Here is a 57671-nt window from a genome sequence, read left to right as displayed (position 1 = left end):
CTCCACAGTTCGTTCACATGGTCGGCACGGCGGTTCTGGTAATCAAGATAGTAGGCATGTTCCCACACGTCGAATCCGAGTAGCGGAACAAGACCGGCGCGTACCGGATTGCTACCGTTGGCTTCTTTGGTGATGTGGAGTTTGCCGTTCTTGTCGGCAGACAACCAAGCCCATCCGGAGCCGAACAAGCCGACAGCTGCCGCGTTGAATTCCTTCTTGAAATTCTCAAAGCTGCCGAAGTCGCGTTTGATGGCTTCTGCCAGCTTGCCGGTAGGCTCGCTGTGGGCAGGCTTCGGAGCAAACTGTAAGAAGTATAATGTGTGGTTCAACACTTGTCCTGCATTGTTGAAGATGGCACCGTCCGGTGCTGTGGCAACAATGGTTACCAGGTCTTTGCCTTCAAATTCCGTTCCCGGAACGAGGTTGTTGAGGTTGTTCACATAGGTTTGCAGATGTTTACCGTAGTGGTAATCTATGGTTTGCTGACTGATTACAGGTTCCAGTGCATTGTTGGTGTAGGGAAGTTTTGGCATTTCGTAAGTCATAACTGTTATCATTAAAATCGTTAATATTGTATTCATAAGTTTCAATTATTTAATTTTGGAACTTTACTATATAAACACTATAACCTATAGAAATGTTCGTACGTCTCCGAAGCTTTTTTTATCTTTGCCTCCGTAAAAACAAAGGAAGAAAAAATATCATCATTTTAAGATTATACGGATATGCCCGATTATATAGAGGAACTGAACGAAGGACAACGGAACGCGGTGTTATACAATGACGGTCCGTCACTGGTGATAGCCGGTGCCGGTTCGGGAAAGACGCGCGTGCTGACCTACAAGATTGCTTATCTGCTGGAGAATGGCTACCAGCCTTGGAACATTCTGGCATTGACCTTTACCAACAAGGCGGCGCGCGAAATGAAGGAGCGTATAGCCCGTCAGGTGGGGCCGGAGAGGGCGCGCCATCTGTGGATGGGAACCTTTCACTCCATGTTCCTGCGCATTCTGCATGTCGAGGCCGGGTATATCGGCTTCACTTCGCAGTTTACCATTTACGATACGGCAGACAGTAAAAGCTTGATACGTTCCATTATCAAGGAAATGGGGCTGGATGAGAAAGTGTACAAGCCGGGGATGGTGCAGGCGCGTATCTCGAATGCCAAGAATCATCTGGTTTCTCCGGCAGGCTATGCCAACAACAAGGAGGCTTACGAAGGAGACCGTGCAGCCAAGGTTCCGGCGCTTCGCGACATCTACCAGAGATATTGGGAGCGTTGCCGGCAGGCAGATGCGATGGACTTCGACGATTTGCTGTTCTACACATTCCTGCTGTTCCGGGACCACCCCGAGGTGTTGGCGCGTTATCAGGACCAGTTCCGTTACATTCTGGTAGATGAGTATCAGGATACCAATTTTACACAGCACAGCATTGTGCTGCAACTTGCCAAGAACCATCAGCATGTCTGTGTGGTGGGGGATGATGCACAGAGTATCTACTCCTTCCGTGGTGCCGATATTGACAATATTCTCTACTTTACGAAAGTATATCCCGATACGAAGGTCTTCAAGCTGGAGCAGAATTACCGTTCCACCCAGACCATTGTCCGCGCGGCCAACAGCCTGATAGAAAAGAACCAGTGGCAGATACGCAAGGAAGTGTTCTCGGAAAAGGAGAAGGGAGAGGCCATTGGTGTGTACCAGGCATACAGTGATGTGGAAGAAGGGGATATTGTGGTGAATAAGATAGCTGAACTGCGGCGTGAAAAGCGCTATGCCTACTCTGATTTTGCGATACTCTACCGTACCAATGCGCAGAGCCGTATCTTTGAGGAAGCCATGCGCAAACGCAGTATGCCTTACCGTATTTACGGAGGCTTATCGTTCTATCAACGCAAGGAAATCAAAGATGTTATTGCTTACTTCCGTCTGATAGTGAATCCCAATGATGAAGAGGCTTTCAAACGTATTATCAATTATCCTGCACGGGGTATCGGAGATACGACAGTGGGAAAAATCATTGCTGCCGCCACCGGGCACAATGTAAGTTTGTGGACCGTGCTTTGTGAGCCGTTGGCGTATGGCTTGAACTTCAATAAAGGTACGGTGGGAAAGTTGCAGGCATTCCGCGAACTTATATCTGCCTTTATCACAGATGCTGCGGAGAAGAATGCCTACGAGATCGGTGCCGACATTATTCGCCAATCGGGCATCATCAATGATGTGTGTCAGGACAACTCTCCCGAGAATCTGAGCCGTAAGGAGAATATAGAGGAGCTGGTGAACGGTATGAGTGATTTTTGTGCCCAACGGCAGGAGGAAGGAAACCCGAACGTGTTGTTGGGTGACTTCCTTTCGGAAGTTTCCCTTCTTACCGACCAGGATTCGGATAAGGATGGGGACGATGAGAAGATAACCTTGATGACTGTACATTCGGCCAAGGGATTGGAGTTCAAGAATGTGTTTGTAGTGGGGATGGAGGAGAATCTTTTTCCCAGCGGCATGGTGGGTGACTCTCCCCGGGCATTGGAGGAAGAACGGCGGCTGTTCTATGTAGCCATCACACGTGCTGAAGAACACTGTTTCCTATCGTATGCAAAGACGCGTTTCCGATATGGCAAGATGGAGTTTGGCAGTCCCAGCCGTTTCCTGAAGGATATAGATATACGTTTCCTGCGTCTGCCTCAGGATGCGGGAATGTTCCGCAGGGTAGAGGAGGAAGCCGCCGCTTTCCGCAGGGAGAACGCCAGAGGTTTTGCGCCTGATAGGGAAGATGCTCCGTATGGAGGAAAAGAGCGTGTGTCTGTACGACCGAAACAGCAGATTATTGCGCCGACCGTTCCACGTAATCTGAAACGGGTGGCGCCTTCTGCAAATACGGCAAGTACATCGCCTTCTGCCGGCGGGTCTGCCAATCGTGTACAGCAGGGACAACTGATAGAGCACGAACGTTTCGGCCTGGGTGAAGTTTTGAAAGTGGAGGGCGAAGGAGACAATGCGAAAGCCACCATCCGCTTCAAGAATGCGGGAGACAAACAACTTTTGCTGCGCTTCGCGCGTTTCAAAGTGCTGTCATAGGATAGTCGCATCTTTTGTCTCACACAAAAACGGGATATTTGTAAGAGGATGATGGTATAAGTGTAGGACCGTGGTATCTTAAAAAAAGACAGTTAGAACGATACATACGGACAATTTAGAATAGTAAATATAGATAGAAGAATGACAAATAAAGACTTTTCCCTTTTCCCTTCTCCCTGCTATATTATGGAAGAAGGATTGCTGAGAAAGAACCTCGCACTGATAAAAAGTGTGGCCGACCGCGCAGGTGTGGAGATAATCCTCGCTTTCAAATCATTTGCCATGTGGCGTTCCTTTCCCATTTTCAGGGAGTATATAGACCACTCTACGGCAAGTTCCGTCTACGAAGCCCGTCTGGCATTGGAGGAGTTCGGAAGTAAGGCACATACGTACTCGCCTGCCTATACCGAGGTCGATTTTCCGGAGATAATGCGGTGCAGCAGCCATATTACTTTCAATTCGCTTTCGCAGTTCCACCGCTTTTATCCGGTAGTGGTGGCGGAGGGAAGCGGCATTTCCTGCGGTATCCGTATCAATCCTGAATACTCTGAGGTGGAAACGGAGCTTTATAATCCCTGCGCACCCGGTACTCGCTTCGGTGTAATGGCCGACCAGCTTCCCGAAGAACTTCCGGCGGGTATTGAAGGTTTTCACTGTCATTGTCACTGCGAGTCTTCTTCCTACGAGCTGGAACACACATTGGAGCACTTGGAAGGAAAATTCTCCCGCTGGTTCTCACAGATTAAGTGGTTGAATTTAGGAGGCGGGCATCTGATGACGCGTAAGGATTATGATGTAGAGCATCTTGTCCGTCTGTTGCAGGGCTTGAAGGGGCGCTATCCACATCTTCAAATCATTCTTGAGCCCGGTTCCGCTTTTACTTGGCAGACCGGTGTGCTGAGCTCGGAGATAGTGGACATCGTGGAAAACCGCGGCATTCGTACCGCCATTCTCAACGTTAGCTTTACGTGCCACATGCCGGATTGTCTGGAGATGCCCTATCAGCCTGCAGTGCGTGGAGCGGAGATGGGCGATGCGGGCCCTTACGTCTATCGCCTTGGAGGAAACTCCTGCTTGAGCGGCGACTATATGGGACTGTGGAGTTTCGACCATGAGCTGCAGATAGGGGAGAGAATCGTCTTTGAGGACATGATACATTACACCACTGTAAAGACGAATATGTTCAATGGAATTCACCATCCGGCCATTGCAATGTGGACAAAAGAAGGAAAAGCTGAAGTTTTCAAGCAATTTTCTTATGAAGATTATCGTGGGCGAATGAGTTGATAATCAAAAGTCTGCTTGTATGCCTGGCGAAAATGTACACTTTTCTGTGTGAAAAAAGTCTGCGGAATGTTTGCAGGTTTAAGGAAAATATCTACCTTTGCATCCGCAATCGCGGAAATAGCTCAGTTGGTAGAGCATAACCTTGCCAAGGTTAGGGTCGCGAGTTCGAGTCTCGTTTTCCGCTCAACGCAGTTTAGATTGCAATTACCTATGCCCAGGTGGCGGAATTGGTAGACGCGCACGTTTCAGGTGCGTGTGTCGAGAGGCATGCAGGTTCGAGTCCTGTTCTGGGCACCAAGGTAAAGCAGTCGGTTCTTTGAATTGTTGAAAGTAAGTTGGAGAGGTGGCGGAATTGGTAGACGCGCTACTTTGAGGGGGTAGTGACAATTATGTCGTGGGAGTTCGAGTCTCCTTCTCTTCACGCTTTTATCCATTGCGGAAATAGCTCAGTTGGTAGAGCATAACCTTGCCAAGGTTAGGGTCGCGAGTTCGAGTCTCGTTTTCCGCTCTTTCAGATGTATTGAAGATTACCTATGCCCAGGTGGCGGAATTGGTAGACGCGCACGTTTCAGGTGCGTGTGTCGAGAGGCATGCAGGTTCGAGTCCTGTTCTGGGCACCAAGGTAAAGCAGTCGGTTCTTTGAATTGTTGAAAGTAAGTTGGAGAGGTGGCGGAATTGGTAGACGCGCTACTTTGAGGGGGTAGTGACAATTATGTCGTGGGAGTTCGAGTCTCCTTCTCTTCACGCTTTTATCCATTGCGGAAATAGCTCAGTTGGTAGAGCATAACCTTGCCAAGGTTAGGGTCGCGAGTTCGAGTCTCGTTTTCCGCTCTTTCAGATGTATTGAAGATGACTTATGCCCAGGTGGCGGAATTGGTAGACGCGCACGTTTCAGGTGCGTGTGTCGAGAGGCATGCAGGTTCGAGTCCTGTTCTGGGCACTTTACTCCTCAAAAAAGGAGAGTCATCCCATGCGGAAATAGCTCAGTTGGTAGAGCATAACCTTGCCAAGGTTAGGGTCGCGAGTTCGAGTCTCGTTTTCCGCTCTTTTCAGATAAAAAAATCCCGCAAGCATTGTTCGGTGCTTGCGGGATTTTTTTGTTGTATGGAAGTTGTTGTTACAGTTTCTGTAATGAGAATCCGAGCATCATTCCGTCGTAGCTGTTGGCCAGCGAGCCGATACTCTTCAGAGTGGAGTTGCTGCTTTTGCTGGAGAGGAAGGTTATCAGTTTCAGTAGCTTGTCCGATTCGAACAGCAGGTCCATAGTTGTGGAGGTAGCGTTGACCTTGGCATTCATACCTATCAGCTTGGCGAATTTCAAGTTGACCTTTTGGGTGGATGCATCGTAGGAGTAGCTTCCCTTCATGCTCTTTTGCCCTACTTTGGCGCTGAATGTGCTGTCGGCGTTGAATGTGAATGACATTTGCCCGGCTTTGATGCCTACTTTGGCAAGCTGTTCGTCCAGTTTCTTTTCTGCGGCTGTGGCGGCAACGGCACCGCCGGCTTTCTGCAGCAGATTGTCCGATTCGAATTCAATGGCGGAGCCGGTATACGACCAAGTGCCGGTCATATCCGCTGTTGACTTGCCGGTCACGGCATTTACCGCCTTCTCTATATTTTCTTTGTTGAACAAATCCTTGATGGATTGTGCATGACTATTGCTGGTCAGCAGTAGTGCGGCAACAAACAGTTGCCAAAAAACTAATCTTTTCATTTTACTTATTTCTATTGTTTGCTATTCAGGCTTTTGTTGATACTTTCGATATAGTCCAGCAGTTCTTTCCGTCCCATGCGGTTTTCAGAAGAGGTGATGAAGTAGGGGGGCAGCTCTTCCCATTGTTCCTTCAACTGTTCCAGGTATTCGTTGATGTGGGTGTTCAGTCTGCCGCCTTTCAGTTTGTCGGCCTTTGTGAAGACGATGGCAAAGGGTACACCGTTCTCGCCCAGCCATTCCGTAAACTCGAGGTCGATGGCTTGGGGAGCCAGCCGGCTATCTATAAGAACAAACAGACAAGTCATCTGTTCGCGTTGCAGTATATAACTTTCTATAATACGTTTGATTTGTTCCTGCCCTTTCTGTCCCCGTTTGGCGTAGCCGTATCCCGGAAGGTCTACAATGTACCAGCTCTTGTTGATGAGGAAATGGTTGATGAGCATGGTCTTTCCCGGTGTGGCAGAGGTCATGGCGAGCCCTTTTCTCCCGGTCAGCATATTGATGAGACTGGATTTTCCTACGTTGGAGCGTCCTATGAAAGCATATTCGGGAAATGTACCTGTGGGGCATTTCCGCACGTCTGTGTTACTGATGACGAATTCAGCGTTTGTAATATCCATTTTGTTGCCTTTTTGGGGTTTTACGTGTGGCAAAGGTAGCACTAATTTCATAAGTTTGCACTATCTTTGCCCAGAAAGCGAAGATAGGCTGCACTTCAGCATAAAAAATGAACGAGTTCATTTTATTCTGCATTCGGTTTGCACTATCTTTGTGGCCAATAGGAGAATTTTAAGTATGAATGGACAGTTTCCCTCTACATTATTGGAGAAGGCGGTAAATGAGTTTGCCAAGTTGCCCGGAGTGGGACGCAAGACGGCTATGAGGCTGGTTCTTCACCTGCTCCGCCAGGATACGGCAGTGGTGGAAGCGTTCGGCAATGCCATCGTGACGCTGAAGCATGAAGTGAAATATTGCAAGGTATGCCATAATATATCAGATACGGAGACGTGCCGTATCTGTTCCAGTCCGCAACGGGACGCCTCTGTGGTTTGTGTGGTAGAGAACATCCGCGATGTGATGGCTGTGGAAGCCACACAACAGTTCCGTGGTTTGTATCACGTGCTGGGAGGCGTCATCTCGCCGATGGATGGCATTGGCCCCGGAGACTTGCAGATAGAAAGCCTTGTGCGGCGGGTAGCCGCCGGCGGCATCAATGAAGTGATTCTTGCGCTGAGCACGACGATGGAGGGAGATACCACCAACTTTTATATCTACCGCAAGCTGGAAAAACTGGGCGTGAAGCTCTCCGTCATAGCCCGTGGCATTTCCATCGGTGACGAATTGGAGTATACGGATGAAGTGACTCTGGGACGCAGTATTGTGAACCGCACTCCATTTTCCGGAACTGCCTGATTGTTTGGGGCCATTATCAATTATTCATTATCCACTATCAATTTACTAAATGGAAGAACAAATAAAGAAGACCGCAGCGCGTGTCCGAACAACTTTTGCCTATTTCTGGATGCTTCCCATCCTGCTCGTTCTACTTGGAGAAACCGGAGGCGGATTGGTAGGTATGTATGCCGGAGATGTACGTGCCACCTATATGGCTGAGACGGTAACCATTCTGCTGGCTGCCTCTTGCGTACCCATAGCCCTGAAACTCTTTTCATGGGTATTAATCCGGAAAATAGATGTAGTGACGCTTCCCGAAGCCCTCCGCCTCTATGCGCTGTGGAGTGGCGTGCGGCTGGCATTGCTTGCCATACCGGTGCTTGTAGGCTTTTTCACCTATTATATCATGTTGAGCAGTACGGGTGCACTGTGTGCACTGATAGGACTGACGGCTTCTCTGTTCTGCCTGCCGGGTGAGGGACGCCTGCGTAAAGAACTGCATATCAATAAAGAAGAAGAAATGTAACCGACTGGAAAATATGAATAAATCCTATTTCTGCAGTGAAAGGGTGCGTCTCCGTGCTATGGAGCCGGAAGACCTGGAAGTGATGTATGCTATGGAGAATGATTCCCAGACTTGGGATGTGACGAACTTCACCGTACCCTATTCCAGATTTGTCTTGAAACAATATATTGAGAATTCCGAATGCGATATGTTTGCCGACCGCCAGCTGCGTATGATGATTATACGTGTAGAGGATGATGCGGTGATAGGCACCATCGATATTACAGAGTTTTCTCCCATGCATGCCCGGGGAGAGGTGGGTATTGCCATACGGAAGGAGTATCAGGGCAATGGTTATGCCAAGGAAGCGCTGCGTTTGCTGTGCGACTATGTTTTCAGTTTCCTATATCTGAAACAGTTGATAGTCCATATCTCGGTGGATAATGAGGCAAGTATCTGCCTTTTTGAATCCTGCGGTTTTGTGCGTTGTGGGCTTTTGAGGGAGTGGTGGCGCGTAGGAGGGTGCTATAAGGATGTCGTACTGTTGCAACTTCTCCGCAGCACTAATTGAACGTTGGAATCTGGGGGAAGCGCGACCATATTTCATATTTTGCTCCCAGCTTGCACAATGCCTTCTTCCAGAGTGTGCCGCTGGCCGCCTCGTCCATTAGCGAACTGATGTTTTCTTTGCCTACCAGCCAGGTGTTTTCTTCAATTTCCCGGCCCAGCTGTTCGTACTCCCAGCCGGAGTATCCCAAAAAAAATCTGATTCTGCCTTTAACGGGATTTCCCTGCATGATGTAGTCTTTAATGGCTTCAAAATCACCGTTCAGGTAGAAGCCTTTGCCGATGGACAATGCTCCGGTAATGCCCTCGAGCGTGTGTAGATAGAACAACGTATCTGTGCTGAGCGGTCCTCCTTTATAGATAGGTATGTTTTCCGGGCAGTCGAAGTCTTTCAGCACATCATTCAAGAATAGGGGGAGCGGTTTGTTCAGAACCAGTCCCATTGTGCCGTCATGTGTATGGTCCACCAGTAGAATGACGGATCGCCCAAACATATGGTCACACAAAAAGGGTTCGGAAATCAAGACCTTTCCCTGGGCAGGAACCACATGGTTTGTTTCTATCTTGAATAGATTTATATTGCTATACATGCCCCTAATATACATAATATTCCACAATAAACAAAAGTTCTTCGCTGTTTTTCATTTTAAAAGTTTCTTTTCTCAGATTTTATGGCTTTTTTTATTCGGAGAAAATACTTAAGTTTGCAAGTAATTGGCAATTTAATGCAATGAAATATACTACATTATATACGTTAATTTTAGGGCTGTTTTCTATAGGATGGACGGATTGCCCGGAGGATTTTATGGAGCGTATGCAGCGTCCGGGACATTCTGAAATACAGCTTTCTAAAGTGACGATAAGTGGCCGTGTGCTGGATGAAAGCGGGTTTCCGCTGGCCGGTGCCACTATTCAAGAGAAAGAAACTGCCAATGGTGCGATAGCGGATTCGGAAGGAAAATTCACTCTGGTGGTTGCCGATAATGCAGTGCTTCGTGTTTCGTTTATCGGCTACATTTCCCAGGATATTGAGGTGGAAGGACGTTCGACCTTTCATATCACGCTAAGAGAAGATATGATAGAGCTGGATAACGTTATTGTTACCGCTTTGGGTATCGAAAAGAAAGAAAATTCTCTTTCTTACACCACAGATTTAATAAAAAACGAGGAGTTGACGCGAGTAAAAATGCCCAACTTAATTACTTCGTTGACCGGCAAGTCGGCAGGTGTGCGTGTCAATCAGGTTTCTTCCGGTCTGGGAGCCTCAGCCAAAGTCAGTATCCGTGGAATCCGCTCGGTGGCGAGTGACAACCAACCGCTGTATGTGATAGAAGGTGTTCCCATTCTGAACTCCACTTCCGAGCAAGCATACTCTGCCATAGGCGGAACGGCCAATGCCGGCAACCGTGACGGAGGAGATGGCATTTCCAATCTGAATCCTGAGGATATAGAGAGTATCAGTATCCTGAAAGGAGCTCCAGCGGCAGCTTTGTATGGTAGTCAGGCCGCCAATGGGGTGATACTGATTACTACAAAGAAGGGGCAGTCGCACGGGCAGCGCAGTGTTTCTTTCTCGACGAGCCTGATGTTCGACAATGCTTTTGCACTACCCAAGATGCAGAACCGCTATGGAGTAAGTGACGGTGTGGACAGTTGGGGAGAACGGGCAAACCTTCCCGAATATGATAATCTGAGAGACTTCTTCTCTACTGGTGTCACCTCCATAACTTCCATCTCCTTGAGTCACGGCAATGAGAAGTTGCAGAACTATTTCTCCTATGCCAATACTACGGGGCATGGCATCATTGGGAAACATAACCTTTCGAAGCACAACCTCACTTTCAGAGAGACTTCCGTTCTGTTGAATTCCCGTCTGAAGTTAGATGGCAGTATGAACCTGATGCGCCAGGTGGTGAAGAACAAGCCTACCGTGGGTGGTTTCTACATGAATCCTTTGGTGGGGCTCTACCGTTTTCCACGGGGTGAGGATATTTCTTATTATAAGGAGAACTTCGAGGTTTATGATGAGGGTAGAAACCTGAACATACAGAATTGGCATACCTCCTACGAGGATTTTGAGCAGAATCCCTACTGGATTACCAATCGCATATTGAGCAAGGAGAACCGTATGCATGTCATAGTCTCCTTATCTGCCAATCTGAAGATAAACGATTGGTTAAGCCTGCAGACCCGTGGCAATGTAGACTATATTAACGACAAGGTGCGCCAGCAGTTCTATGCCTCTACCGCTCCGGCGTTAGCGGGAGCCAATGGGCGTTATATCGAGATGAACTATCAGGAAACCCAATATTACGGAGACGCCATACTGATGATGAAAAAGCAGTGGGATGCATTCTCTCTCAACGCGGCGCTCGGTGCCAGTATCAATGACAAGACAGTGAACTCCACCCGCTATGACTCTAAAACAGCTTCGCTGAAATATGCCAATGTGTTCAATCTGGCCAATATCATCATGAATGGTTCCGCTGGGCTGGACCAGAAGATTGATGCGCGGCGCCAATTGCAGTCCTTGTTTGCGACGGCACAACTGGGCTACAACGAGTTTGTCTATCTTGATTTGTCGGCCCGTAATGACTGGTCCTCCACGCTGGCTTATACATCTCATGAGAAAAGCGGGTTCTTCTATCCCTCCGTGGGATTTTCGCTGATATTCAATAAGCTGATGACTTTACCCCGATGGGTGTCACTGGCAAAGATAAGGGGGGCATACAGCATGGTGGGCAATGATATTCCCATGTTCATCACAAATCCTTCCTCGCATATCACGGCGGGTGGAGAGTTCCTGGCAAGTGATGCCGCGCCGTTCAAGGATATGGAACCGGAGATGACGCATTCCTTTGAGGCGGGTATAGAAGCGCGTTTTTTAAAGAACCGCATTGGTTTGAATGCCACTTTCTATAAGACGAATACCCGGAACCAGTTCTTCAAGCTTCCCACTCTGTCGGGCGATAAATATGCCTACCGTTATGTCAATGCGGGTAATATACAGAATGTGGGGTGGGAGGTTTCATTGGATGCCGTTCCTTTGCTGACAAACCATTTCAAGTGGAAAACAGAGGTAAACTTCTCCACCAACCGCAACAAGATAATTTCACTGCACGAAGCGCTGAAGGAGTTTCTTTACGGTCCTACCAGCTTCTCGTCCAGTTATGCCATGAAATTGGTGAAAGGGGGCTCTATCGGTGACATCTACGGAAAAGCTTTTGTACGTGACGATGCGGGCAATATCGTTTACGGCACGGAAGGAGACAATACCGGCATGCCTTTGGTGGAAGGTGATGGCAATACGGTGAAAGTGGGCAATGCCAATCCAAAACTGATGCTGGGCTGGAATCATATGCTGTCTTACAAGAATTTTTCTTTCTATTTTCTGGTGGATTGTCGCTTTGGAGGCGATATTTTGTCCCAGACGCAGGCGGATATGGATATGTATGGCGTTTCTGAAGTCACGGCCCGGGCCAGAGACAAAGGTTATGTAATGCTTGAAGGTAACCGGATAGATAATGTGAAAGGATTTTATAAGAATGTTGTAGGCGGACGGGCCGGGGTGACGGAATATTATATGTATGATGCCACGAACATCAGGCTGCGTGAGCTGTCCGTGGGCTACCAACTGCCTGCAGCCTGGATGGAAAAGACCAAAGTCCTCAAGCGGGCACAACTGTCCTTTTCGGGACGCAACTTGTTCTTCTTCTACAAAAAGGCGCCTTTCGACCCTGACCTGGTACTCTCTACGGGCAATGATAACCAGGGAATTGAAGTCTACGGTATGCCTACCACGCGTAGTTGGGGATTTTCTTTGAAGTGTGAATTTTAAGAGGGGGGGGAGACTTGATATGAAGAGGATTATAGTACTGATTGGCATGGTTTTCGTGTTTCTGGCTTGTACGGGAGACTTTAAGGAAATCAATACGGACAAGTCCGGTGTGACGGACGAGAACTTGCAGGCCGACTATAACGAACATGGCATCCGTCTTGGAATCATCCAGCAAGGCATCTATTTCAATTACGACTACGGAAAGGGGAAGAACTGGCCTTTTCAGTTGACCCAGAATTTGAATGCCGATATGTTCAGCGGTTACATGCACGATGCCAAGCCTCTGAATGGAGGTTCGCACAATTCGGACTACAACTTGCAGGATGGATGGAACAGCGCCATGTGGGGACATACCTATGAGTATGTTTTCCCGCAGATATATCAGTCGGAGAATGCCACACGTGATCGCATGCCTGCCTTTTTCGGCATTACCAAGATACTGAAGGTGGAAGTGATGCACCGTGTCACGGACTATTACGGCCCTATTGTGTATAGTCATTTTGCCGATCTCGAAGCCCGTTATATGCCCGACACGCAGAAAGAGGTCTATAATGCATTTTTCTGTGAACTCGATACGGCTGTAGCTGTACTTTCCGATTATATTGTCGAGCATCCGGGAGCTTCGGAGTTTGCGCGTTTCGATATGTTGTTGGACGGTGATTATGACTCTTGGATAAAGTTTGCCAACTCGTTGAGGATGCGGCTTGCCATGCGCATTGCGGTAGCCAGTCCGGAGAAGGCAAAAACGGAATTCCGTAAAGCGATGGATAATGAATACGGAGTCATTCGGGAGGCGGACGAGTCGGTGGCGGTTTCCACGGCGAGTGGATATACCAATCCGTTGGGCGAGATAAACCTTGTTTGGAATGAAGCTTATATGGGAGCGCCGATGGAGTCCATACTGAACGGATATGAAGATCCCCGTCGTGAAATCTATTTTGCCACTTGCCAGGATGAACAGTTTGCAGGCGAGTATCGCGGCATTCGTCAGGGTACATGCTTTGCACATAACTATTATAATACACTCTCAAAATTGAAAGTTACCCAGCAGACTGATGCAGTGTTGATGCCGGCAGCAGAAGTCTGGTTCCTGCGTGCCGAGGCTGCCCTACGGGGATGGACCGATGAGTCGGTGAAAACCTGCTATGAAGAAGGGGTAATGGCTTCTTTCCGTCAGTATGGCATCTTGCAGTCCGATGCTTATCTGGAGAGCGACTTGTTGCCTGCCGATTTTGTGGATACCTACGATATGGAGAATGATATTACCGCCCGTTGTCAGGTTTCGCCACGCTGGCTGGAGTCAGCGGATAGGGATACGAAACTGGAGAAGATTATTACCCAAAAATGGATTGCCATGTTTCCCGAAGGGTGTGAAGCTTGGGCGGAACAGCGCCGGACGGGGTATCCCCGGCTATTCCCCGTGCGCTTTAATCACAGTAAAGACGGGTGTATAGATACTGAGACAATGATTCGCCGTCTGAACTTTCCCGGCGGACTGAAGACGGAGAATGCCGAGCAGTATGCCGCTTTGGTAGAGGCACTGGGTGGAGATGACAATGCCGGTACCCGATTGTGGTGGGATACCGGCATCAACTGGTAGAGATACCTTATTATATAGGGATATTTTTTATTGGATGGGGTGATTCTCGGCAAAAATTGCCATACGTTCGTCCAACTGGTCGTACTGATGGTCTTGGATAAAGGAAGTGCAGGCACGTAATCCTTCCTGATGGCTTCCGGTGGTCACCAGTGAAATGGCGCTTACACCGTAGTACATTAGTTCCCGCGCAAGTTCTCCGCTACTCATGCCCGGGTAACCGATGGTGAAATAGAAACCGTCGGCAACGGGATCACCCAAATCATTGTCGTATACCAAGTGGAAACCGTGGCGCAAGAAGATTTCTTTCAGGCGGCGGGCACGTTCACCGTATACTTTCACTTCATCAAGAAAGTTGTATTGATCTTCATTAGCTGCTTTAAGCATGGCGGCAAGAGCATACTGAGCAGAGTGGCTGGTGCCGGAGGAGAGTGCATAGAGTACGCGGTGGATGAATACTGTGCCGAAGGTGCCGCCGCCGTAGCGTTGTGTCAGCCCGGGATAGGCCCGGTGATACAGTTTGTCCGAAATGCAGCTGACACCGATACGTTGACCGGCATAGCTGAAAGCTTTGGAACCGGAAATGAGCAGCACGTAATAGTCCGTATAGTGTGCCACAGAAGGTTGGTAAGGCGCTTGGAACGGTTTGCTCAAGTCTTGGCGGAAGTCCATGGCAAAGTAGGCGAGGTCTTCCAACACAATGACGTCATATTGGGTTGCCAGTTCGCCGATGATGCGCAACTCTTCTTCTTTCAGGCAAATCCAGCTGGGGTTGTTGGGATTGGAATAGACGATGGCAGAGATATTGCCTTTGCTGAGGTAACTTTCCAGCTTCGCTTTCAACTTGTCGCCACGGTAGTCATATACGTCAAAGGTTTCATATTTCTGTCCCATCACGACCAGCTGCTGCTTCTGTACCGGGAAACCGGGATCGATGAAGAGAATGGTATCCTTTTTCTCATCGCACTGGCTACATGTGAGGAATGAAGCGAAAGTTCCTTGCATGGAGCCGGTAACTGGTACACAACCTTCGGGGGCTACATCTACATTGATAAAGGCTTTGATAAAACGTGATGCTTCCTCTTTCAAGGCGGGAAGTCCGTTAATGTCCGGGTAGAGGCTGGCAATACCATTCTGCAATGCCTCCACCTCGGCCTTTACGCCGACGGCTGAGGGGGGGAGTCCGGGTACACCCATTTCCATTTTTATGAATTCCACACCCGATGCCGCTTCGGCATTGGCTGCAATGGCTTTTACTTCACGGATGGTTGCTTTGGCAAAGTCTGTGATATGAAAATCTGCGATAGTTTCATCTATCAACTTACGTTCAATAGGAGTATTTCTCATGATTTCAATATTAATTTAGTTTTGCAAAGGTAACATAAATCTCTTATAATCAAGCTATGTTAAAAAAAAGATGATTTTTTTTCTTTCAAGCTATTGCAGATATAAGAATTTTGTCTACCTTTGCAACCGCAATCGAGAGAGATAGCAACGAAAGAATGAAATAATGGTGCGTTAGTTCAGTTGGTTAGAATACATGCCTGTCACGCATGGGGTCACGGGTTCGAGTCCCGTACGCACCGCGAAAGTAAATAATAAATTAAAGCAAAGCTCTGAAATTCAAGGATTTCAGAGCTTTTTTTTTTTCTGTATCGGCAAGAATAACGATTAAAAACAAATCATGCGTGGGATTATTCGTGGGATTTCTGCCAGTCTTACTATACTCATCTGATGAACTTGAACTTTCTTGCGGTATAATCGGGAATTCGGGTACAAATATCCGTAAATCATATACACCTTCGCTTGTGCTATCGCGGTACCTTTGTCATCAGAAGTTTAGCAAGAAAAATAGAGTAATATAACGTATGACAAAAACAATTTTAGGAGTTCTGTCACTGCTTGTCATAATGTCGTGCAGTATTCCCGTAAAGGAGAACACCGTTCAACCCAATATAATGGAAACGAACAAGAAAAATCTCGGAAATCTGTTGGCGCTCTATCCCAAGCCGATGACGGTTGTCGGGGCAGAGGTTGAAGGGAAAGTAAACTGGCTAGTGGTAGGGCATACGGGTGTTATTGGACATGACCGGATACTCATCAGCATGAGTAAAAGCCATTACACTAATCAAGGGATAAAGGACTCAAAACGACTTTCCGTCAATCTAGTGAGTCGTGAAATATTGCCGAAAGCTGACTATGTGGGAAGTGTAAGCGGTGCGACGGTCGATAAGTCGGAGGTGTTTGCCTACCATATTGGCGAAAACGGTACCCCCGTTATAGACGCATCACCCCTCACCATGGAGTGTGAGGTGGTAGACATCTATGAAACTGAAGGTTTCGACAATTTCATTTGTGCGATAGTCAATACATACGCTGCTCCTGAAGTGCTTGATAATAACGGGAAACTTGACTATACGAAGCTGAAACCCGTATTGTTTGAATTTCCGACCTATTCCTACCTTGCCACGGGAGAGATTATCGGCAAATGCCTGAATCTGGATAAGCGGCCGGGTATGTGCGCCAAAGAGCCGATGAGTGCTGACGGTATCGTGCGGTTGTCGAAAATCGAGGTTTATCCGCAGTATCTCGACGAGTATATGAAATACGCAACCGAAGTAGGCGAAATCTCTCTGCGTACCGAATCGGGCGTGCTGACTATGTATGCGGTCGGCGAGAAGGAGAATCCCTGCAAGGTGACTATTCTCGAAACCTATGCGAGCCATGCGGCTTATGTAAAACATATTGCATCAGAACACTTTCAGAAATACAAGCAAGGAACGTTGCGCATGGTCAAATCATTGGTCTTGTCTGACCAGACGCCACTTAATCCGGCTAACAAGCTCAATAACTTCATGCAATAAATAGAACGACTATGAACAAGATTTTTTTAATTTCAGTATTCAGCATTTTAACACTCAATGTTATGGCACAAGAAAAGATAGTACAGACAGCAGGACGCACCCAGTTGGGTGAGTTTGCTCCTAAATTTGCGGAACTAAACGACGATGTCCTCTTTGGCGAGGTCTGGAGCCGCACCGACAAACTCGGTCTGCGTGACCGTAGTTTAGTAACCATTACCTCTCTTATCAGTCAGGGTATCACGGATAATTCGCTCGTGTTCCACCTTCAGTCGGCAAAGAAGAACGGTATTACCCGTACGGAGATTGCCGAAATCATCACCCATATCGGTTTTTATGCCGGTTGGCCCAAAGCGTGGGCAGCGTTTAATCTGGCCAAAGGTGTATGGGCAGAGGACACTGCCGGTGAAGATGCCAAAGCCGCATTCCAGCGTGAAATGATTTTCCCCATTGGGGAACCGAACACTGCATATGCACAGTACTTCATAGGCAACAGTTATCTTGCTCCCGTTTCACGCGAGCAGGTTTCCATCTCTAACGTCACTTTCGAGCCTCGTTGTCGCAATAACTGGCACATACACCGCGCTACTAAAGGCGGTGGGCAGATGCTTATCGGTGTTGCCGGTCGTGGATGGTATCAAGAAGAAGGCAAGCAGGCAGTAGAGATTCTACCCGGTACGGTTATCCATATCCCTGCAAATGTGAAGCATTGGCACGGTGCCGCTTCTGATGGTTGGTTTGCCCATCTTGCTTTCGAAGTTCCCGGTGAGGATACTTCTAATGAGTGGCTGGAACCGGTGACGGATGAAGAATACGATAAACTTAAGTAATACCATCCAAACTCCTGTAATTTAAACGATTGCGGGAGTTTTTGCTTTATAGGACCATGATTTAGTAGCCGGAGGAAAAGCATAATCCGTAATTTGGGTATAGATACCGGGGATTTGTCTACACGGCATATGACGGATACTGCCTATTTTTGCATCATCATTAATAATCCTAAAGATAATTATAAAATCAACAGAAAGATGAATATGAAAAAATTACTATTAATTTCTATGATGCTGATGACCGTTCTGGCAATGGCAGCCTGCGAAGATTCAGGTGATGAACCGTTTACACCCGAACATCCTGAACTTTCCGGACCATCGGGTGGGGAAGATGAGAATGAATCCGAAGTTCCGGATGTATCTTCATTGCAGGTAAATATCATGGTTAGCAATCGTACCATTACTGCCACTATGGAGGACAATGCCGCCACACAGGATTTTCTTGCTCGTCTGCCATTGGAGGTTACGTTGAATGATTACAATAATACTACAGAAAAAATCTTCTATCCCTCTCCGGCTCTGGCAATTGAAGGTGTTACGCGTGGCTGTGCTCCTATTGCCGGTGATATAACCATCTATGCCCCATGGGGAAATGTGGCAATTTTTTGTAAGAATGGGTCTTATAGTGATACTTTGATTAAAATCGGTCGTGTTGATGGCAATGGCATTGAAATGTTGAGTGTGCCTGGAGATATACTTGTGAGATTTGAAAGAAGATAAGAATGGATTAATAAGGGCACTATGACTACGAACGAATTCAAGGAATATGTAAAGACGCGTCAAGCGCTTGATACGGAGGAGATACATCGCTTTATGGACAAAATGAGCAATGAAGCCAGACGCATCACTTTCCGGCTGAACACGGCATATCATACACCGGACGAGGTACGTGGGTTACTCTCCGAATTGTTCGGTTATCAAGTCCCGTCATCGTTCCGGGTATTCCCACCGTTCTATACCGATTTCGGGAAGAATATTACAGTGGGCGAAGGCGTATTTATTAATGCCTGCTGTCATTTTCAGGACCATGGTGGTGTGATAATCGGTGACGGATGCCAAATCGGGCATAATGTAGTCTTTGCAACGCTCAATCATGGTTTGCCTCCGGAAGAACGCCAAACTACCTATCCGGCACCGATTGTATTGGGTAGGAATGTCTGGGTAGGTTCTAATGCGACGATTCTTCCAGGAGTGACAATCGGTGACAATGCTGTGGTGGGAGCTGGAGCGGTTGTGACGAAAGATGTGGAAGCGAATACAATAGTAGGCGGTGTCCCCGCGAAATTGATAAAGAGAATAGAGTAATAATTATAACATTGAAAACAAGATGAGAATAATATCAAATACAGCATTCGGCGGAGAAAGACCTTTGTTTGAATCACATGACTTACGTTTGGAGAATGTAATTATCCATGCCGGAGAATCAGCCATCAAGGAATGCAGCAACATCGAAGCTGTCAATTGTCGATTCGAAGGGAATTACCCCTTCTGGTATGTTCACGGGTTTGTAATCGACCGTTATTTTTTCGATGTCGGCGGGCGTTCGGCACTGTGGTATTCCGACCATCTGAAAATGACCGATACGCGTATCGACGCACCCAAAATGTTCCGCGAGATGCACGACATCGAAATTGAGAATGTAGAGATGAACGATGCCGATGAAGTATTCTGGCGTTGCCAGAATCTGAACATCAGAAATCTGAAGTTGCATGGAGGAACTTATCCGTTCATGTTCAGTAGCGACATCCGCATAGACGGATTGGAGAGCGACAGCAAATACGTTTTCCAGTATGTGAAGAATGTAGAGTTGCGCAATGCCAAAGTCACTACAAAGGATGCTTTCTGGGAGGTGGAGAATGTGACAATCTACGATTCCGAACTCAATGGCGAATATCTCGGCTGGCATTCGCACAATCTCCGGTTGGTGAACTGCCATATAACCGGTGAGCAACCGCTCTGCTATGCCCACGACCTCGTATTGGAGAATTGTACCTTTGGTCCCGACTGCGACCGGGCTTTCGAATACAGTTCGGTGCAGGCAACCATCAAGGGGGCTATAGGTGGGGTGAAGAATCCACGGACAGGCAGTATCACTGCCGAAAGCTATGGGGAAATCATTCTCGATGAAAATATAAAGGCACCTGCCGACTGTGAGTTGAAGCTTTGGGACGAGAAAACTTGTTTCACCGACTGATGCCTTTGCAAATAGCCTGATGGGAATAAAAAAGGGAAAGACCGATTACTTGTTGTCGCTTATCCGCGAAGGGAAGAGTATGACGCTGGGGCAGCAGTTACGCCTGACTGCATACCTCAGTGTCCCTGCTATTATGGCACAGGTGTCCTCCATCGCCATGCAGTATATCGATGCTTCGATGGTTGGTAGCCTGGGTGCGAATGCAGCGGCTTCCATTGGATTGGTTTCAACCACGACATGGCTGTTCTGGGGATTGTGTGCCGCCGCTGCAACGGGATTTTCTGTCCAAGTGGCACACCGGATTGGGGCCGGAGATTTTGCAGGAGCGAAAAAAATACTCTGCCAATCGGTTACGGCTACACTTGTTTTCAGTTCTTTGTTGGCGGTTGTCGGCATTTCTATCAGTGGTGTGCTTCCCGGCTGGCTGGGTGGTGATGAAATGATACGGAGCGATTCATCCTTCTATTTCCGGATATTTTCACTTTTCTTACCCGCCTTACAGTTGAATTTCCTTGCGGGCGGCATGTTGCGGTGTAGTGGGAATATGCGTGTACCCAGTATGCTTAATGTACTGATGTGTTTTTGGGATGTCGTGTTCAACTTCTTCCTTATTTTCCCGACATGGCAGGTAGACTGGTGGGGATGGGAGTTCATCGTTCCCGGCGTAGGTTTAGGTGTGGAAGGTGCGGTATTGGGAACCGTGTTGGCCGAACTTATCACTGCCGGTGGGATGATGTGGTATCTTTGCCGTCGCTCGTCCATGCTGAGACTATCCGGGGGGCAGGGCAGTTTTCTTCCCTGGAAAGAGACGCTGCGCCAGGCTGTCCGCATCTCCCTGCCAATGGGATTCGAGCATATTGCCATTTGCGGAGCGCAGATTATGACGACGGTTATCGTCGCACCGCTCGGCATCGTCGCCATTGCCGCCAACTCATTTGCCATCATCGCTGAAAGCCTTTGTTATATGCCCGGCTACGGTATATCGGAGGCTGCCACGACGTTGGTAGGCCAGAGTCTTGGAGCAAACCGTATCCGGTTACTCAAGCGTTTTGCCAACATTACCGTTTGGTCAGGGATGCTGATTATGGGAGTCATGGGAGTGCTGATGTATGTGGCAGCCCCTCAGATCATTGGAGTGATGACGCCTGTGGAGGAAATCCGCATGTTGGGAATCGGGATTCTGCGGATAGAAGCTTTTGCGGAGCCGATGTTTGCGGCATCTATCGTCGCCTACGGTGTATTTGTGGGTGCGGGCAATACATTTGTTCCCAGTCTGATGAATTTTGGCAGTATCTGGGGTGTCCGGCTGACACTGGCAGCATGGCTTGCCCCTACGATGGGGCTACGGGGCGTATGGCTTGCCATGTGTATTGAGCTTTGTTTCCGGGGAGCGATTTTTCTTGTCAGGCTTTGGAGTGGTAACTGGATTTATAAGTTGCGAATAAAAAGATAAATTATGAAATACGATTTCGATACAATCATCCCGCGTCGCGGGACGAATTCTTATAAATGGGATACTCCCGAAGAGGAGAATGTACTGCCCATGTGGGTGGCAGATATGGATTTCCGTACAGCACCCGCTATTATCGATGCCTTACAAAAGCGGGTGGCGCACGGTATTTTCGGTTATACAAAAGTACCCGAAGCCTATTATGATGCGGTCGTCCGGTGGTTCGATGACCGGCATCGCTGGCAGGTTGATTCCCGGTGGATTATCTATACGAGTGGTGTCGTGCCGGCTCTGTCAGCCATTATCAAAGCCTTGGCCATGCCGGGTGATAAAGTCATCGTTCAGACTCCTGCCTATAATTGTTTCTACTCATCTATCCGTAATGACGGATGCGAGTTGTTTGCCAATAATCTCGTTTATCAGGATGGCCGCTACGTAATCGACTTTGCCGATCTTGAAAGGAAAGCTTCCGATCCGAAAGCAAAAATCCTGCTGCTGTGCAATCCTCACAATCCGGTCGGACGGGTCTGGACTCCGGAAGAACTGCAGCATATAGGTGATATTTGTTTACGGAATGAGGTGTTTGTCGTGGCGGATGAGATTCATTGTGAACTGACTTACGAAGGATATGACTACACACCCTTTGCCTCCTTGTCCGAACGCTTTTTGCAAAATTCCGTCACTTGCGTTTCGCCGAGTAAGGCGTTCAACCTTGCCGGGTTGCAAATCGCCAATATCATCGCAGCCGATGAAGAGGTGCGCCGCCGTATTGACAGAGCCATTAACATCAACGAGGTATGCGACGTCAATCCGTTCGGCGTAATCGCCACAATGGCAGCTTACAACGAAGGTGGGGAATGGCTCGATGCCTTGCGGAAATATCTGCGGGGGAATTACGAATACCTCTGCTGCTTTTTCAAGGAACGGTTACCACAATATCCCGTGCTGCCACTCGAAGGAACTTATTTGGTTTGGATAGACTGCCGTGCTTCCGGTATCAGCTCAGATGTTGTCGCCTTGCGTTTGCAAGAACAACAGCATCTGATGGTCAATTCCGGTACGATGTACGGTCCCGGTGGAGAGGGCTTTATCCGGCTGAATATCGCTTGTCCCCGGGCTCTGCTTGCTGATGGACTGGAACGGATGGCCCGTTTATTCTATCGTGAAGTCTTCTGATTTAAATCCGCTGTAATACCTACCGGAGAAGGCGGTGAACTTCAGGACACAATAATCGGGATCAGTCACTCCTTCGGGATAGTACATAGTGTCGCCTTCCTGCCATATCATTTCCTTACTGGTGCTGTCCGTCAGTATCTCCATCGTGCCGCGCAGCATTACGCCCTTGAAGAAGCGTGTGTTGCAGACGTAAAGGCATGCCCGGTTATTTTTGAGAAATTGCGAAACGCGCATCGACGAGGTGTTCGTTGATAGGTAAATGTGTTTGAGCCCTTCCCTTTTGCGGGTTTGCAACATGGCCTTAATGTTGGGAAAGCCTTCGGCATCCACCGAACCGACAAAGATGGTTTTTTCCTTGTCAATCATGTTTCCTACTGTTTTTTCTGCATCTCTCATTGTTTGTTTTTTTTATGGGTTATTGTTTCAAGGGCAAAGATAGCCGGTAAGTGGAACTTTTGTACAATAAAAAAGAAGGAGGATATGTCACTTTTCACGGTTTCTCCATTTTCCGGTAGGCGAGGGGAGTATACCCTATACATTGTCGGAAACTACGTACAAAGTAGGAGACGGTTGAGAAATGGAGTTCGGAGGCTATTTCTGAAATGGGGAGGTCGGTGTAGGTGAGCAGACGCTGGGCTTCGTCTGTAACCTTGTTGAGTATGTACTGCTTGGCGTTGATGTTTATGGCCGAAGAGAGGATTTCGTTCAGATAGTTGGGAGTGATGCATAGTTTATCGGCATAGAATTGTACAGAATGCTGCTCCCGGAAGTGCTCCCCAACCAATTCGAAGAATCGGCTGAGGTGGAAGCTGCTGATATCTTTATGTGGCTCCTTACCCGTCTCCGGAGGGATAGAGGTGCAGTAGGCACGGTTGAGTAGCATGAGGACTTCGTAAAGTAAGGCGCGTAATATGCCCGTATCGTGTGGGTGGAAAGAGTCGATTTCGACCTTTATGTCGTGCAGAAGTTGGAGTATTCGTGCATAGAGCCCGTTCGGCAGTTGGAGTTTGTCTACCATTTTTCCCATTCGGAAGAACGGGAGGTGCTGCACGAATAGTGGGTCTTTGAAGAAAGAGGTCAAAAAGGTATCCTCAAAAATTAGAGCATGACCGTTGCCGATACGGTCTGTGTCCCAACTGCGCACCTCACCTGGTTTGGAGAAGAATACATCACCGGGAGCTGCCAAGTGTGTCCGGTTACCGATAGTGAATTCTCCTTCTCCTTCTGTGATGAAGGTGATGTCATAGTAGGTCAGAATATGTACTTTTCCCTGGGTCAAGAATTTCCGGGTATACTGCAAATCAACGACATCTATCAGAAGTTCGCTTCCGTACTTAGTTTTGTAGAAATTGTATCGTGGGATGGCATTTTTCATGGCTTAACATTGTATGATGGCAGTAAAGTTAGAGAAAAAGCTGCTCCGTACAATAGCGAATAGGAAAATGTTGGGTAAAGACCGGGAGTTTTGTTTATCTTTGCACCCGCAATTATCAATCGCCTTGCAACGATTGTCTGGAATTATCATATTATGAAACAGAAACGAATACCATTGGTGGGCAGACAATACCTTGTGCCCTTCATTTTGATTACCTCTCTTTTCTTTTTGTGGGGATTTGCCCATGCCATTCTGAATGTACTGAACAAGCACTTTCAAGAGATACTGGATATCACGAAGACACATTCGGCCTTTATACAGATGACGATGTATATGGGATACTTCATTATGGCCATTCCTGCAGGATTTTTCATCAGTCGCTTCGGATACCGCCGGGGTGTGGTATTCGGTCTGTTGCTTTACGGCGTCGGTTCGCTGCTCTTTATCCCCGGGCAGCATTATCTGTCTTTTAATCTTTTCTTGTTTGCATTGTTCGTGATAGGCTGTGGACTGACGTTTCTTGAAACTGCCGCCAATCCTTATGCCACAGAATTGGGCGCAAAGGAAACTGCTGCCAGCCGGCTGAATTTCGCGCAATCCTTCAACGGTCTGGGATGTATCTGTGCACCAGTACTGGCTGGACTGCTGCTCTTCTCGAAGGATGGGCAGACGGGCTCGGGTAATGTCGCATTGCCCTATATCTGCATGGGGGTAATTGTGTTGCTGGTAGCGTTGGTCTTTTCAAGAATCAAGTTGCCCGAGATTGAACATAGTGTGGAGGTGGACGAAGCTGGTAATAAGGTCGGATTGTGGTCACACCGGCTTTTCATTTTCGGGCTGATAGCCTTGTTTGCCTATGAGGTCGGCGAGATTTCCATCAACAGCTTCTTCATCAACTACGTGGTGGAGCAGAATTGGATGAATGCCCGCGAAGCTTCCGTAGTGCTTTCTTTCGGTGGACTGGGATTATTTATGTTAGGACGTTTTGCCGGTAGCTGGATTATGGGACGTGTGCGTGCCGAGAAGATGTTGCTGGTTTGTGCTACGGGCACTGTGATGACTACCTTGTTGGTGTTGCTGGATGTAGGAATGGTGTCGCTTGCAGCTCTGTTGTGCGGATATGCATTTGAGGCTATTATGTTTCCCACGATTTTTGCACTTTCCTTGCGCGGGCTGGGCAACCATACCAAGAGGGCTTCCTCTTTCCTGATGATGTCTCCCGTGGGAGGCGTGGTAGGTCCGCTGTTGATGGGACTGGTGGCAGACCATACGACGATGGTGTGGGCGTTCATCGTACCGCTGGTTGCCTATTGCGTGGTGTGGGCATATGCCCGCAAGATGGTGTCCGTCTCTACCGCTTCTTCAATATAGAAGGAAGCCTGCGACTCCGGCAAGGATTATCAGTAAGATAGGGTGGAGGTTCCACTTCCACGTCACGCCGAAAGCGGCTGCAAAGATAAGTATGCTTTTGTAATCTATGAAATTTTCCTTGTTCATCAGCAATAGGGCAGCAGCAGCTATCAATGATACGGACATGGGCAGCAGTCCCGACATTGCCGCCTTGATGTATTTGTTGTCCTTGCATTTCACGAAGAAGTAAGAGATGAGCAATACCAGGATGAACGAGGGAAGACATACTGCAATGGTGGTCACGACAGCTCCCCACACGCTTTGAGTAACTGCATAGCCCACATAGGTGGCACTGTTGATGCCTATCGGACCAGGCGTCATCTGCGAGATGGCCACTACGTCCGTGAATTGTTGCAGGGTGAGCCAGTGATGGTGGTCCACCACCTCATATTGGATGAGGGACAACATGGCGTAACCGCCTCCGAAACCGAACATTCCGATTTTTAGATATACCAATATCAGCTGCCAATAAATCATATCTGTAATTTTCTCAGTTTATCTTTTAACCATAATGTATAAAGCATTCCTCCTGCAATTCCTGCAAGGACAATGTATACGGGGGATAGCCCGAATTGCCAGATGAGTATGGTGGTGATGGCTGGAAGCACCAGTTGCCAATACTTCAGCTTCAGTGCCCGTGCAGCCGAAATGCAGGGTATCACAATCAGTGCGACTACTGCCGGACGGATACCGTTAAAGATGCGTATCATCACCTGGTTGTCCTGAAAATGAGCGAAGAACATGGCTATCAGCATCATGATGACAAAAGAGGGGAGGATTGTGGCAAGTGCACACACCAGGCTACCTTTTACTTTATGCAGCTTGTAGCCGACGAATATGGATATATTGACAGCAAAAACACCGGGAAGTGACTGGGTCAACGCAAACATTTCCATGAAATCTTCTTTACTCATCCATCTCTTTTTTACGATTTCCCGTTCAATGAGAGGTATCATAGCGTATCCGCCACCGATAGTGAACATTCCTATCTTGGCAAAGGTCATAAAAAGCAGTAAATATTTCATTATTTCTCTTCGGGTGACTTTCTTTTGCAAAGAAACCCAAATTAATCAACATATACAAATTAGGGGGATAATATTTATTTATTAATATTTTATATTACAGGGCTATATTCTTAAATCTATTTAAAAGGAGAATATTCCGTCGTAAATAAGCTTTATCTTTAACACGTAATTACAAATAATATAAATGTAGATATGATACAGATAGTGCAATTACATGGTACGGATAAAAAGCTGTACGAGCTTGTAGCCCCTTTGGTTATGAGCCCGGAAGTGCTGAAACAGAACTACAATTACCCTTTCCGGACATCGGAAGAGTACGAGTGGTTTGTTGCTCTGGATAATAAACATGTTGTAGGTTTTGTGCCGGTGGAGCACAAGAAGTATGAATGTGTCATCAACAACTATTATATTAAGGAAAGGAATGTTGACACGCTAAAATTGCTTCTGGAAAAGGTACTTGAGAAGCAGGGCGAGGAGAGTAGTCTGACGGCTGTTAGCTTTGTTGAAGATAGGGATGTCTTCAGCGAGCTGGGCTTTTTGGAAGACAAGGTATGGACCCGTTATGTGAAAATGAAGAAAAACAGATAATTATGGCTACACCCAAAAATGTGTATGAACTGGCGCAAGAACGTCTTGATGTGATTTTTAGGGAATTTGACACGATATGCGTCTCTTTTTCGGGAGGAAAAGATAGTGGAGTGTTGCTGAATTTGTGCATAGACTATATCCGCCGGAACCGGCTGAACCGTAAACTGTGTGTATTCCATATGGACTATGAGATACAGTACAGCATGACCATTGATTATGTGGACCGGGTATTGGAGGCGAATAAGGATATATTGGAGGTGTATCGTGTTTGTGTGCCTTTCCGTGTAACGACTTGTACGTCGATGTACCAGAGTTACTGGCGTCCGTGGCAGGAGGATTTGGAGGACATTTGGGTAAGGAAGATGCCGAAAGGCTGCCTCACTAAAGAGACGTTTCCTTTCTACACTCCCGAAATGTGGGATTATGAGTTCCAGATGCACTTTGCCAAATGGCTGCATGAGAAGAAGGATGGAGTGCGTGCCTGCTTTCTCATAGGCATCCGTACGCAAGAGAGTTTTAACCGCTGGCGCAGCATCCATCTGAACCGGAAGTATCAGATGTACCACAATTACCGCTGGACCTCGAAGATAGGCAATGACATTTTCAATGCTTATCCCATTTATGATTGGAAGACGACGGATATCTGGACGGCCAATGGCAAATTCGGCTTTGACTATAACCATTTGTATGACCTATATTATAAAGCCGGAGTCAATATCGAACGCCAGCGTGTGGCAAGCCCTTTTCTTTGTGAGGCACAAGAGAGCCTGAAGCTGTATCGTGTCATCGACCCGAATACTTGGGGAAGAATGATAGGGCGGGTCAACGGGGTGAACTTTACCGGTATTTACGGAGGGACGCGTGCTATGGGGTGGCAGACGGTCCGACTGCCCGAAGGGTATACGTGGAAAGGCTTTATGCAGTTCCTGCTTTCCACCTTGCCGGAAGAGACCCGGAGGAACTACTTGAAAAAGCTTACCGTCAGCATTGAATTCTGGCGTACAAAAGGGGGGTGTCTGGCTGACGAGACCATCCAGAAGCTGAGGGATGCAGGAGTGTCCATTGAAGTGATAAATACCACGAATTACAAGACAAACAAGAAGCCGGTGCGCATGGATTATCTGGATGATATTGACATCGCGGAATTCCGGGAAATTCCCACTTATAAGCGGATGTGCATATGCATCCTGAAGAATGACCATGCCTGCAAGTACATGGGTTTTGCCTTGAACAAGGAAGAGGCATACAAAAGAGACAAGATAATGGAACAATTCAAAAATATGATGTTATGAGCGTAGATAAAAGTCCGGTATATAACGTAAGGGCAATTCCAATAGAGAAAATACAAGCAAACGATTACAATCCGAATGTAGTGGCACCGCCCGAAATGAAGCTTCTGGAGCTTTCCATCTGGGAAGATGGTTTCACCATGCCTTGTGTCTGTTACTATGATGAGGAAGAGGATAACTACATCCTGGTGGACGGTTACCACCGTTATCAGGTGTTGAAGACATCCAAAAGAATTTATCAGCGCGAAAACGGGTTGCTTCCCGTGGTCGTGATTGACAAGGAACTTTCCAACCGTATGGCGTCCACTATCCGTCATAATCGTGCCCGTGGTACGCATAATATCGAGTTGATGTGCCATATTGTTGCGGAATTGGACAGAGCCGGTATGTCTGATGAATGGATAATGAAGAATATCGGAATGGATCGCGACGAAGTGTTGCGTTTAAAGCAAATTTCGGGTCTGGCAGACTTGTTTGCGAACAAGAACTTCAGCATTCCGGATAAGAAAGAAGAGTATGTGGCGGATAAATAAATGAATATTTCAGGGGTGGATTTTTTAATCTGCCTCTTTATATTCATTAACAAGTGAAATATTTCGTTGCAAACTTGCATAATTTAGTCAAATCGCCTACATTTGTCAGCATCAAAACAAACAGAATAGGTCCTATGTGCTTTAAGGCACTATAAAAAACATTACATGAAGAAAATTTTGGTTAGTGGCGGTGCTGGTTTTATAGGTTCTCATCTTTGTACCCGATTGATAAACGACGGGCATCAGGTGATTTGTCTGGATAATCTTTTCACCGGTTCGGAAGGAAATATCACTCATCTGAAGAGCAATCCCCGCTTTGAATTTGTACTGCATGATGTGGAAACCCCTTATGAGGCAGATGTGGACGAAATCTATAATCTGGCTTGTCCTGCTTCTCCCATCCACTACCAATATGATGCCATTAAAACCATCAAGACTTCTGTATTGGGCGCCATCAATATGCTGGGACTGGCCAAAAAGACGAATGCCAAGATATTGCAGGCTTCTACCAGCGAAGTGTACGGTGACCCCGTTATTCATCCCCAAGTGGAAAGTTATTGGGGAAATGTAAATCCAATTGGCCTCCGTTCTTGTTATGATGAAGGGAAGCGTTGTGCCGAGACATTGTTTATGGACTATCACCGCCAGAATGGAGTGCGGATCAAGATTATCCGTATATTCAATACGTACGGTCCTCGGATGTTGCCGAATGACGGACGGGTGGTTTCCAATTTCGTGGTTCAAGCATTGCAGAACCAGGATATTACAATATACGGTTCGGGTAATCAGACGCGAAGTTTCCAATATGTAGATGACTGTATAGAAGGTATGGTGCGGATGATGAACACGGAGGACGATTTTATCGGTCCGGTAAACTTGGGAAATCCGAATGAATTCTCCATATTGGAACTGGCGGAAAAGGTCATTAGGCTGACGAATTCCAAGTCGAAACTGATTTTCAAGCCACTGCCTCATGATGATCCCAAACAGCGTCAGCCGGACATCACTCTGGCAAAGGAAAAGTTGGGCTGGGAACCGACTATAGAGCTGGAAGAGGGTTTACAGTATATAATAGAGTATTTTAAGGAATATCGTTCCTAACTAAATAGTAATTTTGATAACGGGAAAAACAATATAGAAAGATGAACATGGAAATAAATCCTTCCGAATACAAGATTCTCATCGTTGACGATGTGATGTCAAACGTTTTATTGTTGAAAGTGCTTTTGACAAATGAGAAATTCGCGATTGCTACTGCAAGTAACGGGCGGCAAGCGTTGGAACAGGTGGAAAAGGAAAATCCTGATTTGGTTTTGCTTGACGTAATGATGCCGGACATGAGTGGTTTTGAAGTAGCTCAACATTTAAAGTCAAATCCGAATACAGCTGATATTCCAATCATCTTTCTGACCGCACTGAATAGTACGGCAGATATTGTGAAGGGGTTTCAGGTTGGCGCGAATGACTTCATCTCTAAGCCTTTCAATAAGGAGGAATTGATTATCCGTGTTACCCACCAAATATCTTTGGTAGCTGCCAAACGGTTGATTTTGAGTAAGACGGAAGAACTGCAACGTACTATTGCCGGGCGTGACAAGCTTTATTCGGTGATTGCCCATGACTTACGTTCTCCGATGGGATCCATCAAAATGGTGCTGAATATGCTGATATTGAACTTGCCATCTGAGAAAATTGGCGCCGAAATGTACGAGCTTCTGACGATGGCTAATCAGACTACGGAGGATGTGTTTTCATTGCTGGATAACCTGCTGAAATGGACAAAGAGTCAAATCGGTAAGTTGAACGTGGTTTATCAGGATGTGGACCTCGTCGAAGTGACAGACGGTGTCATTGAGATTTTCAGTATGGTGGCAAGCCTGAAGAAGATAAGAATCCGCGAGATGAAACCGGAAAAAATGATGGTCAACGCTGATATTGACATGCTGAAGACAGTGGTCCGTAACTTGTTGAGTAATGCCATTAAGTTCAGTAAGGAGAACTCAGAGGTACTGGTGAAGATGGAGGAAGTAGATGGTATGGCAGTTGTCAGCGTCCAGGATTATGGCTGTGGCATCAGCGAGGAGGGGCAGAAGAAGTTGTTGCATACTGATACGCATTTCAGCACGTTCGGCACGAACAACGAAGAAGGCTCGGGACTGGGCTTGTTGCTATGCAAGGATTTTGTCGTGAAGAATGGCGGTAAACTGTGGTTTACTTCCAAGGAAGGCGAAGGCTCCATATTCAGCTTCTCTATTCCGGTGAAGAAGTGATAACGAAGAAAATAGAACGGATGGTCCGTTGAAGTAAAACAGACCATCCGTCAGACTCAAATAGACCGTCTGTTACGGTCGTGCAGACCATCTGTTTCTTATGAACGGATGGTCTGTTTTTTTATCTCTATCTCTTACACAGACTGCGGAAATCGCAATATTCACATTTCCGGGTATCCTCTGTTTGGCTGAATGTTTCTTCTTGGCTGAATATCTCCTGCAGGAGTCCGTGCAGCCGTTCGCGAAACTCGTCTTCGAAGAAAGCGAAGTTGTTGACCGGTACCTTGGGTTGTCGTGGCGCTCCCATTTCGATGACCGGGGAGTAGCTTTCGGAAGCTGCCCGGTGGATGTAGAGCAGGGAAGGGGCTACCTTCAGCGATTGCTTGCGGCAGAGGATGGCGGCGTACAGAAACGTCTGGAAAATATAGTTGGGACGGTTGTCGGCGGGAGTAAACAGTTGTTCTATATTTTCAGGAGTCTTGGGAGTACCGCCTGTCTTGTAGTCCACGATACGTAGCGTGTCTCCTTTGCTGTCCAGGCGGTCGATGGTACCGCCTATCTGTAAGGCAAGCTTTCCTTGCGGAGTATCTATTTCCATCATTTCTCTGACGTCCTGTTCCATACCCTCCATACGGAACGGGGCATATTGCAGGTCATTGCGCAGAAGCTGGCGCAGGTAAGAGGCAATGACTTTGGAATGGATAAGCTGCGTACCGTTATATTCCGGTTGCTCCGTAAGGGGCACATGGAAGAACTTTTCTTTAAAAGCATTGTCCACATAGGCTTGCAGGCGGACATCGTCTTTCAGTAACTGTTCCAGGTCTTCTTTACGTATTTCCCGTCCGTTGGTTGTCAGTTCGTTGTACACCAGTTCGGCAGAACGGTGGAAGATGGTGCCGAAGAGGGCGGAGTCTATTTCGGCGCTTACTTCATCGAGAGCCTTCAGGCCGGCTACGTATCGGTAGTAGAATTTCAGCCGGCAGTCCAGATAGGCATTGAGGGCAGAGGGGGAGAAGAACGCTTTGGGACGTCGGTGGATGTCGTAGGCGTCGAACATCTGTTGCAACATCTCCGGTGTCTTGTGAATCTCAATTTCCAGGGCTTGTTGTGGAGATTGTCCGGCTTCAAGGTACTCAAGGGAGATGTTGTGCGGCGACTCTACCAGGAATTGCAGCATGAAGCGGGACATCTCCCCGCGGTTCAGTCCGTCCGAAGAGATGTTATATAATAAGGTGACGTTTTCTGCCCGTTGGATGAGGCGGTAGAAGTAGTAGGCATAGACGGCATTCTTGTGTTCTATGGTGGTCATGCCGAAGGCCTTCCTCAGGTTGTAGGGAATGAAGGAGGAGTCGCCTCCGGCTTTGGGCAATTGCCCTTCGTTGAGGGAGAGCATGATGAGGTTACGGAAATCGAGGTTACGCGTTTCCAGCACCCCCATTACTTGCATGCCGATGGCGGGTTCTCCGTGGAAGGGAATGTTGGCAGAGGTAAGCAAGCGGTTCAGCAGTCGCTTCAGCGTGTCTGTGCGCACACCACTCAATTCGCCGGTCTCTATCAGGCTGAGCAGGCGGTTGACGAGGGTGTAGCTTTTGAACAGAGACTCGCGGTACAGCTGGTTGAAGATGTCTTCCACGTCTTTTTCCTGGCGGTAGAGGACGGCCACTTCGCGAAGCAGTTCGGTGAGGTAGCTGCATAGGGCGGCGATGCCGTTCTGTGGTGTAAAGACTTGTTCAAGGAATGCGTCCTGCTTCAGCTCCGAGGGAAGGGGATAGAAGCGGTTGTCCCGGGTAAGCTGTTTTTCCAGTGTTTCGGCATTGGGGGAAAGTTGCCGGGTGTAAGGGTGTTTCAGCAGCGTGATTACGGTTTCGTAGATGTATCGTCCGGTACCTGCATGGTAGCCGGTAGTCTGTAGCTCTACAAGGGCGTTGATAAAACTGTACACCGGAGTTTGGGCAAGGGGAAATCCCATTGTGATGTTGACGTTCTTTACCTCTGCCGGAATGGAGTGGAGGACGGGAAGCAGTAGGGATTCGTTGCAAAGGACAACGGCAGTGTCTTTGAATGAAGAAGGGGTTCTTAATTCTTCATTCCCCCTAATCCATTGCGGCAAGTAGCGGGCTTGTGCATTTTCGGTAGAAGCGGAGATAAAGCGTACGTTCTTGGGTTTCCGCAGTACATCAAAAGAAGTTTCGGGCAGTTGGTTGGGAAACAGCTTTAGGTTGCGGAGGATGAATTCGCCTGCTTCGTGGGTATAGGGCGGCTTTTGCTCAAGGGGAAGACGGGTGTAGAACACGTCGTAATCCCAATAGAACATTGCTTTCCCGGCATCCTGCAAGAGCTGGAAGAAACGGGTTTCTACTCTATTCAGCACGTTGAAGCCGACAAATACATAGCGGTCGTAGCGCAGTCGGTCGGTGTCGAGTTGCTCCATGACATTGCGGTACATCATGCCTTCGTAGGCGATGCCCAGTTCTGTAAGATTGCGGCGGTAGTGGCGGTAGATGTCGCCCAGTTTATCCCAGAGGGAGATGAATTTGGCTTTCAGCTCCGTGCGCTTTTCTATGGAAAAGTTCTGGAAGAACTGGCGGATGGCTTCTTCTTGTTCTTGGTCGAGGAAGTCGTAATTGTCCATAATGTTCTTCAGTTCTTGCAGGTTGCTGAAGAGTTTGTCGGCATCTACAAGGTTTTTGTCTACGTCATCGAAATCGCTGATGAGCAGTTCTCCCCAGAAGTAGAAGTCATCCAGAGTTTCTTCGCTGCGGGTCTCTTCGCGGAATACCTTATACAATTCGCATACCAGACGGATAGGGTCACCGGACTTCAATGGAGAGAGTTGCCGGAACAGTTCGCTGATGCTGACGTAGGCAGGCGACCACAAAGGGCGGTCCGTTTCAGCTGCCAGATATTCGTTGAAGAACAGACTGGCACGTTTGTTGGGGAAAACGATGGCGGTGCGCGAGAGGTCGTTTCCTATTTTGGCGTAAAGGTCGCGGGCGACCAGTTGGAGGAATGTTTCCATGATTTAGTTGATAATTGATAATTAATAGTGGATGGGGAGTGAGTTATACCGGTTCTATGTTGTTCTCCTCTACATACCACAAGTAACCTCGTATATTTTCTGCGACATACCCCATGCGGACCAGCAGTTGCATGTATCCCTGCACCTGCTTGTTGTACTTCTTGTTCGGCTTTCCGAACTTGAAGTCCACCACTACGATTTCTTCGCCACGCATCATCACGCGGTCCGGGCGGCGTGTCCGCAGTTCACCGTTTTCCTGCCAGATGATGTCGCATTCATTGAATAGCTGCCACGTTCCTGAATACCAGTCCTTGACTTGAGGCAGGGAGAAAGCGCGTTGGGTGAGGTTGCGTATTTCTTCTTCCGTCTCACTCCGTCCAATCACACCTTCAAAGACGAGCTGGCTGATGGCATTGTCAATGTCTTTTTCCGTTTCGATGGCAGAGAATAGGGTATGCAGCAAACGTCCCCGGTTGATGAAGCGCTGGCTGGACTCTGCTTCGTCCACTCCTGCTATGAAGTCTGCCGAACGGTTGGATTGCCGGAACTCGATGTCGTGGAGCATGCTCTCCATGTGGACGGGCAGTTTGACCGGCTTTTGTGAAAGTCTGTTGACTGGTTGCTGTTCGTAAACCTCAGGTTTACGTTCGCAGTATAGAGGTTTCTGTTCGTAGTATAGAGGTTTAGCTTCGTCGTTAGCAGGGTTGTCTGCGTCATGCTGTGAGACGGGGACGGGGGAAGGGCAAATCTTGCCGTTCTCGTATATGGAAGCCTCTTCGTCCCAACTGCCTGCTCCGTCTTTGGCTATGTGGGGCAGGGTGTTGGCAAGGAGTTCGGACATGGTTCCCTTCTGTTCCTTTCGGCTCCAGAGGATGAGGTTCTTGCCGGCACGGGTAAAGGCTACGTACAGCAGATTCAAATTGTCTACCCACAGCTGAAGACGTTCGTGCAGATAGTCCTGCCGGTATATGGATTCCGCCATGGTGGTGGAATAGTTCACCGGTACTAAGCTGATGGCATTATAAGGCTCTTCCGGTGGGGCGCACCACACCAGCTGGTTGTTGGTTTCGTTCTCCAGCTTCCAGTCGCAGAAGGGAATCAGTACGGTATGGAATTCCAGTCCTTTGGACTTGTGGATGGAGAGGATGCGTATGCCGTTCATCTCACCGCTGGGGATGGTTTTGCTGCAAAGGGTTTCGTCCCAGTAGCGGATGAAGCTGGCCAGTTCGGAAGAATTGCTTTGCAGATACTCCATCACAGCATCGAAGAAGGAGAAGAGGTAGGCATCTTGCTTTTCAATGCGGCTCATGCCGAAGATGCTGAACAGTTCTTCCAGTAACTCATACAAAGGCATCAAGCGCAGCGTTTCCCGTCGGGAGGTAAAGGTTTCGGGCAGGGGAGTGGCTATGATGAATCCCGACTGCTCGTCATTTGTCATTTGTAATTTGTAATTCTCCATCAGCGCAGCCTCCGCAATCTTGTTCTCCGGATTCGATAGGCAGCGCAGGGCATCCATCAGCATGCAGATGGCAAGGGAGGCATCCAGACGGAAAGCTTCGTCGGACACGACAGAAAGATGCAGTTCTTTGTCAAAATAGTCGGCTATCGGCGGGATATTCTTGTTCTTGCGGACAAGGATGGTGATATCATTCAGTGTTACGCCCTCTTCCAGCAGCCGTTGCACCTCTTCTCCTAAAGCGAGAAGGGTCTGCTCTGTATAGTTGTGTTCATCGTCCGGTTCAAGGAAGGTGGCTTTTACGTAGCCGTACTCCGTGCTCTTGGGCGATTCCTGCACTACGTCGGCATAAGCGCGTTTCAGGGGTAGGCAATCCTCTTTCAGTTCGTTCAGGTGTAATGCATTGAGGTAGTCTATGGCAGCGGTAAATACCTGGTTGTTGAAACGGATAATGTTGGTTTCGCTACGCCGGTTTGTTTTTAGGGTTTCCACACGGACGGGGAAGGAGTTTAAGTTTAATTCTTTATTCCCCAAGCTGTTCAGTATTCCCCAGTCCCCGTTCCGCCAGCGGTAGATGGACTGCTTCACATCTCCCACAATCAGACTGTCGGCTCCTTGCGAAAGTCCTTCGAGCAACAGCAGACGGAAGTTGTCCCATTGCATGCGGCTGGTGTCCTGGAATTCGTCAATCATGACGTTGCGTATGTTGGCGCCGATTTTCTCGAAGACGAACGAAGAGTCACCCTCGCGCACCAATTTGTGCAGCAGGGCGTTGGTGTCCGAAAGTAGAAAGCGGTTATGTTCTCGGTTCAGTGTACGTACCTCTTCGTCAATATGGTTGAGGAGTTGTAGTTTGTTGAGATGCTGGAGCGAGAGACGGCAACTGTTCAGGGTGCGGTTGCGTTGCGGACGCATTCTTTCGGCTTCCTGCAGTAGAGGTATCAGGCTGGTTTTTGCCAGACAGATGATGTCGTCCTTCCGTGAGGATGTTTTCGTTGCCCAGTTTTTTGCATCTGCCAGGCTGTTTTGCAGGGTGGCGTTCAGCACATCTTTGTCAGACAGTCTGCCGTCGCGCAGTTTGCGGAAGTAACTGCCGATGCCTCGGGCACCTCCTTTCAAGTCTTCGGGAGTGAGGGCATGCCCTTCCAGTTCGCCTTCAAACTGGTCGTAGAAACTTTTCATCTGTTCCAGAGCCTCGGTTTCCATATCGCGCAGCACATCCCGGTAGAGTTTCAACGTGTTCGGAGTACGAAGGCATTGCCGTAGTTTTTCGCCGCGTTCTATGTAGCTTTCATCGAAGATGTTTCGTCCGAAACTTTTCACCTCATTCGATACGTTCCAGCGTTTGTCGTCGCGGATGCGCTCGTCGATGTAGTCCAGGAGCCATGCCAGCACGGGAGAAGTGGGGGTAAGCTTCTCGATGAGGCTGTCTACGGCATCACTCAGCACTTCACTGTTGTTCAGCTCTATGTTCAGGTTAGGACTCAGTTCCAGTTCGCGGGCAAGGTTGCGCATCACAGATTGAAAAAAGGAGTCGATGGTTTCCACGCGGAAACGGCTGTAGTCATGCAGCATGTATTGCAGTGCCATGCCGGCCCGTTGACGAATCTCCCCGTCCGTCAATCTGTCCCCGCCTTCTTCTTTAATTTTTAATTTATAATTTTTAATTCTCTCCAAGTATGCTTCGGAAGAAGGTGCTCCCTTCCAGATACCGTAAAGCTGTGTCAGTATGCGCTCCTTCATCTCTGCCGTAGCCTTGTTGGTGAAGGTTACGGCAAGTATCTGCCGGTAGGCGCGTGGATTGATTATCAAATGCTTGATGTATTCCACAGCCAGCGTAAAGGTCTTGCCTGAGCCGGCAGAGGCTTTGTATACTAATAATTCCATGTAAATTGCTGCATTGAGTATGTATCTGCAAACGTACACAAAAATAATGAGAAAAATAAATGCTTCCCTGCTTTCTCTTATAGAAAGAAGTGGGAAGCATCCATTATTGAGGGGCTATGTGTAGGGGCTGTGCTACATTACCGGCGTCTGGAAAAGAAATACAAATCCTTTGCTGTCTTTCAAATCCTTTATGGCATCTCCGGCATAGATTTCTCCGTTTGTCAGTGAGAGTTTCTTGATTCCTGCATTCGGGCTAAAATCGATTTTCTTCAGGTCGAGCCAGAACAAGTTAGGGGTCAGTGTGGACTCAAAATAATATACTTTGTTCTTCTGGTCGGATACAGAACGCCAACGGGTGGAGGAGATATGGGGCTTGTCCGGTGTGGTGATACCGAACGGTACAGAAACATTGCGCATTACGCTCAATACACTGGGTACAGCAATCTTTGCATCCGCTGTTTGCGGAATGGCATTGATGTAGAACGATGCGCGTACAAAGCGGTCACTGGAGCGGTTGGTTCCCGGCAACATATTCAGTCCGCCTACCTCTTTCCAATAGTCGTTGATAGCCAGCTGGAGTTCATATTTGGGAGAGTTGGTCATTACTTGATACTGCTTGCCTTCATGTATCTCAAGGTTTCCGTCTATGTATTCCAGGACAGCCGTGTTTCCGGTTTCATCTGTGATGGCCAGATGCAGGGTGGAAGCGGCTCCGTTGGGCAGGTCTGGTGCATCAATGCGGAAGGATTCTTTTTTCAGTTCATCCACAGCTTCGCGTACGGTTGCAAAATTGTCGAGTACGTATTGCGTCCAGATACTGATGCCCATAATCGGGCGGTTGTCTCCCGGGCGGTGGTAAACGGACTCCGGAAGGAAGAGCAGGCTGGCAACCAGACCTTTCTCGTTCATACCGTCGCAGGTACCTATGTCATAACCGGCGGCAATGACGCTACCGTACTTGGAAGTCCAGTTCACTGCATTCCCTTTGTTGTAGCCTGCCCTTTGCATGCCTCGTGGGAATACATAGATGTTACTCATAAGGTCTTCTTTCCAGTCCATCGTACGTCCTGTAATGACTGTATTGTCAGGACCGATGTAGGTGGCTCGGGTACACGCTTCTGTTTGTTGCACACTCATGGAGGCTATGGCAGCCAGTGCAACAGCTATTGTCTTTATTGGTTTATTCATCTCGCTTTTGTCTTTATGAATTAATACTCTGTTTCATAGAATAACAAAAGGAGGGGAGTATAGTTTGAGAAAAAGAGGTGAAATCCCTTACTCGTCTTTTTCTTTCAGCAATTCCTCCATCTTCAGCACCTCGTCCCGATACTGTGCGGCTTCGATAAAATCGAGTTTCTTGGCAGCCTCCTGCATAAGCTTCTTGGTACGTTCGATACTCTTTTCCAGTTGCTTGCGGCTCATGTACTGTACTATAGGGTCGGCAGCCATCGTAGATGTACTTTCTTGTTCCACATAGGGTCGGGGAGTGCTGGAAGTGAACTTCTCGCTGCTGAGGACGGCTTCGCCGGAAGCCTCGTTGGTGGCAAACACATTGAGGTTCTTGGCTTTCTTGATTTGCTGTGGTGTGATGCCGTGCTCTTCGTTGTACTTCAACTGCTTCTCGCGACGGCGGTTGGTCTCGTCGATGGTCAGTTGCATGCTGTCCGTTATTTTGTCGGCATACATGATGACCATACCGTTCACGTTACGGGCGGCACGTCCGGCAGTCTGTGTCAGTGAGCGGTGGGAACGAAGGAAACCTTCCTTGTCTGCATCGAGAATGGCAACGAGAGAGACTTCAGGCAGGTCGAGTCCTTCACGCAGCAGGTTGACACCGACAAGTACATCGTAAATGCCCTCGCGCAAGTCACCCATAATCTTCACACGTTCCAAAGTGTCTACGTCGCTGTGGATATAATTACACTTCACGTTGTTGTTCAGCAGATATTCCGTCAGTTCTTCAGCCATTCGTTTGGTGAGGGTGGTGACGAGGGTACGCTCGTTCTTCTCGATGCGTGCTTGGATTTCTTCCATCAGGTCGTCTATTTGGTTGTGGCTGGGACGCACCTCAATAATGGGGTCTAACAGTCCCGTCGGGCGGATGACTTGTTCTACTACGATGCCTTCGGATTTCATCAGCTCATAGTCTGCCGGTGTGGCGCTGACGTAAATCACTTGTTTGGCCATCTCTTCGAATTCATCGAATTTCAGCGGGCGGTTGTCCATGGCAGCCGGTAGGCGGAATCCGTACTCCACCAGGTTTATCTTGCGGGCGCGGTCACCTCCGTACATGGCACGTATCTGCGGGACGCTGACGTGGCTTTCGTCAATGACTATCAGGAAATCTTCGGGGAAGAAGTCCAGCAGGCAGTAGGGGCGGGTACCGGCAGCACGCCCGTCAAAGTAGCGAGAATAATTCTCAATGCCGGAGCAATGTCCCAATTCGCGTATCATTTCCATATCATAGGTCACCCGTTCCTGCAAGCGTTTGGCCTCGAATGGGCGGCCTTCGTTTTCAAACCATTGCACCTGCTTGTGAAGGTCATCCTCTATTTCGTGTATGGCACGCAACGTGGCTTCCTTGGTGGTCATGAAGAGGTTGGCGGGATAAATCTTGTAGGCATCGAACTTGGCGACGGTAACGCCGCTCATAGGGTCCACTTCCTCAATACTGTCTACCTCGTCTCCCCAAAAGGTGACGCGCAGCAAGTTGTCGGCGTAAGCCAGATAAATGTCCACCGTATCGCCTTTCACGCGGAAATTGCCGCGGTTCAGGTCAATGTCGTTGCGTACGTAAAGACTGTCCACCAGGCGTCGCAGGAAGACATTGCGACTGAAATTCTTGCCTTGCTGTACTTCGATGACGTTGTTGTAGAAGTCTGCCGGATTCCCCATGCCGTATATGCACGAAACGGAGGATACCACCACTACATCTTTCCTGCCCGAAAGCAGGGCGGAGGTGGCGGCAAGGCGCAACTTGTCTATCTCGTCGTTGATGGCGAGGTCTTTTTCTATATAGGTGTCCGATGATGGCAGGTAGGCTTCGGGCTGATAGTAGTCGTAGTAGGACACATAGTATTCCACGGCATTGTTCGGGAAGAATCCCTTGAACTCGCTGTATAACTGGGCAGCCAGCGTCTTGTTGTGGCTCAATATCAGCGTTGGCTTGTTGATGTTGGCAATGACGTTGGCTATGGTGAATGTCTTTCCGGACCCGGTGACACCAAGCAGTGTCTGTGCGGGAAGTCCCTCGCGCACGCCCTCGGTCAGCTGTGCGATGGCCTCCGGCTGGTCACCGGTGGGCTGGTAAGCGGATGTCAGTTCGAATTTGTTCATTTTCTCTTCTTAGGAGCGGCAATATTCGGTAAAATCTTTGAGATAAACAAAATTTTTTTGTTTACTTTGCAGCTATATTGATAACAACCATTAATAATTGTAATACAACGAAGAACATGATTTGGAATGAAAGCATCGAATGCATGGATCGCGAAAGCCTTCGTAAAATCCAGAGCATTCGTCTCAAAAAGACTGTGGAGCGTGTGTATCATGACACTCCTTTTTATCGTAAGAAAATGCAGGAACTGGGAGTTACTCCCGATGACATAAACAGTATAGATGATATTGTAAAACTGCCTTTTACTACCAAGTACGACTTGCGGGACAATTATCCCTTCGGCCTCTGTGCCGTACCTATGAGCCAGATTGTGCGTATTCATGCCTCTTCCGGCACAACCGGAAAACCCACTGTGGTAGGCTATACCCGAAAAGACCTTTCAGCATGGTCCGAATGCCTTTCACGGGCCTTTACCGCCTATGGTGCCGGTAGCTCGGATATTTTCCAGGTGTCCTACGGTTACGGACTTTTTACCGGCGGACTGGGTGCGCATGCCGGTGCCGAGAATATCGGCGCTTCCGTCATCCCGATGTCCAGCGGCAATACGGAGAAGCAGATTACACTGATGCATGATTTCGGTTCTACCGTACTTTGCTGCACGCCCTCATACGCCCTCTATCTGGCAGATGCCATCAAAGACTCCGGTCTTCCCCGTGAAGAGTTTAAGTTGAAAGTGGGAGCTTTCGGCGCCGAGCCGTGGACCGAAAGTATGCGTCGGGATATTGAAACCAAGCTGGGTATCAAGGCATTTGATATTTATGGGCTTAGTGAGATTGCCGGTCCCGGTGTAGGTTACGAATGCGAGTGCCAGCACGGTACCCACCTCAATGAAGACCATTACTTCCCCGAGATTGTAGACCCGAAGACCCTCGAACCGGTTGCCCCTGGAGAAACCGGCGAATTGGTGTTCACTCACCTTACCAAAGAGGGGATGCCGCTGTTGCGCTACCGTACCAAGGACCTCACCGCCCTGCACTACGATAAGTGCTCCTGCGGACGTACACTGGTTCGTATGGACCGCATCTTGGGACGTAGTGATGACATGCTGATTATCCGTGGTGTCAACGTGTTCCCCACGCAGATAGAGTCCGTTATCCTCGAAATGCCGGAGTTCGAGCCTCACTACCTCTTGCTGGTAGACCGCAAGAACAATACCGACACCATGGAGTTGCAGGTTGAGGTTCGTCCCGAATACTATTCCGATGAAATCAACAAGATGCTGGCTCTGAAGAAGAAGCTTGTGGCCCGCCTGCAGAGCGTACTCGGTCTCGGCGTAGATGTCCGTTTGGTAGAACCGCGCAGTATTGAGCGCAGCGTAGGCAAAGCCAAGCGCGTCATCGACAACCGCAAATTGTAAATCGCCAAATTGTACATGGTAAATCGTAAATCGTCAAATAGTAAATAAACCTATGGTAGCAAAACAACTTTCCATTTTTCTGGAGAACAAGTCCGGTCGCCTCACAGAGGTGACTGAAGTTCTTGCAAAAGAAGGTGTCAACCTTTCTGCTCTATGTATTGCAGAGAATGCCGATTTCGGTATCCTTCGTGGCATTGTTTCCGAACCGGATAAAGCATATAAGGCTTTGAAAGATAATCACTTCGCAGTGAACGTAACGGATGTAGTAGGCATCAGTTGTCCCAATATCCCCGGCTCATTGGCGAAAGTGCTCCGTTTCCTCTCCGATGAAGGCGTGTTCATCGAGTACATGTATTCCTTTGCCAATGGTGAAACGGCCAATGTCATCATCCGTCCCAACGACATGGATAACTGTATCCGTGTATTGACAGAAAAAAAGGTCGATTTGCTGGCGGCAAGCGAACTCTATAAACTGTGAAAACGAAGGATTAGGGAGGAAGGATTAGGGATGAGGACTATGCAGTTGATAGCACAGTCACTAATCCCTAATCCTTCACCATTCATCCCTAATTCCTGCCCGTTCGTCTGGTTTTTGAAAAATTAAGGCTCGTATCGTTGCTTTATTCGATGCGAACCTCTATCTTTGCGCATTATTTGAACAAAAGTAATGAAGAAGAACATCCTAATAACTCTGCTTGCAGCATTGCTGCTCTCCTCGTGTGGAGAATACAACAAATTGCTGAAAAGCACAGATTACGAATACAAGTACGAAGCGGCAAAAAATTACTTCGCAAAAGGCCAGTACAACCGTGCTGCTACTTTGCTCAATGAATTGATTGCCATTCTCAAAGGTACTGATAAGGCGGAGGAATCCCTCTATATGCTGGGCATGAGTTACTATAACCAAAAGGATTATCAGACTGCTGCGCAGACTTTCATTCAATACTACAACGTTTATCCCCGCGGCACATTCACTGAACTGGCACGTTTCCATGCCGGTAAAGCTCTATATTTGGATACTCCGGAGCCGCGTTTGGACCAATCCGGTACGTATAGCGCCATCCAGCAGTTGCAGATGTTTATGGAATACTTCCCGCAAAGCTCCAAGAAAGAAGAAGCGCAGAACATGATATTTGCCTTGCAGGACAAGCTGGTGATGAAGGAGTATCTGTCTGCAAAACTTTATTATAATATGGGTAATTATCTGGGCAACAACTATCAGGCTTGCGTTATCACTGCGCAGAATGCTTTGAAGGATTATCCCTATACCAACCTACGTGAAGATTTATCCATTCTTATCTTGCGTGCCAAGTATGAGTTGGCTGTGTATAGTGTGGAAGATAGAAGAGCCGAACGTTACCGTGAAGCGGTGGATGAATGTTATGCCTTTAAAAATGAGTTCCCCGAAAGTAAGTATATGAAGGAAGTCGACCGAATCTTTAAGGAAGCACAGAAAATGCTGGGAGAAGGAAGTGAAGAGCAATAATATAATAATACAATAGATAAATTTATGGATTACAGAAAGACAAATGCTCCTACTACTACGGTGACCCGTGATATGATGGAGTTGTGTGAGGATACCGGTAATGTATACGAAAGCGTAGCGATTATCGGAAAACGTGCCAACCAGATTAGTGTGGAAATCAAGAATGACCTTTCCAAAAAGCTTGCTGAGTTTGCCTCTTACAATGATAATTTGGAAGAAGTGTTCGAAAACCGGGAACAGATTGAGATTTCCCGCTATTACGAAAAACTGCCGAAGCCGACATTGATTGCAACGCAAGAGTATGTGGAGGGTAAGATTTACTATCGTAACCCGGCTAAGGAAAAAGAAAAATTACAGTAATGATACAACGTATTCAATCTGTTTATTTGTTGTTGGTAACTATCCTGTTGGTTGTGGCAATTTGCATGCCTGTAGGACAGTTCATCGGAGCGGACGGAGTGACAGCACATGTTTTCAAACCTCTGGGAGTGGCTTTGGCCGACGGAGGATTTCAGTCTACTTGGGGCTTGTTCGGGATATTGTTGCTCAGTGCACTTGTTGCCTTCTGTACGATATTCCTTTTCCGTAACCGTATGTTGCAAATACGCATGACGATTTTCAGCAGCATTCTGCTGATAGGCTACTACATAGCCTTCTGTGTATTTATGTTTATTTTGAAGGGTGATTTGGATGCAATGACTTTCCAGTTGGGATGGGCGCTTTGCCTTCCGGTGGTAGCCATCATCCTCAACTATCTGGCCTTCCGTGCCATCTACAAAGATGAGGTGATGGTGAAGGCGGCAGACCGTTTAAGAAGATAAGAAGGTTTATCTACTTGATAATAACAAAAGGCAGACCACGTATTTCATTCGGAATACGTGGTCTGCCTTTTTTATCGTTTCCTCTTGAGGTTACAGTCGTTCCATTATACTGTTCCCATTAGAGGAAATTGTCGTTCCTACGTGTGGAAACGGGTGTTTCCTATAAGCATTACTTCTTCAAGTCGAAGAGATAAGTTATCTTGGCCGTAATGACTCCGTGTGCGGAGCGTGAGAAAAAGTCCTTCTTGGTGCTACCATAGAAATCGGATAAAGCATAGTAGTATCTTCCTTCTACGATGAAATTGCCTGCCTTGGTGCGCAGCTCTATGCCTGCTCCACCTGCAATGCCGTAGTCGAATTTGTTGTCTATGGCCTTGCCGTGCTGTTCCACGGTGATGTTGGTGTAGGATTCTGCTACAGTGCCGTCCCAGTCGCCGTCTATCTTTTCGCTGTCGCCAAGCAGGAAACCTATCTGCGGACCGGCATGGATGAAGAATTGCAAACCGCGGTCCTTGCCGAATGCCAGATGCGCCAGGAACGGTATTTCCACATAGTTCATGGTGCGGGTGTAGCTCAGTGTGGGATAGTCCTCGTAATACTCGTCCCAACCGTGTTGTGAGAAGTTCAGCTCGATTTGTGCACCGCAAATCATACTGAAGTATTTTTCGGAAATGTATCGGGCTGTTACACCGCCGTTGATACCCATCAGATTCTTCTGCTTGACAGAGGGAGAGAAGCTTACGCTATTCAGATTGATGCCTCCATTGACGCCCACAGCGAAGTTGTGGCGTTGCTCGCCCACCTGCGCATGCAGGGGCAATATACATGCACACACCAGCAGGGCGAATATGATGATTGTTCTCAGGTTCATGTTATAAGTTATAAGTTACGAGTTACAGGCTACAAGTTGATAGTTATATAGTGGATTATCAGATGATTAATCATTAATCCCTAATCATTAATCAAAGTCCAGCTTCACCAGCTCAAAATTCTTGGTGAAGTGCACAAAAAACACTTTCTTGTTGATGAAGCCCCCCCAGTTGTTTACCCGTTGGAACTTGAAGCCGGTCTGGATGGGCACCAGGTCCAGCCCCTGCATGTTCTTCTCGAAGGAAGAGCCATAGCGTGCAAGTCCTTTCAGGAAGAAATAACCGGTATCGAAGCCCAACATGCCGAATTTGGGATAGCGTTCGTCCATCTCCTTGCCATACCATCTGCGGTAGCTCTTGGTGAAGTTGATGGCGGCAGGAAGCAGGTTGTTGGTATAGAAAGAGGAATAGAAATAGGTGTCCAGTTCGAAGAAGGCTTCCAGGTGGTCTTTGGTGTAGGTCTGCCACTCCGGATAGCCGAACAGATGGACACGGCTTTCGGGTTGCTCGCGTACCAACAGCGTCAGTTGGGGAAGTATCTTAATCAATGTCAGGTTGCTGCCGGATGTGGGGATGAAGATATTCTCACGGTCCGTGCGTAATACTGTTTTCAGGGATTCTACAGTGACATCCTCTTTCAGGCTCTTCATCGGGATGGAACGGTTGCGCAGTTCGTCTTTCAGTCCCTTGATGAATTCTGCCTTGTCCTTGGCGCCCTGGCTGGCTTCAATGAAGATGACGTTGGCGTTGGGGAACTGGCGCACAAAGTGGTCGTACACCTCGGAGTACAGATAGGATTGGGGAGTATTTATCTGATAGACCGCCGGATTCTGGAATACCGTGTTGTCTTTCGATGTGAATGGTATCACCAGACGTGTGTCTTGTTTCTTGGCAAATTCGGCCAGCGGCTCGATGTGCTGTTGGTACAGAGGCCCGAATATGATGTCCATGTCCTTCATCTCGCTTTTGCCCAGAATGGAGTTCAGCGAGGCACTTTCGGGGCCCGAATTGTAAGTGTACAAGTCAATGGAAGTGCCGGTACGTTTCAGGCTGTCTACGGCCATCAGCAGGCCTTCGTAGTATTCCACCATACGGGAGGACTCACTCTTCGATACCCCGTCCAGGAAGGGAAGGATGACGGCAGCCTTGATGGTGCTGAAACGCTCTGTCTCTTTTCTGTTTTCACGAAACAGCTCGCTGTCGGTAGGTATTGCCTGCGACTGGATGCTTTGCTCCGTCTGTGCTTTGGGATAGGGAATGCAGAGGAAGGTTCCCTTCTTTATTTTGTTTTCGCCTTTTAATTCCGGGTTGGCGGCTATCAGTTCGGCTTCGCTGATGCCGTATTCACGGCTGATGCTGAATACGGTTTCTTTCCGCTTCACTTTGTGCATGTCACGGCATCGTGACTCTACGGGGCCGAGAATATTGTTGTTGGCAACCACAGTGCTGCTTTGTGTCTCAGCCGGGACTATGGTTTCGGCCTCGGTTGTGGAAGGAATGAGGATGACTTGTCCGATACGGAAATTCTCGGCGCTCAGTCCAGGGTTGGCGTCACAGATGGCTTTGGCAGATACGTTGTATTTCACAGTCAGCCGGTAGAGGGTCTCGCCGGATGCGATGGTGTGGTATGTTTCTTTTTGTGCGTTGGCGGCACTGCGGGGGATACGCAGCGTGCGTCCGATGAATATTCTCTCGTCACTGCCGGGATTCAGTTTGATGATGTCTGCCTGGCTGACGCCGTACATGCTGGCGATGGAGTAGAGACTTTGTCCTTTTTCGATGGTATGCAGGAAATAAGATTGGTTCTCTTGTGCCACTGCACCCAGCGTGCATGCGCCGGCAAGCAGCAGGGAGCAGATAATGCGGTTAATCGTTTTCATTCAGTAATCGTTGGTTTATGTTTACAATTTCCCAAAGTAGCTGCAAAGGTACGAATATTGTGGCATTTCTGCCAAAGGATTGCGTTAAGAAATAATATTGTGCATTTCAAAACTGAAAAATAGCGCTTTTCGGCTGATATTCGGGGGGAAACAGTTATTTTTGCAGTTAAAACGATAGGATAAATTAACATGCAAGAAGAAACAGAATATATCAATGTATATGGTGCGCGCGTGCACAACCTTAAGAATATCGATGCCGAGATTCCCCGTAACAGCCTTACGGTGATTACCGGACTGAGCGGAAGCGGCAAGTCCTCGCTGGCATTCGATACTATCTTTGCCGAAGGGCAGCGCCGCTATATCGAGACTTTTTCGGCATACGCCCGTAACTTCCTGGGAAACCTGGAGCGTCCGGATGTGGACAAGATAACGGGACTGAGCCCGGTTATCTCCATCGAGCAGAAAACCACCAACAAGAATCCGCGCTCCACCGTGGGCACTACCACCGAGGTGTACGATTACCTGCGTCTGCTCTATGCCCGCGCCGGCGACGCCTACTCCTACCTCTCGGGCGAGAAGATGGTGAAGTACACCGAAGAGCAGATACTGGACCTCATCCTGAAAGACTATAAAGGAAAGCGCATCTACATCCTTGCTCCGCTGGTGCGGGGTCGTAAGGGACACTACAAGGAGCTTTTCGAGCAGGTGCGCAAGAAAGGCTACCTCTACGTGCGTGTGGACGGCGAGGTGCGCGAAGCCCTGCCCGGTATGAAGCTGGACCGCTACAAGAACCACGATGTGGAGGTAGTGATAGACAAGCTTGTGGTGGCAGATAAGGACGACACGCGCCTGAAGAACAGCGTAGCCACCGCCATGCGCCAGGGCGACGGGCTGCTGATGATACTCGATGCGCAGACCGACAGCGTGCGCCATTACAGCAAGCGGCTGATGTGTCCCGTGACGGGCTTGTCCTATCGGGAACCGGCACCGCACAACTTCTCCTTCAACTCCCCGCAGGGCGCATGCCCCAAGTGCAAAGGGCTGGGGGTGGTGAGCCAGATTGACATCGACAAGGTGATTCCCGACCGCGAGCTCTCCATCGCCGGAGGTGCCATCGCACCCTTGGGGAAAGCCAAGAACAGCATGATTTTCTGGCAGATTACCGCCTTGCTGGAGAAGTATGAGGCAACGCTGAAAACTCCGGTGAAGGAGCTGCCGGAGGATGCACTGGACGAGGTGCTCTACGGCTCGGACGAGCGCATCAAGATAAAGAGTTCGCTGATAGGCACCTCTTCCGACTACTTCGTGACGTTTGAGGGTGTCATCAAATACATTCAGATGTTGCAAGAGAAGGATGCTTCCGCCACGGCGCAGAAGTGGGCGGACCAGTTTGCCAAGACTGCCGTTTGTCCGGAGTGCCATGGCGCCAAGCTGAACAAGGAAGCGCTTTCGTTCCGCATCCACGACAAGAACATCTACGAACTGTCCACAATGGACATTAGCGAGCTGTATGACTGGCTATCTGCCGTAGACCCGCATCTCAGCAGCAAGCAGCAGCAGATTGCCGGTGAAATCCTGAAGGAAATCCGTACGCGGCTCAAGTTTCTGCTCGATGTCGGTCTGGATTATCTGTCGCTGAACCGCAGTTCCGTCAGCCTTTCCGGTGGAGAGAGCCAGCGTATCCGCCTGGCTACGCAGATAGGCTCTCAGCTGGTGAATGTGCTCTATATATTGGACGAGCCGAGTATCGGCCTGCACCAGCGTGACAACCAGCGCTTGATACACTCTTTGAAGGAACTGCGTGACATTGGCAACTCCGTCATTGTGGTGGAGCATGACAAGGATATGATGCTCGCCGCCGATTATGTCATTGATATGGGGCCGAAAGCCGGTAGGCTGGGAGGGGATGTTGTCTTTGCCGGTACTCCCCGTGAAATGCTACGGACGCATACGCTGACTTCCCAATACTTGAATGGTGAGCGTGCCATTGAGGTGCCTGCCAAGCGTCGCGAGGGCAATGGACACAGTCTGTGGCTGCGTGGCGCCAAGGGTAATAATCTGAAGGATGTGGATGTGGAGTTCCCGCTGGGCAAGCTGATTTGCGTTACCGGTGTTTCCGGCAGTGGCAAGTCCACGCTTATCAACGAGACGTTGCAGCCTATTCTTTCGCAGAAGTTCTATCGTTCACTGCAGGATCCTTTGGACTATGATAGTATTGAAGGGCTGGAATATATAGACAAGGTGGTGAATGTGGACCAGTCTCCTTTGGGACGAACGCCGCGTTCCAATCCTGCCACTTATACCGGTGTGTTTTCCGATATCCGCAATCTGTTTGTCGGCTTGCCCGAAGCGAAGATACGTGGATATAAGGCGGGACGCTTCTCCTTCAACGTCAGTGGCGGACGCTGCGAAGCTTGCCAAGGCAATGGGTACAAGTGCATTGAGATGAATTTCCTGCCGGATGTGTATGTGCCTTGCGAGGTATGTCACGGCAAGCGTTACAACCGAGAGACGCTGGAAGTGCGTTTTAAGGGAAAATCCATTGCCGATGTGCTGGATATGACCATCAACCGTGCGGTGGAGTTTTTCGAGAATGTGCCTCAGATATTGAACAAAATTAAGGTTATCCAGGAAGTGGGATTGGGTTATATCAAGTTGGGCCAGTCTTCCACCACGCTCTCCGGAGGTGAGAGCCAGCGCGTGAAGTTGGCTACGGAACTTTCCAAACGTGATACGGGCAAGACTCTGTATATCCTTGACGAACCTACTACCGGACTTCATTTCGAAGATATCCGCGTTTTGATGAACGTGTTGAACAAACTTGTAGACAAAGGGAATACCGTCATCGTCATAGAGCATAATCTCGATGTCATCAAGATGGCGGACTATATCATCGATATGGGGCCAGAAGGCGGTAAGGGAGGGGGAGAACTCCTTTCCTGCGGAACCCCGGAAGAGGTTGCTAAAAGCAAGAAAGGCTATACGCCTAAGTTCCTGCGTGAAGAATTGAATATCAAGTGATAATTATCTCATCATAGAGAATATTATGAAAATCAATAAGACGAATGCAGCAAGGCTTCTCGACAAGGCCAAGATTGCGTATGAGCTCATTCCCTACGAGGTGGATGAGAACGACTTAAGTGCAGTGCATGTAGCTGCCAGTTTGGGTGAGGACATCAATTGCGTGTTCAAGACGCTGATTCTTCACGGTGATAAATCCGGTTATTTTGTCTGTGTCATCCCGGGTGAGCACGAAGTGGATTTGAAGCTGGCGGCAAAAGCGTCAGGAAACAAAAAATGTGACCTTATCCCGGTTAAGGAACTTTTACCTCTGACTGGCTATATCCGGGGTGGGTGTTCACCCATCGGCATGAAGAAACCTTTCCCTACCTATATCCATGAAACGTGCCTGCGGTTTCCGTATATCTATATCAGTGCCGGACAACGCGGTTTGCAGCTTAAGTTGGATCCGAAGGATTTGGTAAGGGAAGTGCATGCAGAGGTTTGTATTCTTTTTAATGAATAAATCTTCTATTTCTGCCGAGATATTTTAATTTTATAAGGAAATCTTCAATAGAATTTATATATTTGCAGGAATTATTCAAGAAATCAATCCAATTACTAATTCTAAAAACTAATTTTTATGTTCAACAAACACCCTAAAGGTCTGATTGCCGCATCTTTTGCTAATTTGGGCGAGCGTTTCGGCTTTTATACCATGATGGCCATTCTTGTACTTTTTCTGCAAGCCAAGTTCGGACTGGATGGAAAAGAGGCAGGTTTGATCTACTCAACATTTTATTTTTCTATTTACATTCTAGCATTGATAGGTGGTATTATTGCCGACAGAACCCGTAATTACAAAGGTACCATCTTTGCCGGTATTGTTTTGATGGCGGTAGGTTACTTGATGCTGGCCATCCCGTCTCCTACACCGGTTGCCAATAAGACCTTGTTTCTGGTGATTACTTGTGCAGCCTTGTTTGTCATTGCTTTCGGAAATGGTCTTTTCAAGGGAAATCTTCAAGCGCTCGTAGGGCAGATGTACGACAATCCTCAGTACTCCAGCATGCGCGATTCCGGTTTCTCCTTATTCTATATGTTCATCAATGTAGGTGCCATCTTTGCCCCGTTTGCCGCAGTAGGCGTGCGTAACTGGTGGTTGTCCACATTCGGCTACAATTATGATGCCGACCTGCCTGCCCTTTGCCACGGACATCTGGCAGGAACGCTGACTCCCGAGGCTGTGGACACTTATAGCGCATTGGCAGCCAAAGCCACTATTTCCGGAACACCCGTAACGGATATGACGGTATTTGCCAATGAATATCTGAACGTGTTCACCACTGGTTTCCATTATGCATTCGGTGTAGCTATCCTGGCTATGGTTCTCTCTTTGGTAATTTTCGTCATCAACAGAAAGAAATTCCCCGATCCCAGCAAGAAGGTTGCTGCAAAAGCGGGCGATGCCACTGCAGTGGAGATGAATGCACAAGAGGTAAGACAGCGCATGTATGCATTGTTTGCCGTATTCGGTGTGGTAATTTTCTTCTGGTTCTCGTTCCATCAGAATGGATTGACACTGACTTATTTTGCCAAGGAATATACAGATTTGAATTTGTTCGGCATGGCTATTTCAGCTGAGCTGTTCCAGTCTTTGAACCCGATTTTCGTTGTGTCTCTCACTCCGGTCATCATGGCTGTCTTTGCAGCACAGCGTGCCAAGGGTAAAGAGCCTTCCACTCCGCGGAAGATTGCCATCGGTATGGGTATTGCTGCCACTGGCTTCCTTATAATGGCTATCGGTTCTTATGTAAGCAACTTGCCGATGCACAAGGATATTATCGCTTTGGGTACCTCTCCGGTGAAGGTGACTCCGCTGTTGCTGATGGTTACCTATCTGATATTGACTGTTGCCGAGTTGTACATTTCTCCGTTGGGCATTTCATTCGTATCCAAGGTGGCTCCTCCCAAATATCAGGGTATCATGCAGGGCGGTTGGCTCGGTGCTACTGCCATTGGTAATCAGTTGCTCGTTATCGGTGCTATCCTCTACGAAAGTATTCCTATCTGGATGACGTGGACGGTATTTGTAGTAGCGTGCTGCATTTCCATGTTCACCATGCTGTTCATGCTGAAATGGCTTGAAAAGGTGGCGAAGTAATCGGAAACGAAAGATAAAACTAAAGGCTGCGCAATGTTCGTAATGAACTGCGCAGCCTTTAGTTTTTGGAGGGCTTTTAATGCCGGGACTCAGATTTCCAGTCCCATGATGTAGTCATTCATGTAATATCCGTTTCCTATCGGGAAATCCCCTTCACGGAGTTTTCGCATTCCCATATGTTCGTAAAACTGCAGTGCCTTGTTGTTGCGGTTTACATTCAATTCCATCAGACAAGGGCCGGGATGTACTTCCTTGATGTACTTGATGGCTTCTCGAAAGAGGAAACTGCCGCAATGTGCACCCTGGTAATAGGGGAGCACATAAATCTTTTGCAGGTGGAATAAATCTTCTCCTTGCTGCTGTACGGACACATAGCCCGCCGCTTCACATTCTTCGTAGGCCAGGAAGTAGACGTGGCCTTCCTCTTCCATTTGCTTGCGGATATTGTCCAATGAATACATCCATTCCATCATGTAGTCGGTCTGTTCGGGAGTAAGGATATCCTTATACGTGACGGGGAATATTTGCTGCGCAAGTTTCTGAATCAGTGCGCAGTCTGCTGTCGTTGCTTTTCTTATGGTAAACATATCGGTTGTATTTATACTGTTTGGGGTGTAAAGTTAAGCCTTTTTTGTGAAACAATCGTTATCTTTGCAGACCGTTACCGAACTAACTAATTTTGATTTTAAAAATTATGGCATTTACGAGCAACATTATGATTGTCCGCCACAGATTACTGAAGGAACTGGTAAAGCTGTGGAATAACAACGAACTTGTGGATAAAATAGACCGGCTGCCCATCGAGCTGAGTCCGAAGAGGTCCAAGCACGCGGGACGCTGCTGTGTGCACAAAGAGCGCGCGGTGTGGAAGTACAAGTCATTGCCGCTTCTGGGACTCGATATGGAGGACGAGACGGATGAGCTGACCCCCTTGTCGGAGTACGCTGCCCGTGCACTGGACAGAGCGGAAAATGGCAGGCCGAAAGACAACATCATGTGTGTGATTGACGAAGCTTGTTCGGCATGTGTGCAGATTAACTACGAGATTACGAACCTCTGCCGCGGATGTACGGCACGCAGTTGCCAGGTGAATTGTCCCAAGAAGGCAGTGCATGTCAAGGAGAGCGGTCAGGCATGGATTGACCATGATGCATGTATCAGTTGCGGCATCTGCCATAAGAGTTGTCCCTACCATGCCATTGTTTATATTCCCGTACCTTGTGAGGAAGCTTGTCCCGTGAAAGCCATCAGTAAGGATGAGAAGGGGATAGAGCATATTGACGAAAGCAAATGTATCTATTGCGGAAAGTGTCTCAATGCATGTCCATTCGGAGCAATTTTCGAAATATCGCAGGTGTTCGACGTGTTGCACAGAATCCGCAAGGGTGAGCAGGTGGTGGCTATCGTGGCTCCGTCCATCCTGGGGCAGTTCAAGACGACTATTGAACAAGTATATGGCGCATTGAAACAAGTCGGTTTTACGGATGTCATTGAGGTGGCTCAGGGTGCGATGGATACCGTCAGCAACGAGGCGCACGAGCTGATTGAGAAGCTGGAGGAGGGTCAGAAGTTTATGACGACTTCCTGTTGTCCGTCTTATATAGAGTTGGTGAACAAGCATATTCCTGCCATGAAGCCTTACGTGTCGGGCACCGGTTCGCCAATGTATTATGCTGCCCGCATTGCTAAAGAGAAGTATCCGGATGCGAAGGTGGTCTTCATAGGTCCTTGCGTTGCCAAGCGCAAAGAGGCGCAGCGCGACGAGGCGGTGGACTTTATCATGACTTTCGAGGAGGTGGCTTCCGTGCTTGCCGGGCTGGATATTCAGATGGAGCAGGCAAAGCCCTATTCCATGAGTTTCACTTCCGTGCGCGAGGCGCATGGTTTTGCGCAGGCAGGAGGCGTGATGGGTGCCGTGAAAGCCTATCTGAAGGAAGAGGCAGATAAAATCAATGCCGTACAAGTGGCTAATCTGGATAAGAAGGCTATCGGTGCGTTGCGTGCTTACGCCAAGTCGGGCAAGGCTCCGGGGCAATTTATTGAAGTGATGGCTTGCGAGGGCGGTTGTATTACCGGGCCATGTTCGCATAATGAAATAACTGCCGGAAAGCGCCAGCTGACGCAGGAGTTGGCAAAGAGAAAAGAGACGTATTAGCCCTTTGTCCGTTTATATGAAGCATTTGATTGACAAACTGCGGAGCAATCGCAGGCTGGATGCCGAAGAGTATAAAGCCTTGCTTCTTTGTCGGGACACAGCCCTTGCAGCCTACCTGCAAGGGCTTGCCCGGGAAGAAGCGCTTGCTCGCTTTGGCAATAAAATCTTCATTCGCGGACTGATTGAGATAACCAACCGTTGCCGCAATAACTGCTACTATTGCGGCATACGGAAGGAGAACCGGAACATAGTCCGTTATGAGCTGACGCAGGAGGAGATTCTTTCGTGTTGCCATGAAGGCTATCGGTTGGGCTTCCGTACCTTTGTGCTGCAAGGGGGCGAAGCGCCGGCGGTGAAGGATGAGGGGATGGTGGAGACAGTTGCCGCCATCCGGCAATCCTTCCCGGATTGTGCCATTACCTTATCCTTGGGCGAGAAATCGCGGGAAGCCTACGAACGTTTCTTCCTGGCAGGTGCCAACCGCTATCTGTTGCGGCACGAAACCTGCAACGAAGGGCATTATCACCGGCTTCATCCTGCGGAGATGTCTCTTTCCCATCGGTTGCAATGCTTGGACTGGCTGAAAGAGATAGGCTATCAAGTGGGAACCGGAATCATGGTGGGCAGTCCTTATCAGACGGTGGACCATTTGGTAGAAGACATTCTCTTCATCGAACGGTTTCAGCCGGAGATGATAGGAATGGGACCTTTTCTTCCGCATCACGATACTCCGTTTGCCTCTTTTCCGCCGGGAGATATGGAGTTGACGTTGAAGTTGCTTTCTATCTTCCGGTTGATGCATCCCGCGGCACTGATACCTGCTACCACTGCCCTGGCCACACTTGCTCCGGACGGACGGGAACGGGGAATATTGGCTGGCGCCAATGTCGTGATGCCTAATCTTTCGCCTTCTCATCAGCGGGCGAAGTACTCCCTCTATGATAACAAAGCTTCTGCGGGTGCCGAAGCGGCAGAAGGTTTGCTAAAATTGGAGGAACAACTGAAAGGGATAGGCTACGAGGTATCAAGAGAGAGAGGAGATTATGAGAATGGAGAATTGACCGTTGATAATTGATAATTTTCAAATCTTCATTCTTTATTTTAATTACCAATTATCAATTTACGAAGTGTATAACATAAAGTCAAGACAAGCAGAAGAATTCATCAATCACCAGGAGATATTGGATACATTGGAGTATGCGCAGGCAAACCGCAACAACCGTCCGCTCATCGAAAGTTTGATTGACAAGGCTGCTTTGTGCCAGGGGCTTTCCCATCGGGAGGCGGCCCTGCTGCTGGAATGTGACGAGCCGGAACTGGTGGAGCGCATCTTCCATCTGGCACGCGAAATCAAACAAAAATTCTATGGCAACCGTATCGTGATGTTTGCCCCGCTTTACCTTTCCAACTATTGCGTGAACGGCTGCGTCTATTGCCCGTATCATGCCAAGAACCGTACCATCTCCCGCAAGAAACTCTCGCAAGAGGAGATACGCCGCGAGGTTATCGCCTTGCAGGACATGGGACATAAACGCCTGGCGCTGGAAGCCGGAGAAGACCCTCGAAACAACCCTATCGACTATATTTTAGAGTCCATCCGCACCATCTACAGCATTCATCACAAGAATGGGGCCATCCGCCGGGTGAATGTCAACATAGCCGCCACTACAGTGGAGAACTACCGGCTGCTGAAGGAGGCTGGCATCGGTACCTATATACTTTTTCAGGAGACTTACAGCAAAGAGCATTACGAAGCCTTGCATCCCACGGGACCGAAAAGTAATTATGCCTACCACACCGAAGCGATGGACCGCGCTATGGAGGGTGGCATCGACGATGTAGGTATCGGTGTATTGTTCGGTCTGAATACCTATCGTTACGACTTCGTAGGATTGCTGATGCATGCCGAACATCTGGAAGCTACCTTTGGCGTGGGTCCGCATACCATCAGCGTGCCGCGTATCTGTCCGGCAGATGATATTTCGACCGAGGATTTTCCTGATGCCATCTCGGATGAGATGTTCTGCCGTATTGTGGCGGTTACCCGCATTGCGGTGCCTTATACGGGAATGATTATTTCCACCCGTGAGTCGGAAGCCGTACGCCGTCGGGTACTCGAACTGGGTGTTTCGCAGATAAGCGGCGGTTCACGCACCAGCGTAGGAGGTTATGCCGTGCCGGAAGCCAAAGAGGAAGATTCCTCCCAATTCGATGTGAGCGACCGGCGCACGCTGGATGAAGTGGTGAGCTGGCTGCTCGACCTGGGGCATATCCCCAGCTTCTGCACCGCCTGCTACCGCGAGGGACGTACCGGAGACCGCTTCATGTCGCTCGTCAAGCGCGGACAGATAGCAAACTGCTGCCAGCCCAATGCACTGATGACATTAAAAGAATATCTGGAGGACTATGCCTCCTCCGAAACCAAGGAGAAGGGCATGCGGCTGATTCGTGAGGAGATGGAGCATATCCCGAACCCCAAGATACGGGCGATAGCCGAACGTAATCTTCAGGAGATAGGGGAGGGGAAAAGAGACTTTAGATTTTAGATTTCGGATTTATGAATAATACACCTCTTTCCAACCGCCTGCACATTGCCGTCTTTGGACGACGGAACAGCGGAAAGTCCAGCCTTGTCAATGCCTTGACCGGGCAAGACACGGCATTGGTATCCGCAACGCCCGGCACTACTACCGACCCCGTGACCAAAGCCATGGAAGTATATCCTTTGGGCCCGTGCCTCTTTATCGATACCCCCGGTTTTGATGACGACGAAGGCGAACTGGGCGGTATGCGCGTGGAGCGTACCTTAAAGACGGTGGAGAAAGCGGACATCGCCCTCTTGCTTTATGAAGCTGACGGAACGCTGGAACAGCAATGGCTAAAGCTGCTGGCAGCGCGCGAAATCCCCGTGATACTGATACTGAATAAAGCCGATTCCCGTCAAGACACCGCTTCCGTGGTGCTTCGGATTGAAAAGGAGTGCGGGCAGGCTCCCGTTGTGGTCAGTGCCAAAGAGGGTACCGGCATTCAAGGTATCTTCGATGCTATCCTCGAAAAGCTTCCCGAGAATTTTGGTGAGCAGACTATCACGGGCGATTTGGTGCGTGAAGGAGATGTCGTCCTGCTGGTGATGCCCCAGGATATACAAGCCCCCAAAGGTCGTCTCATTCTTCCGCAAGTGCAGACCATCCGCGAACTG

General features: G+C 48.4%; 48 protein-coding genes and 10 tRNA genes (2 of these 58 running past the window's edge). 42 read left to right on the top strand and 16 right to left on the bottom strand.

Going from position 1 to position 57671, the window contains the following annotated elements; translation table 11 throughout:
* On the bottom strand, positions 1-581 hold the 5' portion of the coding sequence (locus DXD65_RS01005; RefSeq protein ID WP_005828364.1) for a superoxide dismutase. It extends 40 nt beyond the left edge of the window; only the first 581 of its 621 coding nucleotides appear in the window; its start codon is at positions 579-581; the stop codon falls past the left edge of the window.
* Between the two features lie 144 nt (positions 582-725).
* Here DXD65_RS01005 and DXD65_RS01000 point away from each other — a divergent pair, with 144 nt between their 5' ends.
* From DXD65_RS01000 to DXD65_RS00945, 11 genes are all read left to right on the top strand, one after another.
* Positions 726-3080 (top strand): ATP-dependent helicase, encoded by a 2355-nt coding sequence (locus DXD65_RS01000; protein ID WP_117887287.1) that lies wholly within the window; start codon positions 726-728, stop codon positions 3078-3080.
* A gap of 141 nt (positions 3081-3221) precedes the next feature.
* Positions 3222-4367 carry a carboxynorspermidine decarboxylase gene (nspC, locus tag DXD65_RS00995; RefSeq protein WP_005836519.1) on the top strand — a complete coding sequence of 382 codons (1146 nt, stop codon included), beginning with the start codon at positions 3222-3224 and terminating at the stop codon, positions 4365-4367.
* Positions 4368-4478: 111 nt separating this feature from the next.
* Positions 4479-4551 (top strand) — tRNA-Gly (locus tag DXD65_RS00985).
* Positions 4552-4579: 28 nt separating this feature from the next.
* Positions 4580-4664, top strand: a tRNA-Leu gene (locus DXD65_RS00980).
* Between the two features lie 40 nt (positions 4665-4704).
* A tRNA-Leu gene (locus tag DXD65_RS00975) sits at positions 4705-4788 on the top strand.
* 14 nt (positions 4789-4802) lie between these two features.
* Positions 4803-4875 (top strand) — tRNA-Gly (locus DXD65_RS00970).
* 27 nt (positions 4876-4902) lie between these two features.
* Positions 4903-4987 (top strand) — tRNA-Leu (locus tag DXD65_RS00965).
* Between the two features lie 40 nt (positions 4988-5027).
* Positions 5028-5111, top strand: a tRNA-Leu gene (locus tag DXD65_RS00960).
* Between the two features lie 14 nt (positions 5112-5125).
* A tRNA-Gly gene (locus DXD65_RS00955) sits at positions 5126-5198 on the top strand.
* Positions 5199-5225: 27 nt separating this feature from the next.
* Positions 5226-5307, top strand: a tRNA-Leu gene (locus DXD65_RS00950).
* Positions 5308-5339: 32 nt separating this feature from the next.
* A tRNA-Gly gene (locus DXD65_RS00945) sits at positions 5340-5412 on the top strand.
* 72 nt (positions 5413-5484) lie between these two features.
* Here the strand turns inward: DXD65_RS00945 and DXD65_RS00940 are convergent.
* Together DXD65_RS00940 and yihA are read right to left on the bottom strand one after the other, a co-directional pair.
* Complete coding sequence (locus tag DXD65_RS00940) at positions 5485-6081, bottom strand: DUF4923 family protein (RefSeq protein ID WP_005836520.1); 597 nt, start codon at positions 6079-6081, stop codon at positions 5485-5487.
* 11 nt (positions 6082-6092) lie between these two features.
* Positions 6093-6701, bottom strand: coding sequence for a ribosome biogenesis GTP-binding protein YihA/YsxC (yihA, locus tag DXD65_RS00935; protein WP_005836522.1), 609 nt, complete (start codon positions 6699-6701; stop codon positions 6093-6095).
* A 175-nt stretch (positions 6702-6876) separates the two neighbouring features.
* Between yihA and recR the strand changes: the two genes are divergently transcribed.
* From recR to DXD65_RS00920, 3 genes are read left to right on the top strand one after another with little or no spacing between them, the layout of a single operon-like run.
* Positions 6877-7494 carry a recombination mediator RecR gene (recR, locus tag DXD65_RS00930; RefSeq protein WP_005824669.1) on the top strand — a complete coding sequence of 206 codons (618 nt, stop codon included), beginning with the start codon at positions 6877-6879 and terminating at the stop codon, positions 7492-7494.
* 49 nt (positions 7495-7543) lie between these two features.
* Positions 7544-8002, top strand: a complete 459-nt coding sequence (locus DXD65_RS00925; protein WP_005836527.1) for a hypothetical protein — start codon at positions 7544-7546, stop codon at positions 8000-8002.
* Positions 8003-8015: 13 nt separating this feature from the next.
* A complete protein-coding gene (locus DXD65_RS00920) occupies positions 8016-8552 on the top strand; it encodes a GNAT family N-acetyltransferase (RefSeq protein ID WP_005836529.1) in 537 nt (178 codons plus the stop codon).
* Here DXD65_RS00920 and DXD65_RS00915 read toward each other — a convergent pair.
* The gene (locus tag DXD65_RS00915; RefSeq protein WP_005836531.1) at positions 8545-9153 is read right to left on the bottom strand and encodes a YqgE/AlgH family protein; all 609 of its coding nucleotides are present in this window, start codon (positions 9151-9153) and stop codon (positions 8545-8547) included. The genes DXD65_RS00920 and DXD65_RS00915 overlap by 8 nt on opposite strands.
* 125 nt (positions 9154-9278) lie before the next feature.
* On the opposite strand from DXD65_RS00915, the gene DXD65_RS00910 reads away from it, so the two are divergent.
* Positions 9279-12386, top strand: a complete 3108-nt coding sequence (locus DXD65_RS00910) for a SusC/RagA family TonB-linked outer membrane protein (RefSeq protein WP_117887286.1) — start codon at positions 9279-9281, stop codon at positions 12384-12386.
* Between the two features lie 19 nt (positions 12387-12405).
* The gene (locus DXD65_RS00905; protein ID WP_057281202.1) at positions 12406-13986 is read left to right on the top strand and encodes a SusD/RagB family nutrient-binding outer membrane lipoprotein; all 1581 of its coding nucleotides are present in this window, start codon (positions 12406-12408) and stop codon (positions 13984-13986) included.
* 27 nt (positions 13987-14013) lie between these two features.
* Here DXD65_RS00905 and DXD65_RS00900 read toward each other — a convergent pair whose 3' ends face one another.
* Positions 14014-15330: an aminotransferase class I/II-fold pyridoxal phosphate-dependent enzyme gene (locus tag DXD65_RS00900; protein WP_005836540.1), complete on the bottom strand. Its 1317-nt coding sequence runs from the start codon at positions 15328-15330 to the stop codon at positions 14014-14016.
* Positions 15331-15495: 165 nt separating this feature from the next.
* Here DXD65_RS00900 and DXD65_RS00895 point away from each other — a divergent pair.
* From DXD65_RS00895 to DXD65_RS00860, 8 genes are all read left to right on the top strand, one after another.
* Positions 15496-15569: transfer RNA gene (locus tag DXD65_RS00895), tRNA-Asp, on the top strand.
* 282 nt (positions 15570-15851) lie between these two features.
* Entirely contained in the window at positions 15852-16847 is a 996-nt protein-coding gene (locus tag DXD65_RS00890; RefSeq protein ID WP_005825407.1) for a flavin reductase, read from the top strand.
* A gap of 11 nt (positions 16848-16858) precedes the next feature.
* Positions 16859-17674, top strand: a complete 816-nt coding sequence (locus DXD65_RS00885; protein WP_080707057.1) for a carboxymuconolactone decarboxylase family protein — start codon at positions 16859-16861, stop codon at positions 17672-17674.
* Positions 17675-17878: 204 nt separating this feature from the next.
* The gene (locus DXD65_RS00880) at positions 17879-18394 is read left to right on the top strand and encodes a cyclophilin-like fold protein (protein WP_172679929.1); all 516 of its coding nucleotides are present in this window, start codon (positions 17879-17881) and stop codon (positions 18392-18394) included.
* A 21-nt stretch (positions 18395-18415) separates the two neighbouring features.
* Positions 18416-18979, top strand: coding sequence for a sugar O-acetyltransferase (locus DXD65_RS00875; RefSeq protein WP_035448326.1), 564 nt, complete (start codon positions 18416-18418; stop codon positions 18977-18979).
* A gap of 22 nt (positions 18980-19001) precedes the next feature.
* On the top strand, positions 19002-19868 hold the full coding sequence (locus DXD65_RS00870; RefSeq protein ID WP_117887285.1) for a DUF3737 family protein: 867 nt from the start codon (positions 19002-19004) through the stop codon (positions 19866-19868).
* Between the two features lie 19 nt (positions 19869-19887).
* Complete coding sequence (locus DXD65_RS00865; protein ID WP_117887284.1) at positions 19888-21321, top strand: MATE family efflux transporter; 1434 nt, start codon at positions 19888-19890, stop codon at positions 21319-21321.
* A 3-nt stretch (positions 21322-21324) separates the two neighbouring features.
* Positions 21325-22494 (top strand): MalY/PatB family protein, encoded by a 1170-nt coding sequence (locus DXD65_RS00860; protein ID WP_005825397.1) that lies wholly within the window; start codon positions 21325-21327, stop codon positions 22492-22494.
* On the opposite strand, the gene DXD65_RS00855 is transcribed toward DXD65_RS00860, so the two are convergent.
* A complete protein-coding gene (locus tag DXD65_RS00855; RefSeq protein WP_008663307.1) occupies positions 22471-22890 on the bottom strand; it encodes a pyridoxamine 5'-phosphate oxidase family protein in 420 nt (139 codons plus the stop codon). The genes DXD65_RS00860 and DXD65_RS00855 overlap by 24 nt on opposite strands.
* Before the next feature lie 94 nt (positions 22891-22984).
* The gene (locus tag DXD65_RS00850) at positions 22985-23869 is read right to left on the bottom strand and encodes an AraC family transcriptional regulator (RefSeq protein ID WP_008663309.1); all 885 of its coding nucleotides are present in this window, start codon (positions 23867-23869) and stop codon (positions 22985-22987) included.
* A gap of 153 nt (positions 23870-24022) precedes the next feature.
* On the opposite strand from DXD65_RS00850, the gene DXD65_RS00845 reads away from it, so the two are divergent.
* Positions 24023-25240 carry a sugar MFS transporter gene (locus DXD65_RS00845; protein WP_005825389.1) on the top strand — a complete coding sequence of 406 codons (1218 nt, stop codon included), beginning with the start codon at positions 24023-24025 and terminating at the stop codon, positions 25238-25240.
* Here the strand turns inward: DXD65_RS00845 and DXD65_RS00840 are convergent.
* Positions 25232-25756, bottom strand: coding sequence for a chromate transporter (locus DXD65_RS00840; RefSeq protein ID WP_005825387.1), 525 nt, complete (start codon positions 25754-25756; stop codon positions 25232-25234). The genes DXD65_RS00845 and DXD65_RS00840 overlap by 9 nt on opposite strands.
* Positions 25753-26304 carry a chromate transporter gene (locus DXD65_RS00835; RefSeq protein WP_117887283.1) on the bottom strand — a complete coding sequence of 184 codons (552 nt, stop codon included), beginning with the start codon at positions 26302-26304 and terminating at the stop codon, positions 25753-25755. Before DXD65_RS00835 ends, DXD65_RS00840 begins: the two co-directional genes overlap by 4 nt.
* Before the next feature lie 192 nt (positions 26305-26496).
* Between DXD65_RS00835 and DXD65_RS00830 the strand changes: the two genes are divergently transcribed.
* The 5 genes from DXD65_RS00830 to DXD65_RS00810 all read left to right on the top strand — a co-directional run bounded on the left by DXD65_RS00830 (position 26497) and on the right by DXD65_RS00810 (position 30984).
* A complete protein-coding gene (locus DXD65_RS00830) occupies positions 26497-26892 on the top strand; it encodes a hypothetical protein (RefSeq protein WP_005825381.1) in 396 nt (131 codons plus the stop codon).
* Between the two features lie 2 nt (positions 26893-26894).
* Positions 26895-28184, top strand: coding sequence for a DUF3440 domain-containing protein (locus DXD65_RS00825; RefSeq protein ID WP_008663311.1), 1290 nt, complete (start codon positions 26895-26897; stop codon positions 28182-28184).
* Positions 28181-28714, top strand: coding sequence for an IbrB-like domain-containing protein (locus DXD65_RS00820; RefSeq protein WP_005825377.1), 534 nt, complete (start codon positions 28181-28183; stop codon positions 28712-28714). Before DXD65_RS00825 ends, DXD65_RS00820 begins: the two co-directional genes overlap by 4 nt.
* A 165-nt stretch (positions 28715-28879) precedes the next feature.
* The gene (locus DXD65_RS00815) at positions 28880-29815 is read left to right on the top strand and encodes a UDP-glucuronic acid decarboxylase family protein (protein WP_005825375.1); all 936 of its coding nucleotides are present in this window, start codon (positions 28880-28882) and stop codon (positions 29813-29815) included.
* Positions 29816-29856: 41 nt separating this feature from the next.
* A complete protein-coding gene (locus DXD65_RS00810) occupies positions 29857-30984 on the top strand; it encodes a response regulator (protein ID WP_005836562.1) in 1128 nt (375 codons plus the stop codon).
* 127 nt (positions 30985-31111) lie between these two features.
* Here DXD65_RS00810 and DXD65_RS00805 read toward each other — a convergent pair whose 3' ends face one another.
* The 4 genes from DXD65_RS00805 to uvrB form a co-directional block, all read right to left on the bottom strand.
* Positions 31112-34003, bottom strand: a complete 2892-nt coding sequence (locus tag DXD65_RS00805; protein ID WP_117887282.1) for a PD-(D/E)XK nuclease family protein — start codon at positions 34001-34003, stop codon at positions 31112-31114.
* Between the two features lie 43 nt (positions 34004-34046).
* Positions 34047-37346, bottom strand: coding sequence for a UvrD-helicase domain-containing protein (locus tag DXD65_RS00800; RefSeq protein WP_117887281.1), 3300 nt, complete (start codon positions 37344-37346; stop codon positions 34047-34049).
* 132 nt (positions 37347-37478) lie between these two features.
* Positions 37479-38534: a linear amide C-N hydrolase gene (locus DXD65_RS00795; protein WP_117588770.1), complete on the bottom strand. Its 1056-nt coding sequence runs from the start codon at positions 38532-38534 to the stop codon at positions 37479-37481.
* Between the two features lie 87 nt (positions 38535-38621).
* On the bottom strand, positions 38622-40682 hold the full coding sequence (uvrB, locus tag DXD65_RS00790; protein WP_117681542.1) for an excinuclease ABC subunit UvrB: 2061 nt from the start codon (positions 40680-40682) through the stop codon (positions 38622-38624).
* A gap of 116 nt (positions 40683-40798) precedes the next feature.
* Between uvrB and DXD65_RS00780 the strand changes: the two genes are divergently transcribed.
* The 5 genes from DXD65_RS00780 to DXD65_RS00760 all read left to right on the top strand — a co-directional run bounded on the left by DXD65_RS00780 (position 40799) and on the right by DXD65_RS00760 (position 44404).
* Entirely contained in the window at positions 40799-42097 is a 1299-nt protein-coding gene (locus DXD65_RS00780) for a phenylacetate--CoA ligase family protein (protein WP_005825361.1), read from the top strand.
* Between the two features lie 52 nt (positions 42098-42149).
* Positions 42150-42575, top strand: a complete 426-nt coding sequence (locus tag DXD65_RS00775; RefSeq protein WP_005825359.1) for an amino acid-binding protein — start codon at positions 42150-42152, stop codon at positions 42573-42575.
* A gap of 189 nt (positions 42576-42764) precedes the next feature.
* A complete protein-coding gene (locus DXD65_RS00770) occupies positions 42765-43583 on the top strand; it encodes an outer membrane protein assembly factor BamD (protein WP_005825357.1) in 819 nt (272 codons plus the stop codon).
* A gap of 24 nt (positions 43584-43607) precedes the next feature.
* Positions 43608-43943, top strand: a complete 336-nt coding sequence (locus tag DXD65_RS00765) for a DNA-directed RNA polymerase subunit omega (protein ID WP_005825356.1) — start codon at positions 43608-43610, stop codon at positions 43941-43943.
* Positions 43943-44404 (top strand): DUF4293 domain-containing protein, encoded by a 462-nt coding sequence (locus DXD65_RS00760; RefSeq protein ID WP_005825355.1) that lies wholly within the window; start codon positions 43943-43945, stop codon positions 44402-44404. Before DXD65_RS00765 ends, DXD65_RS00760 begins: the two co-directional genes overlap by 1 nt.
* 169 nt (positions 44405-44573) lie before the next feature.
* On the opposite strand, the gene DXD65_RS00755 is transcribed toward DXD65_RS00760, so the two are convergent.
* Both DXD65_RS00755 and DXD65_RS00750 read right to left on the bottom strand, forming a co-directional pair.
* Positions 44574-45275, bottom strand: coding sequence for a porin family protein (locus tag DXD65_RS00755; protein WP_008663316.1), 702 nt, complete (start codon positions 45273-45275; stop codon positions 44574-44576).
* Positions 45276-45362: 87 nt separating this feature from the next.
* A complete protein-coding gene (locus DXD65_RS00750) occupies positions 45363-47153 on the bottom strand; it encodes a LysM peptidoglycan-binding domain-containing protein (protein ID WP_117887280.1) in 1791 nt (596 codons plus the stop codon).
* 189 nt (positions 47154-47342) lie between these two features.
* Between DXD65_RS00750 and uvrA the strand changes: the two genes are divergently transcribed.
* From uvrA to DXD65_RS00730, 3 genes are all read left to right on the top strand, one after another.
* On the top strand, positions 47343-50174 hold the full coding sequence (gene uvrA / locus DXD65_RS00740; RefSeq protein ID WP_117713471.1) for an excinuclease ABC subunit UvrA: 2832 nt from the start codon (positions 47343-47345) through the stop codon (positions 50172-50174).
* A gap of 25 nt (positions 50175-50199) precedes the next feature.
* Positions 50200-50679 (top strand): Cys-tRNA(Pro) deacylase, encoded by a 480-nt coding sequence (ybaK, locus tag DXD65_RS00735; RefSeq protein WP_005825350.1) that lies wholly within the window; start codon positions 50200-50202, stop codon positions 50677-50679.
* A gap of 117 nt (positions 50680-50796) precedes the next feature.
* On the top strand, positions 50797-52317 hold the full coding sequence (locus DXD65_RS00730; RefSeq protein WP_005825349.1) for a peptide MFS transporter: 1521 nt from the start codon (positions 50797-50799) through the stop codon (positions 52315-52317).
* Between the two features lie 89 nt (positions 52318-52406).
* Here DXD65_RS00730 and DXD65_RS00725 read toward each other — a convergent pair whose 3' ends face one another.
* Positions 52407-52904 carry a GNAT family N-acetyltransferase gene (locus tag DXD65_RS00725; protein ID WP_005825348.1) on the bottom strand — a complete coding sequence of 166 codons (498 nt, stop codon included), beginning with the start codon at positions 52902-52904 and terminating at the stop codon, positions 52407-52409.
* A gap of 107 nt (positions 52905-53011) precedes the next feature.
* Between DXD65_RS00725 and DXD65_RS00720 the strand changes: the two genes are divergently transcribed.
* The 4 genes in view from DXD65_RS00720 to hydF are tightly spaced (at most 52 nt apart) and all read left to right on the top strand, a layout consistent with a single transcriptional unit that may run on beyond the window.
* A complete protein-coding gene (locus tag DXD65_RS00720; RefSeq protein ID WP_005825346.1) occupies positions 53012-54472 on the top strand; it encodes a monomeric [FeFe] hydrogenase in 1461 nt (486 codons plus the stop codon).
* Between the two features lie 16 nt (positions 54473-54488).
* Positions 54489-55547 carry a [FeFe] hydrogenase H-cluster radical SAM maturase HydE gene (gene hydE, locus DXD65_RS00715; RefSeq protein WP_117887279.1) on the top strand — a complete coding sequence of 353 codons (1059 nt, stop codon included), beginning with the start codon at positions 54489-54491 and terminating at the stop codon, positions 55545-55547.
* Positions 55548-55599: 52 nt separating this feature from the next.
* Positions 55600-57018, top strand: a complete 1419-nt coding sequence (gene hydG, locus DXD65_RS00710; RefSeq protein ID WP_117887326.1) for a [FeFe] hydrogenase H-cluster radical SAM maturase HydG — start codon at positions 55600-55602, stop codon at positions 57016-57018.
* Positions 57019-57029: 11 nt separating this feature from the next.
* Positions 57030-57671, top strand: partial view of a [FeFe] hydrogenase H-cluster maturation GTPase HydF gene (gene hydF / locus DXD65_RS00705; RefSeq protein ID WP_117887278.1) — the 5' portion only. It continues 549 nt past the right edge of the window; the window shows 642 of its 1191 coding nt (coding positions 1-642); its start codon is at positions 57030-57032; its stop codon lies beyond the right edge, outside the window.

Source organism: Bacteroides sp. 4_1_36, assembly GCF_003466325.1.
Lineage (GTDB): Bacteria > Bacteroidota > Bacteroidia > Bacteroidales > Bacteroidaceae > Bacteroides > Bacteroides uniformis.
The sequence above is the reverse complement of the archived record's forward strand: the minus strand, read 5'-3'. Positions and strand labels throughout refer to the sequence as shown.

What these genes read in the sequence shown, in the direction of transcription:
- DXD65_RS00730 (WP_005825349.1), top strand. Translation starts at nt 50,797, where the DNA reads ATGTTCAACAAACACCCTAAAGGTCTGATTGCCGCATCTTTTGCTAAT.
- uvrA (WP_117713471.1), top strand. Translation starts at nt 47,343, where the DNA reads ATGCAAGAAGAAACAGAATATATCAATGTATATGGTGCGCGCGTGCAC.
- DXD65_RS00800 (WP_117887281.1), bottom strand. Translation starts at nt 37,346, where the DNA reads ATGGAATTATTAGTATACAAAGCCTCTGCCGGCTCAGGCAAGACCTTT.
- DXD65_RS00860 (WP_005825397.1), top strand. Translation starts at nt 21,325, where the DNA reads ATGAAATACGATTTCGATACAATCATCCCGCGTCGCGGGACGAATTCT.
- DXD65_RS00805 (WP_117887282.1), bottom strand. Translation starts at nt 34,003, where the DNA reads ATGGAAACATTCCTCCAACTGGTCGCCCGCGACCTTTACGCCAAAATA.
- recR (WP_005824669.1), top strand. Translation starts at nt 6,877, where the DNA reads ATGAATGGACAGTTTCCCTCTACATTATTGGAGAAGGCGGTAAATGAG.
- DXD65_RS00770 (WP_005825357.1), top strand. Translation starts at nt 42,765, where the DNA reads ATGAAGAAGAACATCCTAATAACTCTGCTTGCAGCATTGCTGCTCTCC.
- DXD65_RS00840 (WP_005825387.1), bottom strand. Translation starts at nt 25,756, where the DNA reads ATGATTTATTGGCAGCTGATATTGGTATATCTAAAAATCGGAATGTTC.
- DXD65_RS00865 (WP_117887284.1), top strand. Translation starts at nt 19,888, where the DNA reads ATGGGAATAAAAAAGGGAAAGACCGATTACTTGTTGTCGCTTATCCGC.
- DXD65_RS00925 (WP_005836527.1), top strand. Translation starts at nt 7,544, where the DNA reads ATGGAAGAACAAATAAAGAAGACCGCAGCGCGTGTCCGAACAACTTTT.
- nspC (WP_005836519.1), top strand. Translation starts at nt 3,222, where the DNA reads ATGACAAATAAAGACTTTTCCCTTTTCCCTTCTCCCTGCTATATTATG.
- DXD65_RS00795 (WP_117588770.1), bottom strand. Translation starts at nt 38,534, where the DNA reads ATGAATAAACCAATAAAGACAATAGCTGTTGCACTGGCTGCCATAGCC.
- DXD65_RS00760 (WP_005825355.1), top strand. Translation starts at nt 43,943, where the DNA reads ATGATACAACGTATTCAATCTGTTTATTTGTTGTTGGTAACTATCCTG.
- DXD65_RS00815 (WP_005825375.1), top strand. Translation starts at nt 28,880, where the DNA reads ATGAAGAAAATTTTGGTTAGTGGCGGTGCTGGTTTTATAGGTTCTCAT.
- DXD65_RS00905 (WP_057281202.1), top strand. Translation starts at nt 12,406, where the DNA reads ATGAAGAGGATTATAGTACTGATTGGCATGGTTTTCGTGTTTCTGGCT.
- DXD65_RS00855 (WP_008663307.1), bottom strand. Translation starts at nt 22,890, where the DNA reads ATGAGAGATGCAGAAAAAACAGTAGGAAACATGATTGACAAGGAAAAA.
- DXD65_RS00915 (WP_005836531.1), bottom strand. Translation starts at nt 9,153, where the DNA reads ATGTATATTAGGGGCATGTATAGCAATATAAATCTATTCAAGATAGAA.
- DXD65_RS01000 (WP_117887287.1), top strand. Translation starts at nt 726, where the DNA reads ATGCCCGATTATATAGAGGAACTGAACGAAGGACAACGGAACGCGGTG.
- hydE (WP_117887279.1), top strand. Translation starts at nt 54,489, where the DNA reads ATGAAGCATTTGATTGACAAACTGCGGAGCAATCGCAGGCTGGATGCC.
- DXD65_RS00725 (WP_005825348.1), bottom strand. Translation starts at nt 52,904, where the DNA reads ATGTTTACCATAAGAAAAGCAACGACAGCAGACTGCGCACTGATTCAG.
- DXD65_RS00720 (WP_005825346.1), top strand. Translation starts at nt 53,012, where the DNA reads ATGGCATTTACGAGCAACATTATGATTGTCCGCCACAGATTACTGAAG.
- DXD65_RS00810 (WP_005836562.1), top strand. Translation starts at nt 29,857, where the DNA reads ATGAACATGGAAATAAATCCTTCCGAATACAAGATTCTCATCGTTGAC.
- DXD65_RS00830 (WP_005825381.1), top strand. Translation starts at nt 26,497, where the DNA reads ATGATACAGATAGTGCAATTACATGGTACGGATAAAAAGCTGTACGAG.
- DXD65_RS00890 (WP_005825407.1), top strand. Translation starts at nt 15,852, where the DNA reads ATGACAAAAACAATTTTAGGAGTTCTGTCACTGCTTGTCATAATGTCG.
- DXD65_RS00755 (WP_008663316.1), bottom strand. Translation starts at nt 45,275, where the DNA reads ATGAACCTGAGAACAATCATCATATTCGCCCTGCTGGTGTGTGCATGT.
- uvrB (WP_117681542.1), bottom strand. Translation starts at nt 40,682, where the DNA reads ATGAACAAATTCGAACTGACATCCGCTTACCAGCCCACCGGTGACCAG.
- DXD65_RS00920 (WP_005836529.1), top strand. Translation starts at nt 8,016, where the DNA reads ATGAATAAATCCTATTTCTGCAGTGAAAGGGTGCGTCTCCGTGCTATG.
- DXD65_RS00870 (WP_117887285.1), top strand. Translation starts at nt 19,002, where the DNA reads ATGAGAATAATATCAAATACAGCATTCGGCGGAGAAAGACCTTTGTTT.
- DXD65_RS00850 (WP_008663309.1), bottom strand. Translation starts at nt 23,869, where the DNA reads ATGAAAAATGCCATCCCACGATACAATTTCTACAAAACTAAGTACGGA.
- yihA (WP_005836522.1), bottom strand. Translation starts at nt 6,701, where the DNA reads ATGGATATTACAAACGCTGAATTCGTCATCAGTAACACAGACGTGCGG.
- DXD65_RS00880 (WP_172679929.1), top strand. Translation starts at nt 17,879, where the DNA reads ATGAAAAAATTACTATTAATTTCTATGATGCTGATGACCGTTCTGGCA.
- DXD65_RS00910 (WP_117887286.1), top strand. Translation starts at nt 9,279, where the DNA reads ATGAAATATACTACATTATATACGTTAATTTTAGGGCTGTTTTCTATA.
- DXD65_RS00900 (WP_005836540.1), bottom strand. Translation starts at nt 15,330, where the DNA reads ATGAGAAATACTCCTATTGAACGTAAGTTGATAGATGAAACTATCGCA.
- DXD65_RS00940 (WP_005836520.1), bottom strand. Translation starts at nt 6,081, where the DNA reads ATGAAAAGATTAGTTTTTTGGCAACTGTTTGTTGCCGCACTACTGCTG.
- DXD65_RS00775 (WP_005825359.1), top strand. Translation starts at nt 42,150, where the DNA reads ATGGTAGCAAAACAACTTTCCATTTTTCTGGAGAACAAGTCCGGTCGC.
- DXD65_RS00835 (WP_117887283.1), bottom strand. Translation starts at nt 26,304, where the DNA reads ATGAAATATTTACTGCTTTTTATGACCTTTGCCAAGATAGGAATGTTC.
- ybaK (WP_005825350.1), top strand. Translation starts at nt 50,200, where the DNA reads ATGAAAATCAATAAGACGAATGCAGCAAGGCTTCTCGACAAGGCCAAG.
- DXD65_RS00885 (WP_080707057.1), top strand. Translation starts at nt 16,859, where the DNA reads ATGAACAAGATTTTTTTAATTTCAGTATTCAGCATTTTAACACTCAAT.
- DXD65_RS00875 (WP_035448326.1), top strand. Translation starts at nt 18,416, where the DNA reads ATGACTACGAACGAATTCAAGGAATATGTAAAGACGCGTCAAGCGCTT.
- DXD65_RS00750 (WP_117887280.1), bottom strand. Translation starts at nt 47,153, where the DNA reads ATGAAAACGATTAACCGCATTATCTGCTCCCTGCTGCTTGCCGGCGCA.
- DXD65_RS00825 (WP_008663311.1), top strand. Translation starts at nt 26,895, where the DNA reads ATGGCTACACCCAAAAATGTGTATGAACTGGCGCAAGAACGTCTTGAT.
- DXD65_RS00765 (WP_005825356.1), top strand. Translation starts at nt 43,608, where the DNA reads ATGGATTACAGAAAGACAAATGCTCCTACTACTACGGTGACCCGTGAT.
- DXD65_RS00780 (WP_005825361.1), top strand. Translation starts at nt 40,799, where the DNA reads ATGATTTGGAATGAAAGCATCGAATGCATGGATCGCGAAAGCCTTCGT.
- DXD65_RS00820 (WP_005825377.1), top strand. Translation starts at nt 28,181, where the DNA reads ATGAGCGTAGATAAAAGTCCGGTATATAACGTAAGGGCAATTCCAATA.
- DXD65_RS00845 (WP_005825389.1), top strand. Translation starts at nt 24,023, where the DNA reads ATGAAACAGAAACGAATACCATTGGTGGGCAGACAATACCTTGTGCCC.